Consider the following 57159-nt stretch of genomic DNA (forward strand, 5'->3'; position numbering starts at 1 on the left):
ACCGCAGCGCGCGTCTGCGAGCAGGTGCGGGCGGCGATTCAGTCGCTGCCGCGCGGACAGAAAAATGCCGGACTGGCTATGGGGCTGACGCTGCCACAAACCTATCGTTATGTGCTGCTGCCTAACGCCTACCGGGTGATTGTGCCGCCGATGACCTCGGAAATGCTGAACCTGGTCAAGAACTCCGCCATCGCCTCCACGATTGGCCTGGTCGATCTGGCTGCCCAGGCGGGCAAGCTGCTCGACTACTCGGCGCACGCCTATGAGTCCTTTACCGCGATTACGCTCGCCTATGTCGGCATCAATCTGGTGATTATGCTGGTCATGGGTCTGGTAGAGCGCAAAATTCGCCTGCCCGGCAACCTGGGAGGGAAATAATGTACGATTTTGACTGGAGCTCTATTCCGCCCAGCCTGCCCTACCTGCTTAACGGCATGGTGATTACGCTTAAAATTACCGCCGTCGCGGTGGTGTTCGGCATTATCTGGGGCACCATTCTGGCCGTTATGCGCCTCTCCACGTTTGCCCCGGTACGCTGGTTTGCAAAACTCTACGTCAACCTGTTCCGTTCAGTCCCTTTGGTGATGGTACTGCTGTGGTTCTATCTGGTCGTGCCGAGTTTTCTGCAGCAGGTGCTGGGCCTGTCGCCGCAGACGGATATTCGTCTTATCTCTGCCATGGTGGCCTTTGCGCTGTTTGAGGCTGCTTATTATTCGGAGATTATTCGCGCCGGTATCCAGAGCATCTCTCGCGGACAATCAAATGCCGCACTGGCGCTCGGCATGACGCAGTGGCAATCAATGAAGCTGATTATTCTGCCGCAGGCGTTTCGCGCCATGGTGCCGCTGCTGCTTACTCAGGGCATTGTGCTGTTCCAGGATACCTCACTGGTCTATGTACTGAGCCTGGCTGATTTTTTCCGCACCGCCTCTACCATTGGCGAGCGCGATGGTACCCAGGTAGAAATGGTTCTGTTTGCCGGTCTGGTCTATTTCGCGATCAGCCTGAGCGCGTCGTTGCTGGTTAGCTATCTGAAAAGAAAAAGGACAGTTTAAATGATTAGCCTGAAAAATGTTTCTAAGTGGTATGGGCACTTTCAGGTGCTGACCGACTGCTCAACCGAGGTAAAAAAAGGAGAAGTGGTGGTGGTCTGCGGGCCCTCGGGCTCGGGCAAATCCACGCTGATTAAAACCGTCAACGGACTGGAGCCGGTTCAGCAGGGCAGCATTCAGGTCAACGGCACTGAAGTGAACAACAAAAAGACTAATCTGGCCAAACTGCGCAGTCAGGTCGGCATGGTGTTTCAGCACTTTGAGCTGTTTCCTCATCTGAGCATTATCGATAACCTGGTGCTGGCGCAGGTAAAAGTGCTGAAGCGCGACAAAACGGCGGCGCGCGATAAAGGACAAGCCCTGCTGAAGCGCGTGGGGCTCTCTGCCCACGCGGAGAAGTTTCCGGGACAGCTTTCAGGAGGCCAGCAACAGCGTGTGGCTATCGCCCGTGCGCTCTGCATGGACCCGATCGCCATGCTGTTTGATGAGCCCACCTCCGCGCTCGATCCGGAGATGATCAATGAAGTGCTGGATGTCATGGTTGAACTGGCAAATGAAGGCATGACGATGATGGTGGTGACGCACGAAATGGGCTTTGCGCGCAAGGTGGCTAATCGCGTCATCTTTATGGATGAAGGAAAAATTGTCGAAGATACCCGCAAAGAGGACTTCTTTAATAATCCGCAGTCCGGGCGCGCGAAAGAGTTCCTGGCAAAAATTCTGCACTAACCGCTGAACCATGCGCGCCGCCTGCACACACGCAGCGGCGCGCTGTTAACGCAATCAGTCAGGGTTCAAACGGCTGACGCTGAAACTGATCGTGATTGCACTCCGGGCAGCGCGTCAGGCTTTCAGGCGTATAGATAGCGCGCGTGAAGCCGCAGTTTTCGCACACCAGATTGCCCAGCCCCACCACCTCACCGCTCTGATAAACGCCGTGATGATGCAGGTCTTTAAACACCTCACGCCACTCCAGCTGACTCTTATCTGTAATATCTGCCAGCTCTTTCCACAGGCTCTCACGGATCACACGTAAAAAGACCGAATCTTCCAGCGCGCTTTCCGCTTCGGGATAGCTGCGGGAAAATTCATAAAGATCGCGCCGCACCGCCCGCATCACTTCATCCACTTCGGAAGATGAGAGACTCTCGTCGGTCAGCAGATCCTGACGCGCTTCCGCGACCAGCGCGTCGATATCGCGTTCACCGCGCTCCAGTCGCTGGGTTAACGTTGCTACCGTGGTCCGATACGCCTGCGCCACGTTATTCATTTTATTCTCCTTTCTGCTGTGAGGGCTGCTGTAAGTTTAGCCGCTTTATCGCAAAAGCTCTGACGGTCATCGCGGAAATTGCAAAAGCGCGGAAGCCGCAACGCATTCCGCAGAAAAGCAGCGGAGAGGGACGGTGAAATGTTGTTGAGGGCGGGGCTTATGGGTATGCTATGCGGATCATAAGTAGACAAACCCGGCCTGTCCGATGCGGCGGTCAAGCCATCAGGCGACGATGTCAGCGGCTCTGCTGCTGCACCAGACGGTCCGGGAAAACGATTTTTACTAAGGATCACAGGCAGCCATGCAAGAGCAATACCGCCCGGAAGAGATAGAATCCCGCGTCCAGCAGCACTGGGACGAAAATGAAACCTTCAAAGTCACCGAGCAGGAAGGCAAAGAGAAATATTACTGCCTGTCGATGCTGCCCTATCCTTCTGGCCGCCTGCATATGGGCCACGTGCGTAACTACACCATTGGCGATGTTATTGCCCGCTATCAGCGCATGCTGGGCAAAAACGTCCTGCAGCCGATTGGCTGGGACGCTTTCGGTCTGCCAGCTGAAGGCGCTGCGGTAAAAAATAATACTGCGCCGGCGCCATGGACCTACGACAACATCGACTATATGAAGAACCAGCTGAAGCTGCTGGGCTTTGGCTACGACTGGAGCCGTGAACTGGCGACCTGTCAGCCAGAGTACTACCGCTGGGAACAGTGGTTCTTCACCAAACTCTACGAAAAAGGTCTGGTGTACAAAAAGACCTCGGCGGTGAACTGGTGCCCGAACGATCAGACGGTGCTGGCTAATGAGCAGGTAATCGACGGCTGCTGCTGGCGCTGCGACACCAAAGTTGAGCGTAAAGAGATCCCGCAGTGGTTTATCAAAATCACCGACTACGCTGAAGAACTGCTTAACGACCTCGACAAGCTGGATGAGTGGCCGGAGCAGGTTAAAACCATGCAGCGCAACTGGATCGGCCGTTCTGAAGGGGTTGAAATCACCTTTGACGTTGCGCACAGCGACGAAAAGGTCACGGTTTACACCACCCGTCCCGATACCTTTATGGGCGCGACCTACGTCGCTGTGGCGGCGGGTCATCCGCTGGCGCGACAGGCTGCCGCAGGCAATCCGGTGCTGGCCGATTTCATTGCCGAGTGCAGTACGACTAAGGTCGCAGAAGCGGATATGGCGACGATGGAGAAAAAAGGCATGGCGACCGGCCTGTCTGCTATCCATCCGCTGACCGGTGAAGCGATTCCGGTGTGGGTCGCGAACTTTGTGCTGATGGAATATGGCACCGGTGCGGTGATGGCGGTGCCTGGCCATGATCAGCGCGACTGGGAGTTTGCGACTAAATATGGCCTGAACATTAAGCCTGTTATCCGCAACCTCGATGGCACAGAACCCGATCTGAGCAGCGGCGCCATGACCGAAAAAGGCACGCTGTTTAATTCCGGTGAGTTTGACGGTCTGGATCACCAGGCGGGCTTTAACGCCATCGCCGACGCGCTGACGGCAAAAGGCGTTGGCGTACGCAAAGTTAACTACCGTCTGCGCGACTGGGGCGTTTCGCGTCAGCGCTACTGGGGTGCACCTATTCCGATGGTCACGCTGGAAGATGGCACGGTCGTTCCTGCGCCAGAAGATCAGCTGCCGGTTATCCTGCCAGAAGATGTGATCATGGATGGTATCACCAGCCCGATCAAGGCGGACCCGGAGTGGGCTAAAACCACTGTTAATGGTCAGCCGGGGCTGCGCGAAACCGATACCTTTGACACCTTCATGGAGTCCTCCTGGTACTACGCGCGCTATACCTGCGCTAACTACAACGAAGGCATGCTGGATCCGGCTGCGGCCAACTACTGGCTGCCGGTAGACCAGTACGTGGGCGGTATCGAACACGCTATCATGCACCTGATGTACTTCCGCTTCTATCACAAGCTGCTGCGTGACGCAGGCCTGGTTAACTCCGATGAGCCAGCGAAACGCCTGCTGTGTCAGGGCATGGTGCTGGCGGATGCGTTCTACTATGTTGGCGTTAACGGCGAGCGCAACTGGGTCTCTCCGGTTGATGTTACCGTTGAGCGCGATGATAAAGGACGTATTACCAAAGCAGTGGACAATCAGGGCCGCGACGTTATCTACGCCGGCATGAGCAAAATGTCGAAGTCGAAAAACAACGGCATCGATCCACAGCTGATGGTTGAGCGTTACGGCGCCGATACCGTACGCCTGTTTATGATGTTTGCATCGCCGGCAGATATGACCCTGGAGTGGCAGGAGTCGGGTGTGGAAGGCGCTAACCGCTTCCTGAAACGCGTCTGGAAACTGGCTTACGATCACGTCGCGAAAGGCGCAACTGTCGCGCTGGATGTCAGCGCACTGAATGATGAACAGAAAGCGCTGCGTCGCGATCTGCACAAAACCATTGCGAAAGTCGCGGATGATATTGGTCGTCGCCAGACCTTTAACACCGCTATCGCTGCTATCATGGAGCTGATGAACAAGCTGCTGCGCGCGCCGCAGGAGAGCGAACAGGATCGTGCACTGATGCAGGAAGCGCTGGTCGCCGTTACGCGCCTGCTCTATCCGTTCACGCCGCACGCCAGCTATGTCCTGTGGCAGGCGCTGGGTGGCGAAGGCAGCATTGATAATGCGCCATGGCCGGTAGCGGATGAAGCCGCAATGGTCGAGGATTCAATGCTGGTTGTCGTTCAGGTTAACGGTAAAGTACGCGGTAAAGTCACCGTGGCAGCAGATGCCACTCAGGAGCAGGTGCAGGCGCGAGCCGCACAGGAGCCACTGGTGGCAAAATATCTGGACGGCGTCACCCTGCGAAAAGTGATTTATGTCCCTGGCAAACTGCTTAACCTGGTCGTGGGTTAAGTTCAGGAGGAACTGTGCGACAACTAGTTATCAGGCTGTTTGTCCTGTTTGCGGTGCTGGTCACCGCAGGCTGTGGATTTCATCCGCGCGGCACCACTCAGGTGCCACCGGAGATGAAAACGCTGATTGTACAGAGTGGCGATCCCTACGGCCCGCTGGCGCGCACCGTGCGTCAGCAGCTGCGCATCAACGATGTAAACATCATTGAGGACAGCAAAGAGGCCAGCGCAACCTACCCGACGCTGCGTCTGGGAGGCGTACGGCAGGCGCGTGACACGGCTTCAGTGTTTATCAGCGGTACCACGGCGGAATATTCGCTGGTGATGACGCTGACTGCGCAGGTCGTGCTGCCAGGCAAAGGGATTTACCCTATCAGCACCACGGTTTATCGCTCGTTCTTCGACAACCCCAACGCTGCGCTGGCAAAGGATGCGGAACAGGATATGATCCTGCAGGAGATGCGTCAGCGTGGAGCCGAGCAGCTGGTGCGTAAACTGCTGACGGTCCATGCCGCGCAGCTCAATAATAAAGAGACGCTGCCGGAGCCGGAGATTATCGCCCCGGGTTCTGATTCACCGGAAGTGCCCTCCTCTTCCGCCACCAGTCTGCAATGATCAGGATTTATCCTGAGCAACTGCGCGCGCAGCTTCGTGAGGGGCTGCGCGCCTGCTATTTTCTCGCCGGTAATGAACCTCTGCTGATTCAGGAGAGTGCGGATGCTATCCGCGCGGCTGCCGGCAGGCAGGGATTTGAAGAGCACTTTTCGGTCACGCTGGATGCCCAGACTGACTGGCAGGCGCTTTTTGCCAGCTGTCAGGCGCTGAGCCTGTTCACCCTGCGCCAGACGCTGACGCTGACGCTGCCGGAAAACGGCCCGAATGCTGCGATGGCTGAGCAGCTGGTTACCCTCTCTGCCCTGCTGCATAGCGATATCCTGCTGGTGTTGCGTATGACAAAGCTGACCAAAGCGCAGGAAAACAGCGCCTGGTACAAAGCGCTGAGTCCGCAGGCGGTGCTGGTGCCGTGTCAGACGCCGGAACAGGCACAGCTGCCGCGCTGGGTTGCCGCCCGGGCCAAAGCGATGCAGCTCAGCGTCGATGAGGCAGCGGTTCAGCTGCTGTGCTACTGCTATGAAGGTAATCTGCTGGCGCTGGCCCAGGCGCTGGAGCGGCTGTCGCTGCTCTGGCCTGACGGCAAACTGACACTGCCGCGCGTGGAAGCCGCAGTCAACGATGCGGCCCATTTTACGCCATTTCACTGGGTGGATGCGCTGCTGGCGGGGAAAGGCAAGCGGGCGCTGCATATCCTGCATCAGCTGCAGAAAGAGGAGAGCGAACCGGTGATCCTCCTGCGCACCCTGCAGCGCGATCTGCTGACGCTGCTGCATCTGCAGCGCAATCAGGCTAAGCAGCCTCTGCGCACGCTGATGGATCAGCAGCGCATCTGGCAAAACCGGCGCGCGCTCTTCACCGGGGCGCTGCAGCGGCTGGACGCCGGACGACTGCATCAGGCGGTACATCTGCTGGCTGAGCTGGAGCTCACCATGAAGCAGGATTATGGCCAGAATCTCTGGCCGCAGCTGGAGACGCTCTCGCTGCTGCTCTGTCAGCGTCACTTTCCGTCAGGATTACATTATGTCTGAACTCTGCGCCCTGTTTGGCGGCACGTTTGATCCGGTGCATTATGGTCATCTGCGTCCGGCAGAGGCGCTGGCGCAGCAGATCGGACTGAAAAAAGTCACGCTGATGCCCAACAATGTTCCCCCCCACCGGCCACAGCCGGAAGCGAGTGCTGCACAGCGGGTGGCGATGCTGCAGTGTGCGATTGCCGACCGGCCGCTGTTTGATATCGACACGCGCGAACTGCAGCGTCAGACTCCCTCTTGGACGGTGACCACGCTGGAAGCGCTGCGCCAGGAGCGCGGCCCGCGGCAGCCGCTGGGCTTTATCATCGGTCAGGATTCGCTGCTGTCGCTGCATAAATGGCATCGCTGGCAGGAGCTGCTGTCACTCTCCCATCTGCTGATTTGCAAACGGCCGGGCTATGCGACGGAAATGGGTTCGCCTGAGATGCAGCGGTGGCTGGAGCAGCATCAGACGCAGGACAGTGCGGCGCTGCATCAGGCACCGGCGGGCCATATCTGGCTGGCGGAGACGCCGCTTTATGCTATTTCAGCTACCGAGATCCGCCAGCGGCGCCATCAGGGTGAATCCTGCAGCACGCTGCTGCCGGCAGCGGTGATCGACTATATCGATCGCGCCGGCCTCTATCTGGATGTTCCGCCCGCCGGCGCGGGTAAATAACCCGGATATATATCTCCTCCGGTTGTAGCATGCTATACTGCGCCGCTTAATTTTTGGCTGCATTTCCGGGCATTCAGCCAGCCCGCATTACCTGTTTTTAAGGGGAACCTTTTGCAAGGCAAAGCACTCCAAGAGTTCGTTATTGATAAGATTGATGATCTTAAAGGCCAGGATATCATTGCGATTGATGTCCAGGGCAAATCCAGCATCACCGATTACATGATCATCTGCACCGGCACTTCAACCCGCCACGTCTCCGCTATTGCCGATCACGTTATGCAGGAGTCCCGCGTAGCTGGCCTGACTCCGCTGGGCGTGGAAGGTAAAGCAGCGGCAGACTGGGTTGTCGTCGATCTCGGTGACGTCATTGTGCATGTAATGCAGGAAGAGAGCCGTCAGCTTTATGAGCTGGAAAAGCTCTGGAGCTAAGCAGTGAAACTGCAACTTGTAGCCGTTGGCACCAAAATGCCCGACTGGGTTCAGACCGGTTTTATGGAGTATCTGCGGCGCTTTCCGAAAGATATGCCGTTTGAGCTGACTGAAGTTCCGGCCGGGAAACGCGGCAAAAACGCTGATATCAAACGCATTCTGGAAAAAGAAGGCGAAGCGATGCTGGCGGCAACAGGCAAAGGCAACCGTATTGTCACGCTCGACATTCCCGGACAGCCGTGGGAGACCCCGCAGCTGGCGCAGCAGCTGGAGCGCTGGAAGCTGGATGGTCGTGATGTCAGCCTGCTGATTGGTGGTCCTGAAGGCCTGGCTCCGGCGTGTAAAGCCGCTGCTGAACAGAGCTGGTCGCTGTCGGCGCTGACGCTGCCTCATCCGCTGGTACGCGTGCTGGTTGCTGAGAGCCTTTACCGCGCCTGGAGTATCACCACGAATCACCCTTATCATCGTGAATAAACGCCCGACAACCTCCAGATAAAAACGCAGCGGATGAAACTACAGAGCAACGCTTTTCGCGATTACACTGCCGAACAAAAACTGTTTGTCCGCCGCGCCCTTGTGGCGTTCATCGGCATTCTGCTGCTCTCCTGCGTGCTGGTTTTCAACCTCTATCATCTGCAGATCCTGCGCTTTGATGATTACAGCACCCGCTCAAATGAAAACCGTATCAAGCTGGTGCCGGTCGCCCCGAGTCGCGGCATTATCTACGATCGCAACGGCGTTCCGCTGGCGCTGAACCGCACGATTTACCAGGCTGAACTGGTGCCGGAAAAAGTCGACGACCTTAAGCAGACGCTGCAGGCGCTGCGACCGGTGCTGGATCTGACCGACGACGATATCGACGCTTTTGAAAAAGAGCGCAAGCGCTCGCGTCGCTTTACCTCTATTCCGGTAAAAACCGGTCTGAATGAAGTACAGGTCGCACGTTTTGCCGTGAATCAATACCGCTTTCCCGGCGTGGAAGTTAAAGGCTACCAGCGCCGCTATTACCCGTATGGCCAGACGCTGACCCACGTTGTGGGATACGTATCGAAAATCAACGATCGCGACGTAAAACGCCTTGATGAAGAGGGCAAGTGGCCTAACTATGCCGCCACGCATGATATTGGCAAGCTCGGTATCGAAAACTACTACGAAGATGTGCTGCATGGCAAAACCGGCTATGAAGAGGTTGAGGTCAATAACCGCGGACGCGTGATACGCCAGCTGCATGAGCAATCCCCGCAGGCGGGCCGCGATATCTGGCTGACCGTTGACCTGCGGCTGCAGCAGTACATTGAAACGCTGCTGACCGGCAGCCGGGCGGCGGTAGTGGTCAGCGATCCGCGCACCGGTGAGATCCTCGCGCTGGTCTCTACGCCAAGCTACGACCCCAACCTGTTTGTTGATGGGATCTCCAGTAAAGATTATAAGGCGCTGCTCAGTGATGAAAACCGGCCGCTCTATAACCGTGCGCTGCAGGCCGCCTATCCGCCCGCCTCAACGGTAAAACCTTACGTCGCGGTATCAGCGCTGAGCGCGGGCGTTATTAACCGTAATACCAGCCTGTTTGATCCTGGCTGGTGGCAGCTGCCCGGCTCTGAAAAGCGTTATCGCGACTGGAAAAAGTGGGGCCACGGCCGTCTTAACGTGACCAAATCGCTGGAAGAGTCAGCCGATACGTTCTTCTATCAGGTCGCCTACGATATGGGCATCGATCGCCTCTCCGAGTGGATGACTAAATTTGGCTATGGTCATCGCACCGGTATCGACCTGCCGCAGGAGAGCGCCGGTAACATGCCGACGCGCGACTGGAAAATGAAGCGTTTTAAAAAGCCCTGGTATCAGGGTGACACCATTCCGGTCGGCATCGGACAGGGTTACTGGACCGCTACGCCGGTACAGATGAACAAAGCGATGATGATCCTGATTAATGACGGCGTCATCAAAGTGCCGCATCTGCTGCGCGCTACGCGTGAGGGCAGCGCCATGGTGCCTTACCGTCAGCCGCCAGATGCGCCGATTGGCGATATTCACTCCGGCTACTGGGAGATTGCCAAAGATGGCATGTATGGCGTCGCCAACCGGCCTAACGGGACTGCGCACAAAAGCTTTGCTGATGCGCCTTATAAGATTGCTGCTAAATCAGGTACCGCCCAGGTATTTGGTCTGAAAGAGAATGAGACCTACAACGCCCATAAAATTGCCGAGCGCCTGCGCGACCACAAACTTATGACCGCGTTTGCGCCGTACGACAAACCGCGGGTGGCCGTGACCATCATTCTGGAGAACGGCGGTGCCGGTCCGGCGGTGGGAACCGTAATGCGCCAGATCCTCGATCACATAATGCTGGGTGACAATAATACGGTGCTGCCTGAAGCTGCCCCGACGCCGCCCGGCTACGAAGGTGAATAATCATGTCGATGAACGATAGTCCGCAGAAAAGGACGATCTGGACGCGTATCCATATCGACCCGCTGTTTATGTTAATTATTTTTGCGCTGCTGACCTACAGCGCCATTGTGATCTGGAGCGCCAGCGGGCAGGATCCGGGCATGATGGAGCGTAAGCTGGGTCAGATTGCCATGGGTACGGTGATCATGCTGGTCATGGCGCAGGTGCCGCCGCGCGTTTATGAGAGCTGGGCGCCCTATCTCTATATTGTCTGCGTAATTTTGCTGATAGCCGTTGATGCCTTTGGACATATCAGTAAAGGCGCGCAGCGCTGGCTGGATCTTGGATTCGTCCGCTTTCAGCCGTCAGAGATCGCCAAAATTGCCGTGCCGCTGATGGTCGCGCGCTTTATTAACCGCGACGTCTGTCCGCCCACGCTGAAAAATACCGGCATTGCGCTGGTGCTGATCTTTATGCCCACGCTGCTGGTGGCTGCACAGCCTGACCTCGGTACCTCTATTCTGATCGCTGCTTCCGGCCTGTTTGTGCTCTTTCTGTCCGGCATGAGCTGGAAACTGATTGGTGTTGCGGTGCTGCTGGTTGCAGCGTTTATTCCGGTGCTGTGGTTTTTCCTGATGCATGACTACCAGCGCGATCGCGTGATGATGCTGCTCGATCCCGAAAGCGACCCGCTCGGCGCGGGGTACCACATTATTCAGTCCAAAATAGCCATCGGTTCAGGTGGCCTGCGCGGTAAAGGCTGGCTGCACGGCACGCAGTCACAGCTGGAGTTTCTGCCGGAGCGCCATACCGACTTTATCTTTGCCGTGCTGGCAGAGGAGCTGGGCCTGGTCGGCGTGCTGCTGCTGCTGCTGCTCTATCTGCTGCTGATTATGCGCGGCCTGATCATCGCCGCCCGGGCGCAAACCACGTTTGGTCGCGTGATGTCAGGCGGATTAATGCTGATTCTGTTTGTTTATGTTTTCGTTAATATCGGCATGGTAAGTGGTATCTTACCGGTGGTTGGCGTACCGCTGCCGCTGGTCAGTTACGGCGGGTCGGCGCTGATCGTGTTAATGGCGGGGTTCGGCATTGTCATGTCGATCCACACTCATCGAAAAATGTTGTCTAAAAGCGTTTAAGAGGCTGCACATGCGTAAGGACTGGCTTGGGGTTGCACTGGCGTCACTGGTATTGAGTGCCTGTACCACACAGGAACCGCAAACAAATACGCCGCCACCACAGCCGGCTTATAACGGTCCGGTAGTAGAGATCCCGGGCGTTGAGCCGCGCTATGAACCAGTTAATCCGGCTACCAGCCAGGATTACAGCGTGAATGGCAAAACCTGGCGCGTGGTCAAAAACCCGTCAAACTTCAGCGAAGTGGGCCTGGCAACCTGGTATGGTGATGAGGCTAAAGGCAACCGTACCGCTATCGGTGAAACCTACGATCCTGATGCCCTGACCGCTGCGCACCCTACCCTGCCGCTGCCGAGCTACGTACGCGTCACCAACATGGCGAATGGCCGGCAGATAGTCGTGCGCGTTAACGATCGCGGTCCCTACATGCCCGGGCGCATTATCGATCTGTCACGCGCCGCCGGCGATCGTCTGAACATCTCTAATAACACCCGTGTGCGGGTCGATTTTATCAACGTTGCGCCTGATGGCTCTCTCTCCGGCCCTGGTACAATTGGCACCAGAGTGGCGAAGCAGAGCTATGCGCTGCCAGCCCGCCCCGATCTCAGCGGCGGCAATGTAATGAACGGCGGCAGTGCGCCACAGCCGACAGAATCAGACGTACGCGAGATTGATAACCGTTCGTTGCAGGGCGACGACAGCCTGGGTGCGCCGGTACAGAGCAGCGGCTTTCTGGGCGCGCCGCAGCCGTTAGCAAACGGCGTGCTGGAGGGCAGCGAGCCGTCGCCGGCCCCTGCGCCAGCACCAGCACCAGCACCAGCCGCACCTGCTGTTACCGCCGCCGCGGCCAGCCCGGGCGCACCGGCCAGCGGCAGCTATGTTGTTCAGGCTGGCGCGCTGAACGATGCGGGCCGCGCGCAGCAGCTGGCCAGCACGCTCGGTAAGCGCTTCGGCGTGCCGGGTAAGGTTGAGACCAGCGGTAATGTCTACCGCGTTCAGCTTGGCAGCTTTGCCCGTCGGGCTGACGCGGCAGCGCTGCAGCAGCGCCTCAGTACCGAAGCGCAGATTAACGCCTTTATTACCACAGCCCGTCCCTGATAGTGACGGACAGTAACATTTACGGCTAAAACTGACCGGCAATGCGGGATGCTGCCCGATCCCGCATTTGCTATAGTAAGGCACTTTTTTTCACCCTAACCCCACGGATGTTGTAGTCCTTAACATGAATACGCTGAAACCTTCTCGTTTGCTGAAACGCCTGACAGTGGGATCACTGGTCGCCCTCTCTCTCAGCCATGTTGCCTTTGCTGATGATATCAATCTCAAAACCATGATTCCGGGCGTGCCGGACATTGATGCTGAGGCTTATGTACTAATCGACTATAACTCCGGTAAGGTGCTGGCTGAAAAGAACGCCGATGCGCGCCGCGATCCCGCCAGCCTGACGAAAATGATGACCAGCTACGTCATAGGTCAGGCGGTTAAAGCCGGTAAAATTCATCAGGATGACATTGTTACCGTGGGTAAAGACGCCTGGGCTACCGGCAACCCGGTATTCAGAGGCTCATCGCTGATGTTCCTCAAGCCTGGCGATCGCGTGCCGGTCTCCCAGCTGACACGCGGCATCGTGCTGCAGTCCGGTAACGACGCCTGTGTCGCAATGGCGGATTACGTGGCTGGCAGCCAGGATGCGTTCGTCAACCTAATGAATAACTATGTCGGAGCGCTGGGCCTGAAAAACACCCATTTCCAGACGGTACATGGGCTGGATGCTGACGGCCAGTACAGCTCCGCGCGCGATATGGCGCTGATTGGTCAGGCGCTGATCCGCGACGTGCCGGATGAGTATGCTATCTATCGTGAAAAAGAGTTCACCTTTAACAATATTCGTCAGATGAACCGCAACGGCCTGTTGTGGGACAGCAGCCTGGCGGTGGACGGCATCAAGACCGGCCATACTGAAGCCGCGGGCTACAATCTGGTGGCCTCTGCCACCGAAGGCCAGATGCGCCTGATCTCCGCCGTAATGGGCGGTCACACCTTCAAAGGACGCGAGACCGAAAGTAAAAAGCTGCTGACCTGGGGCTTCCGCTTCTTTGAAACCGTGGCCCCCCTGAAAGCGGGTAAAGAGTTTGCGTCTGAACCGGTCTGGTTTGGTAATACCGATCGCGTTCAGCTGGGCGTGGAGAAAGATGCCTATCTGACTATCCCGCGCGGCCGGATGAAAGATCTGAAAGCGAGCTATGTGCTGAACAACACCGAACTGCACGCGCCGCTGAAGAAAAACCAGGTGGTTGGTAGCATCAACTTCCAGCTGGATGGTAAAACGGTTGAACAGCGTCCGCTGGTGGTACTGAATGAAGTTGAGGAAGGCGGTTTCTTTGGCCGTATCATCGACTACATCAAACTAATGTTCCATCACTGGTTTGGCTGATTTACGGTTGAAAAACCACCAGCTCGCCCATAAATAAGATATGATCAAGGCTCTCGCCCAGGCGGGAGCCTGTTTTTTAAGCACCGGAGCCAATATGAAAACCAAACTGAATGAACTGCTCGAATTCCCTACCCCGTTTACCTATAAAGTTATGGGACTGGCGCAGCCAGAGCTGGTTGATCAAGTGGTTGAAGTGGTGCAGCGGCATGCGCCTGGCGACTATACACCTGATGTAAAGCCCAGCAGCAAAGGCAACTACCACTCTGTATCCATTACCATTAACGCGACCCATATTGAGCAGGTTGAAACGCTCTATGAAGAGCTGGGTAACATCGATATTGTGCGCATGGTACTGTAATACCGGCGCTGGCAAAGCCCGCTTTGCCAGCGTTATACTCAGGCTTTCCCTCTTTACCGGACCTCCGCTGTGTCTGCAAATACGCTTCTTGTACGCAACCTCGGCCTGCGCGACTGGCAGCCCGTCTCCGATGCCATGCATCACTTCACCGATACCCGCAACGCGGAAACGCCCGATGAGCTCTGGCTGGTTGAGCACGCGCCGGTCTTTACGCAGGGACAGGCTGGTAAAGCTGAACATCTGCTGATGCCGGGCGATATCCCGGTAGTGCAGAGCGATCGCGGCGGTCAGGTGACGTATCACGGCCCGGGGCAGCAGATCATGTATGTGCTGGTGGATATTAAGCGGCGCAGGCTGGGCGTGCGCGAACTGGTTACGGCGCTGGAAGAGACCGTCATTGCCACCCTGGCAGAGTACGGCGTGACGGCGCGCGCGCGCGCAGATGCGCCTGGCGTCTATGTGGGTGATGACAAAATCTGTTCACTCGGACTGCGGATCCGTAAAGGCTGTTCATTCCACGGGCTGGCGCTGAATATCGCAATGGATCTGGCTCCGTTTCTGCGTATCAATCCATGCGGCTATGCCGGGATGCAGATGACGCAGCTGAGCCAGTTCCGGCCTGACGCTATGCCAGCTGATGTGCGTCCGCGTCTGGTGGCACACTTCGCACGTCTGACTGGATTTGAAGAGATGGCGTGGCAGGATGAAAGCGCGGACTGACCTTGTCTGTGCGTGCGTATTTACAAAATTGTAACCTTTCTCACCGCATAGCGGCTGCTTCTGCAGCGGCGAGATGATATAATTTTTGCAAATTTTTCAAAAAAAGTTGAAAGCCTGGTTCTCAGTTTGAGTGAGGAAGCTTTCAAATCGCAATCCCGATCGGAACCTGCAGATTTATGAGTAAACCAATTCAGATGGAACGCGGCGTCAAGTATCGCGATGCCGACAAAATGGCGCTGATTCCGGTGAAAACCGTGGTCACCGAGCGCGACGAAATTCTGCGTAAGCCGGAGTGGATGAAGATCAAGCTGCCGGCTGACTCCAGCCGCATTCAGGGCATTAAAGCTGCGATGCGCAAAAATGGCCTGCACTCTGTTTGCGAAGAAGCGTCCTGCCCTAACCTGGCAGAGTGTTTCAACCACGGCACCGCCACCTTTATGATCCTTGGCGCCATCTGTACCCGCCGCTGCCCGTTCTGCGACGTGGCACACGGTCGTCCTAACGCCCCTGATGCGAACGAGCCGCTGAAGCTGGCGCAGACCATTGCCGATATGGCGCTGCGGTACGTGGTTATCACCTCTGTCGATCGTGACGATCTGCGTGACGGCGGCGCACAGCACTTTGCTGACTGCATCACGGCTATTCGCGAGAAGAGTCCCAGCATCAAAATTGAAACGCTGGTCCCTGACTTCCGCGGGCGTATGGATCGTGCGCTGGAGATCCTCACCGCCACGCCGCCTGACGTGTTTAACCACAACCTGGAAAACGTGCCGCGCGTCTACCGTCAGGTGCGTCCCGGCGCTAACTATGAGTGGTCGCTTAAGCTGCTGGAGCGCTTTAAAGAGGCGCATCCCGATATCCCAACCAAATCGGGCCTGATGGTGGGCCTGGGCGAGACCAACGCGGAGATCGTGGAAGTGATGCGCGATTTGCGCCGTCACGGTGTGACCATGCTGACGCTGGGGCAATATCTGCAGCCGAGCCGTCATCATCTGCCGGTACAGCGCTATGTCAGCCCGGCGGAATTTGATGAGATGAAAGAAGAAGCGATGGCGATGGGCTTCACTCACGCCGCCTGCGGCCCGTTTGTGCGCTCTTCTTATCATGCGGACATGCAGGCTAAAGGACTGGAAGTAAAATAATCCTCTGCTGATATCCTACTGATACAAAAAAACCAGACTCTGTGAGTCTGGTTTTTTTTCATCACAACTTGTTACAGTTGTGCGGCCCGGGCGCGCCTTTACTCTTTATGGCTGACGCGCTCTGCCGGGATCTCATCTGCACTGCTCTTTGCAACGGTGCTGTCGTCGTCTTTCATGGCTTTTTTAAAGCCCTTGATCGCCGATCCTAAATCACCGCCCAGCGAACGCAGCTTATTGGTACCAAATAACAGAACAATAAGTGCACCGATAATCAGCAGCTTGGCAATACTGATACCTTCCATACTCTACCTTCAGCTCTCACGTATAACGGACAGTCCTTATTAACGCGCACTCTGCGCTGGCGCTCAACACAATTCTGTAACAGAGTAAGATCGGACCGGTCACTCCTGACGCAGCTGCGGCGTGGCAAAGCGGCGATTCTCCAGCACCGGCAAAATGCGGCGTGCGTAAGCGAGTCGCTCCGCTTCCAGATCGGCGAAGATCAGTGTGGCAGATTCAGCGGCCTGTGCGATCGTCACCCCCAGCGGATCGATCGTCACGCTGTTGCCAATATTACGCGGCCCGCATTCACCAGTGGCAACCAGATAACAGGTGTTTTCCAGCGCCCGGGTCGCCGTCAGTAGCGCCCAGTGACGCTCTTTCTGCGGGCCTCTGACCCACGCAGCGGGCAGCACCAGTACCTCTGCTCCATCCAGCGCCAAGCGTCGCGCCAGCTCAGGAAAACGGATATCATAGCAGGTCATCAGCCCGACCTTCATGCCGGCGACCTCAATCAGCGGCGGGATAGTGCTGCCTGCCGTAACGCGCTGTGATTCCTGCATCGCAAAGGCGTCATAGAGATGCAGCTTGGCGTAGTGCGCAATGATCCTGCCGTTACGCAGGGCGATCAGCACATTCTGCGTTTTTCCTGCGGCAGCCGGTACGTGCACGCTCATAATCGTGGTGAGGCTGTTCTCTGCGCTTTCAGCCAGCAGCGCGCTGACAAACGGCCCATCAAGCGGCTGGGCCGCCTGCAGAATACGATCGGGACGCTCTCTGTCCTGCATCAGTACCGCTTCCGGCAGCACCAGCAGATCGGCTCCTCCTGCTCGCGCACGCTGCATCAAATTGCGACAGGTGACGATATTCTCCTGCCATTCGCTGCTGACGGCGAACTGCCCCATTGCCGCTCTCATTGTCTCTCCTCCGATACCGATGCGCTAACAGAGATCTTTTGTATGGTAGCGCGGTGACTCCACATAGCCTTCACGTGCGTAAAACTGGTTAGCTTTAAGCCGCGAAGCGTGACAGTGCACCTCCATACGATCGCAACCTCGCTGCCGCGCCAGCTGCTCAGCGTGGGACAGCAGCTGCTGGCCGCTGCCTTTACTGCGTTCACCTTCAGCAATGCAAAAATAGCTGATGCGGGCAAAATCACCTGCCAGCGCCAGCTGCGGAATAAAATGCAGCGACAAAAATCCCAGTACCTGCGTCCCGTGTTCAGCCACCAGCAGGATCTCATCCTGATGAGTACAAAGCTGCGCCAGCCGCGCTTCAATAAAGTGCCCGGTGCCGCTATAGCCAAGCTCAGCCAGCAGCGCGCTCAGGGCGAAACAGTCATCAGGACGCGCCTCACGTATATGCATAGTGCTTCTCCTTGTATCGGGCTGATGTTTATATAGCCTGTGAACGGGAAAAGCTGCAAGCGGCAGTGGTTAAAACTCTGGTTTGTGAAGCATTGAGCGCACTCTGCGGCGTCATATTTCTGTCATCTGAGCTTAAGGCTGACTTAATCTTGCTTTGGCATGCTGAGGGAAATCACATCTGAGGCGAGTAGAATGAAAAACTGGATCCCACGTTCTTCGGAAGAGATGCTGGCACTGGCTTTTACTGCGGTAGTAGTATCCGCCTGGCTGATCATCTGGTGGCAGAACTGAAAAAAGAATAAAAAAAACCCGCCTGATGGCGGGTTTTTAAAATTCTGACTGTTAACTTACAGAGCGGTAACGTTAGCAGCAGATGGGCCTTTAGCGCCGTCGGTGATTTCAAACTCTACACGCTGACCTTCAGCCAGAGTTTTGAAGCCGTTGCTCTGGATAGCAGAGAAGTGTACGAATACATCTTTGCTGCCATCTTCTGGAGTAATGAAACCGAATCCTTTGGACTCATTAAACCACTTAACGTTACCTTTGATCTTGGACATCTATATTACCTTTACATGAAAAATGGACACTAAACTGTGTCGTCATCTAGTACAGCAATTGCAGTGGCATTTGTCCAGTCCGAATTGATGAAAAAGTGATAAATATCGGATTTTTGTCTTTGCATCACACTTTTGCACTTATCTGCTCGCTTAAAACTGGAATCTGAGCCAGGCAAAATAGACGTTACCGTTGTTATAAGTACCGGGAATGTAAGTCATTTGAAACGTGGCGGGTCCATAGCCTACGGATGCCAGCGGCAGCACCAGCGGCACCGGAATATATTTCCAGTTATCGCGCGCGGTGAAGCCAGCCGTATAGCCAGCCCCCAGATGAAAACGCTGATCCTGCAGCGGACGCCACGTCGCTTCCCAGCCATAGCCGGCAATCGGTTCCCACTTGTTGAAGGAGTCTTTAAACGCCATCACGTAGAGCCCGTTCCAGTTCCCCTTATCATCCCAGCGCGAGATGCCGCCCCCTGCCCCCCACGGCCGTTCGTTATATTTTCTGATGTGCGCATCATCATACGTCCAACGGTTGTGCCAGGTGATGGCAGGTACATAAAGATCGTAATGCTGCGGCGCAGACCATGTCTGGGCCACATTGTCGCTGAAACTATTCCATCCCGCCTTAAGCGCGGCGCCTGCCGTAGCGGCTGAGGCAGAAAATGAGACCAGTAAGGTCAACACGCAGCCCGACATGGCTGCTGAAACGTGTCGATTCACGGATAAAACCCTGTTATTGCAAAATTTAATAGCATGCAGAACCTCTGTAGCCTGCTCTGCAAAAGTGATTGCTGCATTTTTGCGTCTGAAATTGCCAAAAGTAGCGGTAATCCTTTTCAGATATAGCCTGAAATAACGCGCATGCAAGGGGCCTATTGTACCTGCGAGAGCCGTTACGAATAAAACCGGAGTTAAACGAATCAGAAAAAGTGCTTTTGTGACATAAAGTGCAGTTTTGAAAATCAGCCAAAAGAAAAAAAATGTTATTTATCATAAAATAACGTAAATTTTACCTGTTACCATACAGGTAAACAGAATTAATCATTTGAAGCCAGGGTCTGATTGCGATATTTCTTATTTTCCGGGGGGAACAGGGAGAGAAACGGTGACGATTTGTTGCAGCCAGTGCGGCAGTAAAAAATTTTTTTATACGTGCCAGCGGAGTGAAGCTTCAGAGCCGGCAGCCCATCACGGCGCACGCTGTGCCGTATGCAGAAAGCCGCTAAACAGTTCGGATGTTAAACCGCCTGAAATAGCCGTCAGATAGGCTATTGTACGCTATGCGCGATAACAATTTCAGGCACCCGCAGGTGCCTGAACACGTCAGAAAATCAGCTTGAATACACCCGTAATAGTCAGCAGCCCGACAATAAAGACAATCGCAATAATCCACAGAAATATTTTCATTATTCGCTCCTTCAGTTTGAAAATTTATGCATCCGCCGATGAGTATAGCTGAATATCCTGAACGCGCCGCACGCTGCCGGTACGCGTTTCGCTTCACCGTCCAGATAAATAAGCCCGTGCTATTTCTGCGAGCAGGGTCGCAGCTCAGCCATTAACTGGCCCTGCAGGCGCTCTTTGCAGATTTCGACGCGCTAAACTTAAAGCGCCTGTGACGGGCCTCAATGGTTATCTCTGTTAGCGAAACGAGGAGAAATTATGAGTACGATTAATACTAGCATGGGACGTTATAGCCTGAAGGCGAAGGAGGTCGGCAGCCATATTAAAGGGAGTATCGCTATTAACGACGAAGGCGGTACGCAGCTGACCATGCAGGAGTTTGATGAACACTATCTGGATGATGTGGTAAACAATGTCATCTACCCGGTAACGGGAGGCAATCGTGAAATTACCCGCGCACTGCGCGAGCAGATGGTAAAAGCGGGGTTTGAGCAGCCACATTAAGGCTGTCGGGCCACAATTCTGTGGCCCGTTATAAGCTGATTACAGCGCAGCAGAAAGCAGCAGACAGCCTGCCAGACCGCATACGGAAATAATCGTCTCCAGCGCCGACCACGATCGGATCGTCTCACCGATGGTGAGATTAAAATACTCTTTAAACAGCCAGAAGCCGGGATCGTTAACGTGCGAGAAGATAACGCTGCCGGAGCCTACCGCTATCACCATCAGCTCAGGGCTGGCACCACTGGTCACGATCAGCGGTGCAACAATCCCGCCCGCCGTAATGGCGGCAACCGTGGCTGAACCCAGCGCAATACGCAGGATCGCCGCAATCGACCAGGCCATAAAAATAGGCGACAGATTGGTCGCATGCATCATGCCCGCAATATATTTATCCACGCCGCTGTCTACCAGCACCTGTTTAAAGGCTCCGCCACCGCCGATAATCAGCAGCATCATTGCAATGATCTTGATAGAGTCGGTGATGGTGCCCATCACCTCATCCATGCTGCGTCCGCGATTCAGACCGAAGGTAAAAATAGCGATAAGCACGGCGATCAGCGTTGCCATAATCGGGTCGCCAAAGAATTCAGCGTAAGGCAGCAGCACGTGTCCTTTCGGCAGCAGCATCTCAGCCACCGCACGCAATGCCATCAGGATCACTGGCACCAGCGCGGTCCAGACGCTGACGCCAAATCCTGGCATCTCTGCTTCTGTAAAGGTTTTTGGATTCCACAGCCCTTCCGGAATCGGCTTATCGATGCCTTTCAGAAAACGCGCATACACCGGGCCAGCCAGAATTACCGTAGGGATCCCCAGCAGCGTGCCGTAAAGCAGCGTTTTACCCATATCAGCGTTAAACAGCGTCGCGATCGCGGTCGGACCCGGATGCGGCGGCAGAAAGCCGTGCGTTACCGAGAGCGCGGCTGCCATGGGAACGCCGACGTAAAGCAGCGGCACGCGCGCTGAGGCAGCGATACTGAATACCAGCGGCAGCATCAGTACAAACCCCACCTCATAAAACAGCGCAAAGCCCACGGTAAAACCGGTCAGCACCAGCGCCCACTGGATATGCTTCTCACCAAATTTTGCAATCAGGGTAGTGGCGATACGCTGCGCGCCGCCGCAGTCAGCCAGCAGTTTGCCCAGCATGGCTCCAAAGCCCATGATCAGCGCCAGGCTGCCAAGTGTCCCGCCTACGCCGGTTTTGATTGAGCCGATCACTTTATTGACCGGCATGCCCTGCATCATGCCCACCGCCAGCGCCACCAGAATCAGTGCGATAAAGCCGTTAAGTTTGAAGCGAATCATCAGCAGCAGCAGTAGCGCTACACCGATGGCCACATAGAGTAATGGCATGGTTATTCTCCACTTTTTACGCGCGGCGTCAGTTGCCAGCGGGTTGCGTTGTACTACCGGACCGGCCAGATGCGGCCGGATGTTGCGAAATGCGTCATACTGTTACCGGTATCATGTTAAGGGCAATACCGGGCCGGTAACATCAGAGCGGCGGGCTGAATTTTGTTTTTGCGAAGGCGATCAACTTTTGCTCATTAAGCTGGCGGCGTTTATACCTGCGTCAGCAGCGCTTTTCGCTACACTGGCTGCCTGAAATCATTTGAAAGGATAGACAGGTGAGTGAGAACCTGATTGCACTTTACAGTAACCAGCGAACCCTGTGCGGACGCGGCAGCATTCGCACGCTGCCCGCGCTGCTGGCTGAGGAGCCGCAGCCTGCGCTGCTGTTTTGCGGCCGCTCATTTCTCAATAGCGAGACGTGGCAGCAGCTGAAGGGTGAGCTGCAACACGCTATCCAGGACTATGAAATAGTCAGTCATGAGGCTTCTCCGGAAGAGATTGACGTCTGGGTTGCGCGCTGGCGCGGACGGGTTAAGCGGGTAGTGGCGATTGGCGGCGGCAGCGTGCTGGATGCGGCAAAAGCGTTCTGCGCCATGATAGAGCATCCGCTGCCGACGGCGCGCTACCTGGAAAAAGTGGGGGATACGCCGGTGCAGGGCGACACGCTGCCGCTGATCGCCATCCCCACTACCGCCGGCACCGGCAGTGAAGTCACGCAAAACGCTGTGGTCACCGATCAGCAGCACATCAAAATAAAAGCGTCGCTGCGCCATCCGAACTTTGTTCCTTCCGTCGCGATTCTCGATCCCGACCTGCTGCGCGGCGCACCTGATAGCCTCCTCGCTACCTGCGCAATTGACGCCTTTACGCATCTGTTCGAAGCGTACCTGTCGAAGAAAGGCAACGTATTTACTCAGCAGATGGCGCTCAGCGGCCTGCGGCTATTTTTTCAGGCCTGGCCGTACCTGAACCGCGCTGACAGGCAGGGTGACGAGGCGCGCGAGGCAATGATGATGGCGTCCTGGCTGGGCGGCCTCTGCCTGAGCAGCGCCGGCCTGGGAGTGATCCATGGCATCGCAGGCGAGCTGGGAGCGATCAAAGCGATTCACCATGGTGAAGCCTGCGGCCGCCTGCTGTTTCCGTTTCTGGATCAGCTGGCAGAAAGCGACCACCCTGAACAGCAGCGCCTGATGAGCACCTTTGCGGCGCAGCTGATGCCCGGCGTCTCCGCGCCTGCCCCGCTGGCGCTAAAAGCCTGGCTGCAGCAGCACGCTATTGTCCCGTTCTGGCAGGAGGGGCCAGCGCTCTCTGCCACAGAGGTGGACTGGATTGTCGCACGCGCCAACAGTAAAAATAGCTGGGTAACCTATAACAGCGCGCAGATGACCGACATGCTTGTTCAGGCGTGGCGCGTTCTCTGATCCTGCCGGCGCGCTCTGCTCAGACGAACGGGCCCTCACCCGCCAGCATCTGCTCGATGACCTGCAGCACGCCAGCATGATTATTATCCGCGGTGACATAGCGCGCCGCGGCTTTCACCCGCGCCGGCGCGTTCTGCATCGCAAAGCTAAATCCCGACTGCGCCAGCATTTCCAGATCGTTGCCGCCATCGCCGAATGCCAGGACTTCGCTGCTCTCAATCCCCCAGCGCTGCTGCAGCAGACGCAGTCCGTTGGCCTTGTGGAGGCCAGGCACAATCAAATCCACTGAGCCGTGGCCGCTGGAGGTGGCCGCAGCCGATCCCTGGTGCAGCCGCTCAATGTCTGCCATTAAAACCGGCACATAGTCATCAGAGAGGTTCAGGGCAAATTTAAACAATCGATCGTCGGCAATCTCATCCAGCGTCTCAATGGGCCGCAGGCGATGACAATAATGCCGCATCTTCTGCAGCCACTGCGCGTCCGCACCGGCAAAGTAGTAGGCGCTGTTGCGACCACAGATAAGAAAGCGCAGGCCGGGATAGTTACCCTGCTGCAGCGTATCCAGCACGGCGTTCACCGCCTCACGGCTGAACGCGCCGCAGAAAAGCTCCTCTTCGCTATCGAGGATCCACGCACCGTTCTCCGCAACAAACGCGATCTCATGGGCTATTTCCGGAAAAAAGGATTTCAGCTGGTAATACTGATTGCCGCTGGCGACGACAAACCGGATACCGCGCTGTTTCATCTTTTGGTAGCAGGCCATGAACCGCGGACGGTCATACTGCTTACGGTCATCCAGAAAGGTGCCATCCATATCCACTGCTACCATTTTTACTGCGGCCATCATCACTCCTTAGCACATGTGTATTAGCGGTAGCTCACAGAATAGCCTGGCAAAGGGTGAAAGCAGAAGCATAGCGGGAGGCGTGGTTCCTCCCGGCAAGAGATTAATCTAAGGCGCCGTTGAGTAATATAGCGGTGATGATGCCGGTTGCAGCCGCTACCAGCACATAATTGCCGTCGATAAAGGCCCAGTGCTCACCGCGCGGCGGTGCGGTGAGGCCGCGATCGCGCCAGTTATCCACGCGGTATCCGGCACCGCGATAGGCGGGTGGCATCGGCTGGCCGCGCCGGAACTCATGCCCCTGCCAGGCAAAGCGGTCAGCGTGATGATGCCCTTCCGGCCCGCCCCGCTCGCCGTGACGCTCATTACCTGGCCCACGGCGATCGGCTTCCCGCCCGGATGCATGCTGGCTTTCATGTGTATTCCAGCGGGGACCGCCAGGACCTTCTGCCTGACTCAGCGCAGAAAACAGCGTGCTGCATGCAATAAGGGAAATAGCGATCTGCGTTTTAATTTTTTTCATCATGGTCTCCATCACAGCAGCAATAAGTGCGCTGCCGGCAGAGACTATTAACCAGTCACGCAGCGAATAATAGTTCTTTCATTCTTAAAAACTCCATTATTACAGTAAATTACACTGCCTTAGCGCTTTCTTAACGAAGATGTCTGGCCGGATACAAATAAGTACCGCAGAGAAAAAAACATAAAAAAACCCGACCGCAGGGATCGGGTAAATAAAAATGTTTCATTATTCAGAAACAGGGAAACCCTGCAAATCAGAGGGTAAAACTGAAGCACACAACGCCACATCACCAGCATTGCGCGCGCAGAATAACACTTCACCGCCAAAACAATAAATAAAATTAATCGGATTTAGGAATATTACTTAACGCTGCCGGGCAGATTAACACTGCTTATAAATAAGGTCAGTGCTCTGACCTCACGCCAGTGGCGGAATTAAAATCTCATAAAAAACATAAAATTAAAATAATTACCTTTTGGGGCTGGCAACAGGAAAATAACTGCCCTTTCTGATCTGTGGTTTCACTGCGGATAACATTATAAGCAGCTTAATTAATTATCTACTGGTCACTCATTGCGCGCGCCGGAATTACGGCTGCCGGATGTGCCGCAGCAGAGAAGCCGGATGCCGCACCAGCGCTGCGGCAGGTCGTATCGGGCGACGAACCAGTTCGCCGCTGCAGTTCGGACAGCGCTGCAGCAGAACATGCTCAGCGCAGGTTGCGCAGAATGTGCATTCAAATGAGCAGATACGTGCCTCCGCGCTTTCCGGCGGTAAATCGGCATCGCACCACTCACAGTTAGGTCGCAGTTCAAGCATAGGGTTCTCCGGTTTGGCGCAGGCTCAGGCTCAGGCTCAGGCTCAGGCTCAGGCGCAGGCTCAGGCTCAGGCTCAGGCTCAGGCTCAGGCTCAGGCTCAGGCTCAGGCTCAGGCTCAGGCTCAGGCTCAGGCTCAGGCTCAGGCTCAGGCTCAGGCTCAGGCTCAGGCTCAGGCTCAGGACAGATTTTTATCCGTTACTGCATTCAATCATGTGAAACAGATTACATTCTGCGCCAGCCGTTCTATAGTTCTTTCGCTACGGTTATTTGCGAGGCTATGGAATGCGTGTTAAAGGCTTAAATATCGGTTTCTTTATTCTTATCCTGGCGATTGTCACCATCGCCTTTTTTGATGTGCTGTCACCTTATTTTTCTGCCATTCTCTGGGCGGCTATCCTGGCGGTGATTTTTGCCCCGCTGAAGGTGCTGCTGCGGCGTAAAATGGGCGACCGTAACGGGCTTGCCTCTTTTGTTACGCTGATGATTATCTGTCTGATTGTATTTACGCCGCTGGCGATCATCACCTCATCGCTGGTGGTGGAGATCAATACCGTTTACGTCAAGCTGCAGAATAATTCAGCGCAGTTTCCGACAGTGTTTGCTGAGCTGCTGCAGCATCTGCCGGGCTGGGCGCAGCGCTATCTGGCCGACCACGATCTCAACAACTCTGCCCAGATTCAGCAAAAGCTCTCTGAGTTCGCGCTGAAAGGTGGCCAGTATATGGCGGGCAGCGTGCTGCTGATTGGTAAAGGCACGTTTACCTTTACCGTAAGCTTTGGCGTGATGCTCTATTTACTGTTCTTCCTCCTGAAAGATGGTGCCTGGCTGGTGGGGCTGATCCTCGAAGCGCTACCGCTCTCCACCTATGTGAAGCATCATCTGCTGATGAAGTTTGCTGCGGTGTCGCGCGCGACGGTGAAAGGGACCGTGGTGGTGGCGATTGTTCAGGGTGTTCTGGGCGGCTTTGCTTTCTGGATCACTGACATCGACGGCAGCCTGCTGTGGGGCGCGCTGATGGCGTTCCTGTCGCTTATCCCGGCGGTCGGATCCGCCATCGTCTGGGTGCCGGCAGCGATCTTTTTCTTTGCCACCGGCGCGCTGTGGAAAGGCCTCTTCCTGGTCGGTTTCTTTGTGGTGATTGTCGGCCTGGTAGATAACATTCTGCGCCCGCTGCTGGTAGGCAAAGACACCAAGATGCCGGACTATATGATCCTGATCGCCACGCTGGGTGGCATGGAAATCTACGGCATCAACGGCTTTGTGATTGGCCCGCTGATTGCCGCTCTGTTCATCGCCTGCTGGAACCTCCTCTCCGGTCGCGATAACCGCGACAACGCCGAAGAGATTGATGAAGAGTTTATTGAAGAGGGCAAAACGCGCGAGTAGCGCTATGCGCTGAGCTGACTAAAAACCGCCTGCGGGCGGTTTTTTTATGACGGCGGCTGCGAACAAAGTAAATCCTATAACCGATCCAGACTCTGGCCCGATTTCTGCTGGCGCAAACTGCCGGATAAGCCAGTACCAGGGCTGATACTCTTTCAGATGTTGAAGGCTATTCAGCCGCCGCATTCCCACTGCTTTCTCTGCCACACGCTTCAGCCCAGATGCATCAGCCAGAGATGCAACGATAGCCTTTTTCGGCCAGCGCGGCCGGGTCCGTCTCGCCCGCTATTTGCCCGCGAGACCTGCCGCGTAAGCCGTCACCGCCCCCACCACCGCGTGCACCATCAGGTTCGCCTGCACGTTCACCGAACCGTCCGCGTTCAGCGTCTGGTTATGAATAACCTCTGCCAGGTAGGGTGCCGCCGCGCCCGTTACCGCCCGCGCCAGGCTGCCCCCCGCCAGGCCCTGCACCGCCGCCGTCGCTGCCTGTATACCCTGCTGGAGGGCGCTGCCGGTGCCGAAAGGCGCCGCGGCGGCTTTATAGCTGTCCGTTGCGGCCAGCGCTTTGTTGTAGTCAGCCCACTCCGCCTTCGGCGCGCCTTCGCCCGGCTCTCTGATATCCTTTGAGGCCAGCTCCGCCTTACCGGCATTCGTGGCCCTTATCTGCCCCTCCGTGCGCGCGATGTCCGCCGCCTGGTTGCCGATTTCCCCTATCAGCTGCGCCGCCTGCAGCCGNCCTCCGTGCGCGCGATGTCCGCCGCCTGGTTGCCGATTTCCCCTATCAGCTGCGCCGCCTGCAGCCGGTTCTGCTCCCTCTCTTTATCGGATATCGGCGACAGCGTCTGGTCCGCGTGCGCGGCGTCGGTAGTTTTCAGACTCTGTTTGCCGTAACTAAAAGCAGATACCGCTGGTGCCGGAAAACCCGCTCTTTTCTCCTGCGCCAGATGCTGTTCGTTGTTGCGTTCAGTCGCCCCGGTAGGACTAAGATCGTGGTGCGACTGCAAAGCAATTGATTATCCAGCTGGCTGAAGGGGGATCGGCATGTTAAAAGAGATCCCAGCATCAAGGCCGGGATTTTCATAGGTCACTTAGAATTTGAAGACGAGGCAGGTTTCTCTTTCGACATGAGACATTGCCCTAAACCAATGATAACCCCGCATCCGATTGATATTTCAGCACCTTTAATTAAATCAGTTCTATAAAAATAAAAATCACCCACTAAAAAATAGGATGCCAGAGATATAAGCACTCGGCCACCGACAAGAATAATGAAAATACCCACTATCCATGAGGAAATTAATAATAATAAGAGCTTAAGCTTACTATTTTGCATTACTGTCTTTCTCCATTTTCTGCTGAATTTTTTCAGCCAAATTCTGTGCGGAATTTCCAAGATATTCAGAACCAGCAGATTCAGCTACTGCTCTGTTATTTTTGGTATAGTAGATTGAGGAATTATGGTTTGCAGCTTATCTACACCTTTACCTATAGTTGTACCACCAAGGGTTCCTAAACCTGCTCCGATCATAGGAGCTGCAGCATCTTTCCCCTGCAAGCTAGCTCCCACATACGCTCCGGTAATACTCGCTGCTTCTGTGAACAAAAAACCTTTGCCCTGTGTTAATGCACTGACACCAGTAGCAATGAGCGCATCAGTGGCACTGAATGGTCCCCCGCTGTTCAGCTGATTAAAAACATTCGCCGAACCACCGATTGCACCTGCACCAATAACATTTCCCGCCGTTGCTGCAGCAGGTAACAGAACAGGTGCCACAATCGTCGCTGCGCCTGCACCCCATGCCGTTAATAAGCCGGTTGCTGCATTCTGTCCAGCAGGCAAATCACCCTGCGCATTTTTACTCAGCGCAGCGTTAATCTCTTCTGCTTTAACTCCGCTGTTTGCCAGTGAGGTTCCTAACGTTGACGCTGACTGTCCATAATCAGTCATTCCTTTCGGCAGGCTGAACATATCATTGTTTTCAGATGTGTTTTTCCCGGCCTGTGCGCCAGACACGACCGAAGCCACGCTGTCTCCGGTGAGTCCTCCGGCCAGCCCGCCTGCCAGTGTGCTAAGAGCGGATATGGTCTGTTTCTGCGTTTCGTTCAGCCTGCTGTAGTCATCAGTGCCATAGAGCGTTTTCGCTATCACGGAAGTTGCAGCGGATGCGCTCGCTGCACCTGCTGCACCGGACAGGGCTGAGTTACCTGATGCCTGCGCAACCACTGCGCCCACAACAGCATGTGCCATCAGATTCGCTTCCGGATTGCCTTCCGTCAGCCTGTGTATCTGCTCTGCCAGATACGGTGCCGCCGCGCCCGTTACCGCCTGCGCCAGGCTGCCCCCCGCCAGGCCCTGCACCGCCGCCGTCGCCGCCTGAATGCCCTGCTGAAGAGCGCTGCCCGTGCCGAAAGGCGCCACGGATCGCTGCCAGATAGTCAATAGCCGACTGCGCCTCCGCAAAACCTTTGATATCGCTCACAATCGTTACAAAATCAACGCTCAGCGAAGCCGTTGCTTTCAGCGCTTCACGCCGCTCGTTGTACATTTTCACTGAGCAGGTTTCGGCGCTCATGCCGCCACAGTTGGCCTTCTTATAGCGCTCGTTTTCGGCCTCAACGTACTCACCGGCCTTCTGCTCAAGCGTCTTGCCTTCAGACTGCGCCTGAGCGATATCAGCGAGAAAATTATTCTCAACAACAACGCTTCCCGGTGTACAGTCTGGCGACGAAAACCTTTTTTCCCTGTGCTTTCCGTCAGTTAGAAGCAGTTTTTGCTGAAGCGTTTTCAGGACTCCAACTTTTTTCCCGACGCGCTTTTCCGGCCCGGAGCACGCTACCGCCCTATACTGGCATTACGCCTGCTCCCGTGCATTTCAACAGTGCTTTACGCGCTGTCATTACTGCTTGTACATCGCGGCGGGAGACGGGTCACAGCTTATCTGTGGCCTGGTGAACCGTCTGCCGGGCATGGGCTGGCGCGGCCCGCCGGAGCCGGAACGGCACCCTGTGATCCGGCTGGCGAATAAAGGGTGACTGGCTGATTTATAAAGTAAAAATCCGGCACTAAGGCCGTGATTCAATTATATCTATATTATCGCCTGGGCATTTTTGTAGCAAAATAAGGAATAAGATAAATGCCTACACCACCTACTAATCCTCCTGCCACACCAGATTTAAGACTAACCTTTAATATATCAATGAAAGGTATGTTAAAGCTTCTTATTTCAAGAAAATAGAATAAAGCTCGACTAATAAAAACCCCAACGGTGACGATTAATACGATAAACAATATAGTAGTAATTAACCTGAGAAGGTTACGCATTATTTCGCTCCTTCTTTTGAAGAACTAACAGCTTTAGGCCCGCCCTGACCAATACCTTCCGTTGAACCAGAGGAGATAATATTCCCTATCACAGCAGGGCGCGGATCTAAAGGAATTGGTTTACTCACCCCCATTCCCATATCAACCCACTCCCAGTTTTTCCAGTTAGGATTGTTCACTTTGTCAAGAGGTCCTTTAATTGCCTAGCCTAAACCATATCCTATGCCCGCAGAGCCACCACTTATAATTGCCCCAGATAAAGGATCATCACCTTTAATATAGTTTGAGGTTGCGCCCCCCGCTGCATTCCAGCCGACTATTCCTAACAGTCCGGTATTCGATGTGGCCGCACCAACCCAACTAGCTATCAGTGCATCGGTATAATTTACTTCACCATTTACCACATATTGAATAATAGTATTAGCGCCACCACCGATTACCGCTGTAATTTGTGCTCCTTTTGGCAGCACACCTAATCCGACTGTTCCGGCCAGTTCTGCGGAGACAATTGCATTACCCTTCGCTATATCACCAGCCAGTTTCGCTTTATCTTCTGTCGTCGCATCCGGTGTTTTACCCAGCCAGAACCCAAGATCAGAACCAGCCATTGCGCCCAGCGCATTATTCTCAACCGCATTTCTCCCCGCCTGCGCGCCCGCCACCGCGCCCGCCGTGCTGTCGCCCGCTACTCCGCCCGCGAGGCCCGCCGCCAGCGTTCCCAGCGCGCTGATGGTCTGGCGCTGCGTCTCCGTCAGGTCGCTGCGGTCAGTGCCNTTCTCAACCGCATTTCTCCCCGCCTGCGCGCCCGCCACCGCGCCCGCCGTGCTGTCGCCCGCTACTCCGCCCGCGAGGCCCGCCGCCAGCGTTCCCAGCGCGCTGATGGTCTGGCGCTGCGTCTCCGTCAGGTCGCTGCGGTCAGTGCCGGGATACATCTGCTGTGCGATGTACTCGCCCATCGCCGCGCCCGACGCCCCCGATAGCGCGCTGTTCCCCGCCGCGTAAGCCGTCACCGCCCCCACCACCGCGTGCGCCATCAGGTTCGCCTGCACGTTCACCGAACCGTCCGCGTTCAGCGTCTGGTTATGAATAACCTCTGCCAGATACGGTGCCGCCGCGCCCGTTACCGCCTGCGCCAGGCTGCCTCCCGCCAGGCCCTGTACCGCAGCCGTCGCCGCCTGAATGCCCTGCTGGAGGGCGCTGCCGGTGCCGAAAGGCGCCGCGGCGGTTTTATAAGCCTGCTCCGCTATCTCCCCGGCGGCGGGGGTCAGGTTGCCCTTGCCGGCCAGCGCTTCCTTCGCGGCCTGGAGCGCGGCCGGGTCCCTCTTCGCTCTCTCGCCCGCTATCTGCCCCTCCGTACGCGTGATGTCCGCCGCCTGGTTGCCTATCTCACCTATCAGCTGCGCCGCCTGCAGCCGGTTCTGCTCCCTCTCTTTATCGAATATCGGCGACAGCGTCTGGTTCGCGTGCGCGGCGTCGCGGCTCAGCCNCGCTGTGGTTCGCCCCCGTCAGCAGCCCGTTCGCCATGTTCCCCGCAAACTGGCCGCCGATGCTGCCCCCGGTGCTCACGCCCGCGCTCTGATGCTCCACCTTATAGTCCGCCCGGTTTTCGATGTCGCGCCAGCCCAGCGTGCCCGTCTCCAGACGGTTTTTATCCGCCGTCGCCGTCGAGCCGATAGCCGCGCCGTTCAGCTGCGTGTGTCCTCCAGCCGTCACGTCAAAGCCGCCTTTCCCCGCGAACAGGCCGGTCTGCTCCTCCACGCTCTGCCAGGTGCTGTGCATCTTATCCCGGCTCAGGTTCACGTTCGCCGAGCCGGTCATCGACCCGAAGGTGAAGCTGCCCCCGGCGCTGGCGCTCTGCTGCTTCGAGTCGTAGCGGTCGCTGTCCTGCTCGCTCGTCAGCGTCAGGTTGCGCGCCACGTCCGCCCTGATTTTTTCGCCGCTCACCTGCGCGCCCTGAAGCGTGGTGTCGCGCCCGCTTATCAGCGTCACCTCACGGCCCGCGCTCACCTGCGTTTCNACTCGAAGCAGCAGAGCGCCAGCGCCGGGGGCAGCTTCGAGTCGTAGCGGTCGCTGTCCTGCTCGCTCGTCAGCGTCAGGTTGCGCGCCACGTCCGCCCTGATTTTTTCGCCGCTCACCTGCGCGCCCTGAAGCGTGGTGTCGCGCCCGCTTATCAGCGTCACCTCACGGCCCGCGCTCACCTGCGTTTCCGTGTGGGTGACGCCGCTGGCCTGCTCGCTGCCTTTTGCCTTATTTGCGCTGGCGGAAACGCTGATGCCCCAGCCGCCCTGACCCGCGCCGATGCCCACGCCCGCCGTGCCGCCGTGGCTCTCGTTTTTACCCTCCAGCGACGAGGTGTTCGCGGCCGACAGCAGGTTCAGGTCCCGGTTCGCCGACAGCAGCAGGTCTCTGCCCGCCCGCAGCTGGCTGCCCTGCACCGTCAGGTCACCACCGTCGCCTTTCACGCCGCTGCCGCGCGCCACCACGCTCAGATTATCGCCCGCCGTCAGGCTGCTGCCCTGTGCGGTGCGCTGCTCGCTGCGCTGTGTGGAAGTGGAAGACTGGCTGCCGTAAGAGAGGCTGACGCCGATGGCGTTGTTGTTCTCCGGGCTGTCGCCCTGCGCCTCTGCCAGCCGGCCGGCCTGCATCGCCTGCACGCCGCTGAGCGCCGCTTTGGTCGCCTGCAGCGCCGCCAGCCGTCCGCTGTCGGCAGACTTCGCCTCCTGCACCGTCTGCGCCGCCGTGTTCAGCGCGCTGCCTGCCGTGCCGGAAAGCGCCAGCGTCAGACCCGAGGTTTTCTGCTCCACCCGGTGCGTCTGGCTGCTCTGGTTTTCCGCTGCGGTGATGCTCACCTCGCGACCGTCCAGCGTCAGATTTTTGCCCGCGATAAGATCGGAGCCGTTGATATCCAGCCGGTTGCCCGCCGTCAGGGACACGCTGCCGTTCACGCTGCCCACGGTGCTGCCCTGGCTGGTCGTCTCCTGCGCGGTGTCGGTGGTTTTCAGGCTCTGTTTGCTGTAACTGAAGCCGATACCGCCGGTGCCGGAAAACCCGCTCTTTTTCTCCTGCGCCAGATGCTGTTCGCTGTTGCGTTCAGTCGCTCCGGTAACGCTGAGATCGTGCCCCGCCTGCAGGGAGAGAGCGTCGGTACTCGCTATCTGGCTACCCTGTACGCGCAGATCGTTGCCCGCCGCCACGGAAATAGTGTCGCCATTCAGCGAACTCCCCTGCGCCGTCTGACGCGAAATCTGATCGCGTGTGATTGTCGTGCTCTTCGACAGCCAGCCGCTGCTGCCCGTCGTCTTTTGCCGCTCGTCCAGATCCTGGGTGTTCTCGCCGTTTGTCAGTGTGACGTCATGTCCGGCGGTCAGCGCCAGCGCAACATCTGCCGACAGGGTGGCCGCGCGGGCATGAAGATCGTTGCCTGCCAGCAGCGAGAGATCGCCCTTGCTGACGACTTCGCTGCCGATCTCCTGCGTATTGCCCTGCTTCAGGCTGTTATCGCTATCCCAGACAAGCGCGTCCCGGCTCGCCGTACTGACGGTATTGAGCGTCAGATCGCGTCCGGCCTTAATCACCGTCTGGCTATTTTCGCCGCTGTTAACCACCTGCGCCGCCGTGAGAGTGATATCACGTCCGGCCTGCAGTATCAGCCGGCCGTCGTCGCCCTGCACGTACATGCCTGCCACGCTATCCACCGTGGTCCGGTCGAACTGGTTCTCACCGTTCCGGCTGCTCACGCTGCGGGTTGTGCTGACGGTATTGATATCCCGTCCGGCGCTGACGAGCAGCGAGTCGGTTGCCTCGATCGCGCCGCCGATATTATTGATATCTGCGCGGGCGAGAAGATCGACACTGGCGCCTTTAATCGTTCCCGCCATGTTGGTGATATTACCGGCGCTCAGCTTCACCACTTCGCGCCCGGCCAGCGTACCGCTGTTAAACAGGCCACCACCCAGGTTCAGGTTGAGGTTGCGGCCCGCAATCAGCGCACCGCTGCCATCGACATCGCCTGGCTGAATGCGCGCATACACCTGCGGTACCAGCACCGTCTGGCTGGAGCCATCCGGCAGTCTGACCTGCGCGTTAACCAGCCAGACAATATCTTTTGTCAGCAGCGCCATCTGCTCAGGCGTCAGCGCCACGCCTGGCGTCAGGTGATAGCGCTGACTAAAGGCGATAGCGTTGTTCATCAGCGCCTTGTACTGATCTTCGTCGTTGCTGAAGCCGCCCAGGTAGCGCTGCCCTGTCAGGTTCATAACCTGTTCCCGGATCAGCCGCTGCTCGTAATAGCCGTCACCCAGACGCTTCAGTACGTTATCGCTGTTCTGCGTCAGGGCGTCCTGCATATAGTCGCTGCTCAGCCACTGCTTCTCCTGCGTAAAGCGTGGATCGGTCTCTACCAGATATTTACCGCCGGGAGAGGGATTGGTTCTGAACAGGCTGTTGTCCGGCAGGCGCGTATCGGGCCCGACGATGCGGATCACGCTCGCGTTCTCCCCCTGGCTGCCGGGCACATCAAAATGCTGGCCGGGTTTAAGCAGAGCGGCAATGTCAGGCATGCTGCCTGTGATATGGGCATTCACGCCGCCCGCGCGGCCCGTCGTGGCGTCGGTACCCTCTGTGCTCTGCGGGGCGAGCGAAAGGGGGTTGCCGCTCAGTTCACCGTGATCGACCAGCTCTCCTGGCTTCAGGGCAATCGTCTCAATCACGTCCGGCGGCGTGTAATCCGATGTGCTGTCGCCCTGCTCGTCGCCACCTTTATGACGGATGCGCTTGTAGTGAGTCACCTTACCGACGTCAGTCGTGATTCGCTGGCCCGCCACCTCGACGTTATTGAGATCGCGCGCGTTTATCGTCAGCGTATTGCCCGAGATAATCTGACTCTTATCGTTCAGCACGCGGTCAGCGTTTAGCGTCAAATCACCGCCCGCGATAATCTTCGCCGGATCGCTTTCGGCGATCTGCGTCTCCTGCACCGTACGCGTGTAGTCATACTGGTAGAAGTTATCGTTATTGCTGCCGGTGTTGCCTGGCGTGTTGAGATTAAGCAGTGAGTCGGCTGAGTTGCGGTCAACAAAGACGCCTGGCTCGCCGGCTTTCCAGCGGACGGTATCGCCCGAGTGCTGATACCCGATAATCGCCTCCGAAGAGACGGTTACCAGCCCGGTGCTGAAACGATCGTTGACGTTATTGATTTCACCGGCAGCCATCTGCATGTTGCCCGCTGACTCGATGGTGGAGCTGTGATTATTGAGGGTAGCCGCTCTGCCGGTTGCCAGGCCGTCAGCATTCAGCTCGCCGCCCAGCGCCATATCGCCGGCACTGTAGATCAGGCCGTGGTCACGATTGTTCAGCGTCTGCACGCCGATATCCACCCGCTCACGTCCCGCCAGCGTGGCGGCAGTGCCGTTTTCCGCCAGGTTGTTGAAAATATCAGCCTGCACGCCAACGCTGTCGCCATAGATCCGGCCACTGCCGATATTGGTCAGCACCGACGCCTTCAGCAGCGTCTGTTTACCGTCGATCAGCCCATAGTTGGTCAGCTGTCCGCTCAGCGTCAGCCAGTTCTGTCCGGCATTAATCTCGCCGGTGGCAGCGTTCAGCAGGTGGGTGGCGCGCAGATCGAGCTTGCCGCCCGCCAGCAGTTTACCGCTGTTATCAACGTCGCCTGCGGTTGTGAAGTTGAAATTGCCGTTGGCAATCATCTCGCCGCGGTTGTTCAGGCTCTGCTGGCTGACCAGCGTGATGTCACCCAGGGAGAGAATCTGTCCGTCACCCTCCAGGCGATCGGCACGGATCGTCAGCGATCGGCCCGCTTTGAGAACGCCCTCCCGATTTTCCAGCGTCAGACTATTGCTCTGAGGCTGCGCCACTCTGAAGCTGCGCAGGCGACTCTCCGGCATCAGGTCATTGCTCTGCAGCAGCAGATCTTCTCCGGCCGAAATCGCACCCTGCCGGTTATCGACCGAGCCACGGCTGTTGATGATCAGTTGCCGATCGGCCAGTAACATGCCACGCTGATTGAACACATCGTCGCTGTTAATCCGCAGGCTGGCCGCTTCAATACCCTGCTGATCACCCTGAGTATCCTGATTGTTCAGCTGCAATGCGTTCAGCACGGCGTTCGCGCCGCTGCGAATCAGGCCGCCCGCATTGTCTACCGTGCTCTGCGCACTCACCAGCAGATCGCCAATGCTCTGGATCTCTCCGCCACGGTTATCCAGATGAGTCATTTCCAGCGAAGCCGCCTGCTCGCTGACGATGCGCCCGCCGCTGCGGTTATCCACTCCGCCACTCTGCAGCGTAAGATCGCCTTTCGCGCCCACGGTTCCGGCCTGATTGTCGATCGCGCCGCTGTGCAGATGAAGATCGCTAAGGCTGTAGAGGGTGCCGCTCTGGTTATCGATCGCCTGGCCGTGGCTGTCGATAAGCACGCTACCGCCCTGCAGCAGACCTGCCCGGTTATTGAACGTGGAGTGCGTGTCGAGGCTGAGCTGCTCCTGTGCCACCAGCGCGCCAGCGGCATTATTCAGGCCGTCAGCCGCCAGTTGCAACGCTTTTCCGCTCAGCGTCAGACCCTGCGTATTGTTTATCTGTCCGGCGCGGATAAGCATGTCGCCCTGGCTGATCACACCACCTTTTTCGCCGCTGTTCTGATTAAGCAGCGTCTCTGCGCCGATATCAAGCTGCGCACCGCTCTGGATAAGGCCGCCGTCCCGGTTATCGAGCGTATCGCCGCGCAGCGTCAGCGCCTGCTGCGCCACCAGCTGACCGTCACGGTTATCCAGTAAGCGGGCATCCACATGCCCGGTGTCGCTACTGACTATCCTGCCCTGAGCATTCTGCAGCACATCCGCCGTGACGCGCAGCGTCTTACCCGCCCTCACAACGCCCTGCTGATTAGCCAGCTGCGCGCCTCGCAGGCTGAGATCGCCTTCACTCGCGATCAAGCCCTGCCGGTTCGCCAGGCTGTCCGCGTTGATATCAATCTGCCGGGCCGAGGTGGTGCCGCTATCAAGATCGACATCGCCACCGCGCAGGGTGAGCTGACCATTTGAGCGCAGCGATCCCTTACTGCCGCGCAGATTACCGGTGGTGATCGACAGTGTGCCGCGGCCTGTATGGGTGATGTCACCCGACTGGTTATCGATCGCAGCCGCATTGAGCGTCAGGTTGTCACTGTTAGTCGCGATACGGCCGCCCTGATTATTCAGGCTGCCCGCGAAACTGAGCGTGAGATCGTCACGCCCGGTTTGCAGGATCTGACCCTGCTGGCTGGAGAGATCGCGCGCCTGCAGGTTGAGCTTGCTGGCTATCAGCGTGGCGCCATCGTTGTTCAGCATTTTTCCGGTGCGCGCGGTGAGCTGCTGCTGCGCGGTCAGGGTGCCGCTGCGCGTCACGATATCGCCCTCGCGGGCGTCGAGCGTCAGGTTTTTACCCTCGGTACGGCTGCCGCTGAGGTCAATAGTCTGCCCGCGTGCGCTCAGGCTGCCGCCGGCCAGGTTTTTCCCCTGCGCGCGAAGCTGGCCCGTTGTCGTCAGGGTCAGATTGCCCGATTCACCGGGTCTGCCGTCATCCTGCACACCTGCCGCGAGAACGCCTGAAGCCGTGCTGTTGAGGCTGCCAGCCTGCAGCGTAACGTCATTGCGTGCCACAACAGAGCCGCGGTTCTGCACATCTGCCGCACTGGTTACCGACGCTTTTCCGCCAGAAAAGATCGTACCGCTGTTGCTGATCCCTTGCCGCGCGGCGAGCTGCAGATCGCTACGGCTCTGAATAGCGCCGCTGTTCTCAATGCGGCCATCAGCGGTGATGACCACCGAACCCGCCTGCGCGCCAATATTGCCCGCATTGCGAACGCCGACGCCCCTCTCCGTGCCGACCAGACGGATTTTTCCGGCATACATGCCGCCCAGGCTGGAGACATCAAGCGCCATCCGGGGTTCTGTAGCGCGCTCGTCGCTCTGCTTCGTGACCTGCTGGTGTGCGGCATCCACCTTGTTTCGTCCGGTGGTGACGCGAAGATCCCTGGCCCAGACGCTGGCATTGACCTTCACCGAGCGGGCAATAATGTCGGTATAGTCCTGGCGTGAGCTGTCCATCCCCGCCCCTTCGACCACCACTTCACCGCGTTCAACGTTAAAGCCGGTCAGGTTGCCATTGTTGAGCTGCGCCTGTCCGGTGGTCAGGGTGCCGCGACTGGCATTGATAAATCCGCAGCCGTTGCAGGTGATCCCGGACGGATTGGCGATAACGACCTGGGCTTTCTGACCCGCGACTTCAATAAAGCCGTTGAGGCGGCTGGGATTGCGCGAGTTAACCTCATTCAGGATCACTTTGGCTTCGCCCCGGGCCAGCCAGGGATTGCCGCTTACCATCCCGCCGAGTCCGGTCTGAACATTTTTGTGGGAGTTGTTGAGGATCGCTCCCCGCTTTCCGACATCAAACTGACTATACGTATTGCGGGAAACACCGCCTGCGGAGGGCGTCTGGATATTGATCTGCGGCGTACCGCTGGCGCTGTTTACTATCGTGGGCCGCTGGCCGCCAGGCGCCTGTGCATCTGCCACAATGGCGGCGCTGGCAGGCTGTATCACGCCCATCGCCAGCCAGAGACTAAAACATAATGCGCCGACTCTGCCAGTGAGGCTGCTAAGCGTGTGGCTGAGACCTGAAGCGCGTGCGCTGCCGGCCCGGCCTGATTTAGCAATATCCGGCACCACCATCAGCATGCCGCGGACTGTGTTAAAAATGACGCGGTAGCGATTTTTGTTCATCTAATATCCTTATCAGATTTGCGGTAACACGGCGGCGAGCGGATGCTGCTGGCGCCACCTTTTTGCCGCTTCATGGGTCACGCGACTGCCATGAAAGTTGAATACGCGCCTGCCGCGCTGCTCACCGCGGTGATCCAATGCCCGCCAGCAGGCATGAGGAAAGAGATCGCGCCGGATCAGGCGACTCATCGCGGCGGTATGGCCAAATGGCGCGATCCAGTCGCAGCACCACATGCGCTTGCCGCTGTTCCATGCGTCAGGCGGGAAATGGATAGCGGGCCGTGTAAGATAAAGCGCTTCGGCTTCTTCGTTCAGCCAGGCCCAGCTGAAGAAAAAAACCGGCGTACCCGCTTCAGCCACCAGTACATATTGTTGCTGTTTGATGATCGGCAGCAGCAGCGTCGGCAGGGCGTGCAGCGGCGCATCACGATGCAGCGGCGAGTGCATCCAGAGCCACACCGCCGATCCCAGTATTTCCGCTTCACTCTCTTCACCGCCCAGAATCAGCGGCGATTTAACCTCATACTTGCCTGCGCGCATTCTCAGTAGCTCCAGTTGAGGTTAAAGCCGAGCGTGACGCTGCTGGTACGTAAACCATCAGGCTTCGACAGCGGCGTCCCGATAAACAGGTCATAACCGGTATTCCAGGCCTGACCGCGCAGCCCTGCTACCCCGCCCGCCAGATGCTGGCCGGTCAGCAACTCACTGCCCGCGCCGCCCACCTCGCCATAGTCCGCGCCCAGATAAAACTCCTGTGCAGGCAGCGGCGTACTCCAGGCGATGTCATTGCGGACGAACCAGCCGCGGCTCGCGTTCAGCGTGCGTTCACCGTCGAAACCGCGCACGGTCCAGCGGTTACCTATCGAAAACTGTTCCTGCGGCGTGAGCGGCGTATTACTCATCTGACGCAGGTATTGCGCACCGTAGCGAAAACGCTGGCTGCCGATGCTGAACGGCAGGCTGAACTGCGCACTGAGCTGCACGATTTTGCTCAGCGCCGTCGCCTCGCCGAAATACTCCTCGGGTGCGGGCTCGGCACCGAACCAGCGCGTGCCGCGCTGATAGCTGATGCCCGCATCCAGCGTCGCCTGGCGGATATAGTGGCGGTGTTGCAGACCGATACGCCACGCCGCCGTCTGGCGATGCTGCACCTGAACTTCGGTGTCGTTGATATAGTTGCGGGTTTCGCGCGTCAGGACGTCATAGGTCAGCGAGGTTTTTTGCGAGCCGCTGCGATGCAGTACCCGGCTAAGCTGTAAATCGAGGCTCTGACTTTTCCCGCTATAGCGGTAGTCCTGATGGGTTCCGGCGACCGTCTGGTGATAGTCATAGTCGCTGACCGTTGCGGAGAACATCCAGTATCCAAACGGCACCGAGTAGTGGCCGATGACGTTTTTGCTGCCTTTACCGCCTTTGCCCTGCAGATCGTGCGTGGCCGACAGATAAAAAAGGTCGCTCAGCGCAAAAGGGTTATCGAGCGACAGCGTGACGCCACCCAGATAGCGTCCGGTGCTGCGCGTACCGGAATCATCCAGCGAGAGACCGACGCGCCACATCTTTTTCTGCTGCCAGCGTACCTCTACATCGCTCTCGCCCGGCTGTTCTCCAGGCACGACCGACATATCGGCTACCACGGTCGGCAGCCGCTGCAGGTTTTCCAGTCCCTGTTCGATATCACGCAAATCCAGCAGATTACCGTCACGGGCGGGAAAGGCGCTGTAGAGCCACAGATAACGATCGCTATCCGGCGTCAGCCTGGCCTCCCGCACGTAACCGGGCAGGATCACCAGCCGTAGCGTGCCGCTGTTGAGATCCTGCGAAGGTGCCAGCACCCGCGTAGTCACATAGCCATGATCAACCAGCCGGTTTTGCAGCGTACTCATCAGCAGATTAATGCCGCGCCCGCCCAGGCACTTTCCCTGCGCCTGGCTGGCAATAGCGTTAAGCGGCAGCCAGTGCGGCAGCGCCTGCTGCCCCTCAAGCACGATATGCGTGAGAGGAAAGCAGGGTTTTTCTGCAGGAAAAGAGAGGCGGCCAAAACCAGAAGCGGGCGGTGAAAGTCGCACATCAGGCGCTTTCGGCTCTATCTGCTGCTCCAGCGCCCGCTGGCGCTGTTGCTGCTGCCGGACCTGTTCACCTGCATCAGGTAAGGGTTCCGCAGCGGCCTTACTGATTATAAAAGCAGCAACCAAAAGAGAGAAACAGAGCGTAATTGATGTGTTAAATGAAACCATCAGACAATCCTTGTCACGTAAACTAAACGCAAATCTTGTTAATTAATATAAATATTGCCGCATATTATTCACGAAAATGACCTGATAACAACGCCAGCCTGCTTTTTTTTAAGCCAGACAATTCAGAGTGATTAATCATTCCGCTAACTTTGCCGGGATGTAAGTTATGCAGTGGCAGGAGAAGTGAGAGGTGAAAAAAAGGACCATTATTTACTGAAAAGCCGGACTGCTGGCAAAAGCGCATCCGTCTGCTGACTCAGAATAGTGGCGGAAAACGCCGGATAGCGGTTATCAGGTCCGATTTGCCTGTTGCAAAAAGGCAGCTGATATCGGGTATGAGAATGGGCGGGCGGCGTGGCTGGTTTTTATAGCCTAAGAGTGATGCATGCGGATGGAAACGCATAGAAAGGGTGCCGCGAAATGCTCACTTGGCGCCTGACTACCTTACCGGGCACATGCGAAAAATTGACTCACTTTCAGGAAAAAAGACACAAATACGACACAAGGAGAAAATCAGGTTGGTTTGAAGCTGGCGTAACTGCTTGATTTGACTTGGCGCGCCCTACAGGATTCGAACCTGTGACCTACGGCTTAGAAGGCCGGTGCTCTATCCAGCTGAGCTAAGGGCGCTGAGGAGTTGGGTCGGATTATACGTCGGGAAGCGGGTACGTCAACGTTTTTGCCGTTTCTGTGCAGCGGAGTGCTGCGGGAATAACCAATTTGCATCAATGGCGTTTGCGCCATTCGCTGAGCGACACGAGATTACTGGTGCCGGTGGATTCCCCTTCCAGCTCAATCCCTTGTGGCGTAAAGCGCGCATTATATTGCTCACGCCGCGCGTGCAGCTCCTGGCTGTCCGGCTCCAGCTGGCGCAGAAAGCCCAGCGCGAGCAGCAGCTGCTGGCGGCTGATGAGTGCCGGGAAACCGGCGCGGCTGAGGATCGCATGCCAGCGCTGGCTGTTCTCTTCGCTGCCGTCAACAATCAGTACCTGCCAGATCAGCAGTACCGCTGCGCCATTATGCAGGTGCGTTTCGTTATCGCGGCTGAGGTAGTCGGTGAACTCTTTCGCCGCCTCTTTCCCCATCATCGAGAGCATTGACTCCACCTGTACCGGCGGCAGCTGCAGCCGCTTGCTGAGCCGCTGGGCAGCGTGACGCGAGGCGGCGGTGATCAGCTGAAATCCAGCCACAAACACCACTGCCAGAGTGGCAAGCATTATCCAGATCATTACATCGTTCCCAGAGTGTCCTGCAGATATCATACCCATGCAGGCTGGCACGCGTCACCACGAAAAAAAGCCTGAAAGCGCGCAGGCTGCTGAAACTGTGACTGACAGCCGCCCGCGCTTCTGCCAGAATAGGCACCATCCCCGATTTAACTCTCTACAGATGGATTTCCTCTCTGATGGCAGCAAAAATTATTGACGGTAAAACGATTGCGCAGCAGGTGCGTAGCGAAGTTGCGGAAAAAGTGCAGCAGCGCCTGGCGGCGGGCAAACGTGCGCCGGGTCTGGCCGTGATCCTGGTGGGCGAAAACCCCGCTTCGCAGATCTACGTCACGCATAAACGTCGCGCCTGCGAAGAGGTAGGCTTTGTCTCCCGTGCTTATAACCTGCCCGACTCCACCGGCGAAAGCGAGCTGCTGACGCTGATTGATGAGCTGAACAGTGATCCGGCGATTGACGGCATTCTGGTGCAGCTGCCGCTGCCGGCCGGGATCGACAACGTCAAGGTGCTGGAGCGCATCACACCGGATAAAGATGTGGATGGTTTCCATCCCTATAACGTGGGTCGCCTCTGCCAGCGTGCGCCGAAACTGCGTCCCTGCACGCCGCGCGGTATCATCACGCTGCTGGAGCGTTATAACATCGATACCTATGGCCTGAACGCCGTAGTGGTCGGCGCGTCTAACATCGTTGGCCGCCCGATGAGCATGGAGCTGCTGCTGGCAGGCTGTACCACGACGGTTACTCACCGCTTCACCCGCGATCTGCGCCATCACGTGGAGCACGCCGATCTGCTGGTCGTGGCCGTGGGCAAGCCCGGTTTTATTCCGGGTGACTGGATCAAACCAGGCGCGGTGGTGATTGACGTCGGCATCAACCGGCTGGAGAGCGGTAAAGTGGTGGGCGACGTTGATTTTGCCGCTGCCGCTGAGCGCGCCTCTTACATTACGCCAGTCCCGGGCGGGGTCGGGCCGATGACGGTAGCCACTTTAATTGAAAACACGCTGCTGGCGTGCGAAGCGTATCACGACGTGGAGGAAGCATAATGGCGAGTTTCTCACTGGGTAAACATCAGCACGTTGATCTGTGCGATCTGCTGAAGCTGGAAGGCTGGGTAGAGAGCGGCGCGCAGGCCAAAGCGGTGATTGATGAAGGTGAAGTGCGCGTGAACGGGGCGATTGAAACGCGCAAGCGCTGTAAAATCGTCGCCGGACAGACGGTAGAGTTTGCCGGCCAGCGCATAACGGTGGTCGCATAACAAAAAGGGCGAACCCGGGTTCGCCCTTTTTTCTTATTTACGTCGCCAGGTGGTGCCCTGCGGACCATCTTCCAGCACAATGCCGAGTGCGTTAAGCCGGTCACGCGCCACATCCGCCTGCGCCCAGTCTTTCGCCTGACGCGCGTCGTTGCGCATTTTGATCAGCTGCTCAATCTCTGCGACTTCGTCATTATTCGTCTGCGCTCCGCTCTGCAGGAACAGCTCCGGATCCTGCTGCAGGATCCCCAGCACATTCGCCAGCTCGCGCAATCTGGCCGCCAGCCCGTCAGCCGCCGCTTTATCTTCACTCTTCAGACGGTTCACGTCGCGCGCCATATCAAATAGCACCGAGTAGGCTTCCGGCGTGTTGAAGTCATCATCCATCGCCGCGCGGAAACGCGCTTCAAAAGCTTCGCCACCGGCAGGCTGCGCGCTGGTATCGGTATGCCGCAGTGCGGTATACAGACGCTCCAGCGCCGCACGTGCCTGGTTGAGGTTATCTTCGCCGTAGTTAAGCTGGCTGCGATAGTGTCCTGACATCAGGAAATAGCGTACGGTTTCGGCGTCGTAGTGCTGCAGCACATCGCGCACGGTGAAGAAGTTGCCGAGTGATTTTGACATCTTCTCACGGTCAACCATCACCATGCCGGAGTGCATCCAGTAATTGACATAGGGACCGTCGTGCGCGCAGGTGGACTGCGCCACTTCATTTTCATGGTGCGGAAACATCAGGTCAGAGCCGCCGCCGTGAATATCAAAGTGGCTGCCAAGCTGCTTGCAGTTCATGGCGGAGCACTCGATGTGCCAGCCCGGGCGACCGTTGCCCCACGGCGATTCCCACGACGGCTCATCGGCTTTGGACATCTTCCACAGCACGAAATCCATCGGGTTGCGTTTTACCTCTGCCACTTCCACGCGGGCACCCGCCTGCAGCTGCTCCAGATCCTGACGCGACAGCGCGCCATAATCGGTATCGCTCAGCACATCAAACATCACATCGCCGTTCTCCGCCACGTAGGCGTGACCGCGTTCAATCAGCCGCTCCACCAGCCCAATAATTTCCGCGATATGGCGCGTGGCGCGTGGTTCCAGATCCGGCGGCAGGATGCCCAGCGCGGCAAAATCCTGGTGCATCTCCGCAATCATGCGGTTGGTCAGCGTCTCAATGGTTTCGCCATTTTCGTTAGCGCGGCGAATAATTTTGTCATCAATATCAGTGATATTACGCACATACTTCAGCTGATAGCCAATATAGCGCAGGTAACGCGCCACTACGTCAAATGCCACAAACGTACGCCCGTGGCCGATATGACAGAGGTCGTAAACCGTAATACCACACACGTACATGCCGATTTCACCAGCATGAATAGGTTTAAATTCCTCTTTCTGTCGACTCAGGGTGTTATAGATCTTTAGCATTGAACGGTTCCGTTTTTATCGTGTGCGGGAGACGCCTTCTTTGGTAGCCTGATATTGTGCCGTATTTTTCTGACTTGTGCATCGCTGAGATACCAGATGCCGTTGCCTTGCTGACGCGTTCCGGGAAATTATGTTATAAGAGGCGTCGACAAAATGCCCGTCCGCACGCGAACGCGGCAACTGATACTGAATACAACCTCCACAGGACGAATATAATGGTCACTTTCCAGACGAACCATGGCGATATCGTAATCAAAACCTTTGATGATAAAGCGCCGGCCACCGTACAGAACTTCCTGGACTACTGCCGTGAAGGTTTTTATGACAACACTATTTTCCACCGTGTCATCAATGGCTTTATGGTTCAGGGCGGCGGTTTCGAACCGGGCATGAAGCAGAAAGCCACCAAAGCTGAAATCCGCAACGAAGCGAACAACGGCCTGAAAAACACCAAAGGCACGCTGGCGATGGCGCGCACTCAGGCTCCGCACTCGGCAACCGCACAGTTCTTTATCAACGTTGCTGACAACGACTTCCTGAACTTCCGCGACGAAAGCCTGCAGGGCTGGGGTTACTGCGTGTTTGCTGAAGTGGTTGAAGGTATGGATGTCGTCGAAAAAATCAAAGCGGTGAAAACCGGCCGCAGCGGTATGCATCAGGACGTGCCGACCGAAGACGTTGTCATCCAGAAAGTGACCGTCAGCGAGTAATGTCGCGCACGCTGTTTATCGCAGATCTCCATCTGTGTCAGGAAGAACCGGCAATTACTGCCGGTTTTCTGCATTTTTTGCAGAGTGAAGCGCGGCAGTGCGAGGCGCTTTACATCCTGGGCGATCTGTTTGAAGCCTGGATTGGCGATGACGATCCTAATCCGCTGCATCAGCAGATCGCCGCCGCCCTGCGCGCCCTGCCGGTGCCGGTCTATTTTATTCACGGCAACCGCGATTTCCTGCTGGGCAAGCGCTTTGCCCGCGCCAGCGGCATGACGCTATTGCCAGAGGAGCAGGTGCTGGAGCTGTATGGTCAGCGCGTGCTGATTATGCACGGCGACACGCTCTGCACGGATGATGCTGGCTATCAGCGTTTTCGCGCAAAGGTCCACCAGCGCTGGCTGCAGCGGCTGTTTCTGGCGCTGCCACTGCGTCTGCGGTTGCGCATTGCGGCCAGAATGCGCGCCGGCAGCCAGCAGGCGAACCAGCATAAATCGCTGGCCATTATGGATGTGAACCCGCAGGCGGTGACAGCAGCCATGCAGCGCCAGCAGGCTCCGCTGCTGATCCACGGCCATACGCACCGGCCGGAAATCCACACGCTCTCTCTGAATGGCCTTCCCGCGCAGCGCGCTGTTCTTGGGGCATGGCACGACGCAGGCTCGATGATCCAGCTGGACGCCAGCGGCGTAAAACTGATCGCCTTCCCCTTCTGATTTCGCGGGTGCAATTGCCCGTTTTCTGGCCGCGCAACCGTTTTCCTTGCTGCTATCTCATGCTATCCTCTGTGCCCTTCTTACCTGCCTCACCGGCCAGGTTCGTTTGTCTATTCACAGGAGTTGACCGCATGTCATCCACTGCCGCCCCGGCCCGTATCGCTATCGTCATGGGTTCCAGAAGTGACTGGGCTACCATGCAGTTCGCCGAGGAAATTCTCAACAGCCTGGACGTTCCCTTTCACGTAGAGGTGGTTTCTGCCCACCGCACCCCGGACAAGCTGTTCAGTTTTGCTGAAGGCGCCGCTGCGCATGGCTACCAGGTGATTATTGCGGGCGCCGGCGGTGCTGCGCATCTGCCCGGCATGATCGCAGCAAAAACGCTGGTGCCGGTGCTGGGCGTACCGGTGCAGAGCGCCGCGCTGAGCGGTGTTGACAGCCTCTACTCGATTGTACAGATGCCGCGCGGCATTCCGGTGGGTACGCTGGCCATTGGCAAAGCGGGCGCAGCCAACGCGGCGCTGCTGGCCGCGCAGATTCTGGCCACCCACGATGCGGCACTGGCGTCGCGTCTCACTGCGTGGCGCCAGGCGCAGACCGATGAGGTGCTGGAGAATCCGGATCCGCGGGGTGAGGCATGAAGCCGGTATGCGTACTGGGTAACGGTCAGCTGGGCCGTATGCTGCGCCAGGCGGCTGAGCCGCTGGGCATTGCGGTCTATCCGGTGGGACTGGATGCGGAGCCCGCCTCGCTGCCCATTGCAGAGAGCGTGATCACCGCCGAAATTGAACGCTGGCCGGAAACCGCCCTGACGCGCGAGCTCGCCCGCCACCCCGCCTTTGTGAACCGCGATATCTTCCCGCGCCTTGCCGATCGTCTGACGCAGAAGCAGCTGCTGGATGAGCTTGATCTGGCTACCGCACCCTGGCAGCTGCTGGCCGCACCTGATGAGTGGCCGGCGGTATTTGAGACGCTGGGCGAACTGGCAATTGTTAAACGCCGCACCGGCGGTTATGACGGTCGTGGCCAGTGGCGGCTGCGGGCGGATGAAACAGAGACGTTACCCGCTGAGTGCTATGGCGAGTGCATTGTGGAACAGGGCATTAATTTTAGCGGTGAGGTTTCGCTGGTAGGCGCGCGCGGTCAGGATGGCAGCATGGTGTTCTACCCGCTGACACATAACCTGCACGAAGAGGGCATTCTGCGCACCAGCGTGGCGTTCCCGCAGGCGGATAGTGCACAGCAGCAGCAGGCGGAAACCATGCTGCGCGCCATTATGCAGGCGCTGGATTACGTGGGCGTCATGGCGATGGAGTGCTTTATCACGCCGCAGGGACTGCTGATCAATGAGCTGGCACCGCGCGTGCACAACAGCGGTCACTGGACGCAGAACGGCGCGTCTATCAGCCAGTTTGAGCTGCATCTGCGCGCCATTCTTGGCCTGCCGCTGCCGCAGCCGGCGGTGTTCGCTCCCTCGGTGATGGTGAACCTGATCGGCAGCGACGTAAACCACGCCTGGCTGGCGCAGCCGCTGGTGCATCTGCACTGGTATGGCAAAGAGGTCCGGCCCGGCCGCAAGGTGGGACACCTGAATCTCACTGACAGTGAGCCGTCACGTCTTGCCGCCGCCCTGCACGCGCTGCAGCCGCTGCTGCCGCCGGAATACGCCTCGGGCCTCACCTGGGCGCAGGCGAAGCTCTGAGTTGCTGACGGGACCCCTCAGACAGAGGGATCCTGATTACGCCGCGTCAAAGCGCCGGAACAGCGCTTTGCCCTTCAGCAGTCGCACGCCCAGCCAGCCGCCGCACAGCGACAGCAGAAGCGCTCCGCACAGCGGTAGCGCAAACCACAGCGTCCAGTCGGGCTGCCAGGGAAAATCGAAAATTTTACGCTGCAGTGCCCACAGCGCGGCTTCTGCCCCCAGCGCAGCCGCTATTCCGGAAACCACGCCGAGCAGAGCAAACTCACACCACAGCGTGCCGCGCAGCAGACGTTTGCTCGCGCCCAGCGTGCGATACACCACCAGCTCCTGACGACGCTGGCGCATGCCGATCTGGATCTGCGCCAGCAGCAGCAGCACGCCGCACAGCGTCACCAGCACCACCATGATTTCCAGCGCCTGGCTCACCTGCGCCAGCACCTGGCCAATCTGTTTCATGATGCTGCCAATATCGAGCAGGCTCAGCGTCGGGAACGTCCGGTTCAGCTGCGCCAGCAGCGCCGGATTGTTCGCCATGCGGAAGCTGGTCAGCCATGTCTGCGGCTGCTGCTCCAGCGCGCCGGGCGGGAAGATAAAAAAGAAGTTAGGCCGCAGGCTCTCCCAGTCCACCTTACGCAGACTGCTGATGCGCGCGCTGAACGTCTGCGTATCGCCGCTAAAGGTCAGCTCATCCCCCGGCTTAACGCCCAGCCGCTGCGCCAGTTCGGCTTCAATCGAAACCTCCCCTGGCCGCGGGGGCCAGCTGCCGGCAAGCAGCGGGTTGTGATCCGGCCGCTGCGCCTGCCAGGTCAGATTGAGCTCGCGGTTCAGCGCATTATCCTGCCGCGGATCGGCCGCTTTGCCGTTCAGCTCAACCAGACGCGCGCGCACGACGGGATAAAAGGTTTCCGGTTTGATCTGATGCTGCTGCAAAAAGTCACGCACCTGCGGCACCTGCGCCTGCGTAATATTCAGCAGAAAATAGTTTGGGGCATCCGGCGGCAGCTGCTGCTGCCAGCGATCGAGCAGATCGCCGCGCATAACCAGCAGCAGCGCCAGCAGCATAAAAGAGAGCGAGAACGCGGCGAGCTGGCTCAGCGTCATTGCCGGCTGTCGCAGCAGACGGTTAATGGCCAGCCGCAGCGCCAGGTTACGCACAACCAGCCGGCGCAGCAGCAGCAGCGTACCCCAGCCCAGCACGGCGAGCAGCAGCGCCAGCAGTACGACGCCGGTGAGCAGCGCCCAGAGCATTTTGCTGCCCCCCAGCAGCAGCGCCAGCAGCAGCACCACCACCAGCGCCATCACCGGCAGATAGAGGCGCAGCGGCCAGACGCGCGCCACCGCATCGCGCCGCAGTACGCGCAGCGGCTGGGTCGCCATCAGCAGACGATAAGGACGCAGCCCCACCAGCAGGGAGATAATAAACATAGTGCCGAGCGCCCAGAGCCATGGCCAGAGGCTGGCGGCAGGCAACGAGGCGGGCAGCACCGGCTTCAGCAGGGTAAGCAGCAGTAGTTCGATCCCCTGCCCCAGCGCGCTGCCGGTCACGCCCGCTAGCAGCAGCACCGCCAGCCACTGGCCGATAATCAGCCGCTGCAGCGCACGTCGCGTGGCCCCCAGCGTTTTCAGCACCGCCACCAGATCGTAACGGCTGCGGCAGTAGTGGCTCATGGCTACCGCCACGGCCGCGATGGCCAGCAGCAGCGTCAGTAATGCCGACAGCAGCAGAAACTGCTGCGCGCGCTGCATGGAACGGCCCAGCGCATCCTCTGAATTTTCGGTGCTTATCCAGCGTTCGCCCGCTTTAAGGCGCGGCTCGATCCAGCGATCGTAGCGTGCCAGCGGTGCGGCGTCGCCGGAAAACTTATAGCGCCAGCTCAGGCGGCTGCCGGGCTGAACGGCGCCGGTTTTTTCAACGTCCGCCAGGTTCATTAATAGACGAGGCGCCGTCTGGAAGGGATTAAATCCGCTGTCCGGCTCCTGGATCACCGTACCGGCAATGCGAAGCGTGGCGTCCCCGACCTCTATCGGATCGCCGACGCGCAGATCCAGCAGCGCCAGCAGACGCGCGGCGACCAGCACGCTGCCTGCCGCCGGACGCAGGCCCGGTGGCTCGGTCTGCAACGTACCAAACATCGGATAGGCGTCATCCACCGCTTTAACATCTGCCAGCTGCGGCGTCTCCCGCGCAAAGGTCATGGTGGTGAAGCTGAGCTGACGGCTGATCGCTAATCCCTCCTCATGCGCCTGCGTCAGCCAGGCTTCCGGCACCGGCCGGCTGCTGCGCAGCGTACGATCGCCCGCCATAAAGTCGCGGCTCTGCTGGCTGAGTCCTTTCTCCATGCGATCGCTGATAGAACCCAAAGCCAGCACGCAGGCCACCGCCAGCGTCAGCGCCAGCCAGACAATCAGCAGCGAAGGCGAGCGCCATTCGCGCCAGAACCAGCGCCAGATCATGCCTCCTCCCACAGCTTGCCGTCACGCAGCCGCAGCCGCCGATCGCAGCGCGCGGCCAGCTGCTCATCATGGGTCACCAGGATCAGCGTCGTGGCGTAATCACGGTTGAGCGAGAACAGCAGATCGGCAATGCGCTCCCCGGTCTGACGATCGAGATTACCGGTGGGCTCATCCGCAAACAGCAGGCCGGGACGCCCGCTAAATGCACGCGCCAGCGCCACCCGCTGCTGTTCGCCTCCTGAAAGCTGTGCAGGAAGATGATGCAGGCGCGCTTTCAGGCCAAGCTGCGCCAGCAGCTCGCTGGCCTGTGCGCGGCTGTCGCGATCGCTCTCGCCGCGCAGCAGCGCCGGCAGCTGCACGTTCTCCAGCGCGTTTAGCGTGGGCACCAGCATAAATGACTGAAACACAAAACCGACTTCGCGTGCGCGCAGCGCCGCGCGCTGCTCTTCGTTCATGCGGTGCAGCGGCTGACCCAGCAGATGCACCTCGCCGCTGCTGCCATCATCCAGCCCGGCGAGGATCCCCAGCAGCGTCGACTTTCCCGATCCCGATTCGCCAATCAGCGCGAGCGTCTCGGCTGGTTTGACAACCAGCTCAACTCCGGTAAGGATTGAGAGCTGATGCTCACCCTGACCGACGGACTTAGTAAGATGATGAACCGCAACAATGTTTTCCGCTGGCATTATCCCTTCCTGTGTGTGGTGCTGCTGCTGGTATCGCGCATCGCTGCAGCCGATACGCTGATGGTATTAGGTGACAGCCTGAGCGCCGGCTACCGGATGTCTGCCAGCGCCGCCTGGCCTGCCCTGCTCAGCACGCGCTGGCAGCAGCAGCCCAACGTCGTCAATGCCAGCATCAGCGGTGATACCGCCGGACAGGGTCTGGCACGGCTGCCTGCACTATTAAAACAGCATCAGCCGCGCTGGGTGTTAATCGAACTGGGCGGTAATGATGGTTTACGCGGTTTTCCGCCGCAGGCTATCGCGCAGGATCTGCGTGCGATTATCCGTGCGGTAAAAGCCGCTGACGCGCAGCCGCTGCTGATGCAGATCCGGCTGCCCGCTAATTATGGACGACGATACACTGAAGCGTTCAGCGCCATCTATCCGCGCCTGGCGGAAGAGTACAGCCTGCCGCTGGTGCCCTTTTTTATGGAGCAGGTCTATCTGAAGCCGGAGTGGATGCAGCAGGATGGTATTCACCCCAATCCGGATGCGCAGCCGTTTATTGCCGGCATTATGGCTGACGCGCTGGCTCCGCTAGTTAAGCATGACTCGCGCTGAGTCGTGCTATTTGACAGGTAAAGAAATGCAAAAATCGGTTTTAATCACCGGCTGCTCCAGCGGTATCGGGCTGGCAGCCGCCAGCGATTTGCAGGCGCGCGGCTATCACGTGCTTGCCGCCTGCCGCCGCGCCGAGGATGTCGCGCGGATGACCGCTCTGGGATATACCGGCATCCCGCTCGACCTTGATGATGCCGAAAGTGTGGATGCCGCGGCAGAACAGGTGCTGGCGCTCACCGGACATTGCCTGCACGGGCTATTTAATAACGGCGGATTTGGTCAGTATGGGCCGCTGAGCAGCGTCAGCCGCCAGCAGCTTGAAAAGCAGTTCTCTACCAACCTCTTTGGCACTCATCAGCTGACGATGCGGCTGCTGCCGGCGCTGCAGAACAGCGGTGACGGCCGCATTATCAACACCAGCTCGGTGCTGGGACTGATCTCCACCCCGGGGCGTGGCGCCTATGCCGCCAGCAAGTGGGCGCTGGAGGCGTGGAGCGATGCGCTGCGTATGGAAGTGCGCGCCAGCGGCGTGCGCGTCAGCCTGATAGAGCCGGGGCCGATTGCCACGCGCTTCACCGATAACGTGCAGCAGGGTGAGCAGGAGAAGCCGGTGCAGAATCCCGGCATCGCGGCGCGTTTTACCCTGCCGCCGGAGGCGATTTTACCCAAACTGCGCCATGCGCTGGAGAGCCGTCACCCGCGGCTGCGCTATCCGGTTACGCTGGTGGCCTGGGGCATGAGTTTTCTGAAACGACTGCTGCCGGGCTGGATGCTGGATCGCATTTTGCGCAGCAACTGAGCGGTAACATCAGCCAGCGCTTGAAGCGGGACACTTTATCCCCATATTCTCTTTACACTTTCTGCCAGGAGCGTTTTTCATGTCACACGCTTTGATCACCGACATCAATGAGTCCAATTTGCAGCAGACGCTGGAGCAATCCATGCAGCTGCCGGTTCTGTTCTATTTCTGGTCTGAACGCAGCCAGCACTGCCTGCAGCTTACCCCGGTGCTGGAGCGTCTGGCACAGGAGTATGCCGGCCAGTTCCTGCTGGCAAAACTCGATTGCGACAACGAGCCCGCGGTGGCATCACAGTTCGGTCTGCGCTCGCTGCCCACGGTTTATCTGTTTCAGAACGGACAGCCGGTAGATGGTTTCCAGGGCCCGCAGCCGGAAGAGGCGATCCGCGCGCTGCTGGAAAAAGTTCTGCCGCGCGAAGAGGAGCTGAAAGCGCAGCAGGCCATGGAGCTGATGCAGCAGAACAAGCCGCTGGAGGCGCTGCCGCTGCTGAAAGATGCCTGGCAGCTGAGCAATAAAAACAGTGAGATTGGCTTTCTGCTGGCAGAAGTGCTGATCGCCCTGAACCGCAGTGATGAAGCGGAAGCGGTGCTGGATGTGGTGCCGCTGCAGGATCAGGATACACGCTATCAGAGCCTGGTCTCACAGATCGACCTGCTGAAGCAGGCGGCGGATACGCCTGAGATCCAGCTGCTGCAGGAGCAGCTGAACGCCGAGCCGCAGAACGCGCCCCTGGCTGCTAAACTTGCGTTACAGCTGCATCAGGTTGGGCGTAATGAAGAGGCGCTGGAGCTGCTGCTGGGCTTTCTGAAAAGCGATCTCGCCGCCGGTGACGGTGAAGTGCGCAAAATGTTCCAGGAGATCCTGGCCGCGCTTGGCACCGGCGACGCCCTCGCCTCGCGCTATCGCCGCCAGCTCTATTCGCTGCTCTACTGACGGATACGCAGACGGGCCGAAGCGACTCGGCCCGGTAATCTGACAGCCAGGAGGTTATATGCTGACCGCTATTCCTGTTCTCATCGTGCTGATGCTGGTGATTGTATGGGCCGGAATCAAGATTGTTCCGCAGGGCTATCAGTGGACGGTAGAGCGCTTCGGACGCTACACCCGTACGCTCTCGCCGGGACTTAATCTGGTGGTGCCGTTTATGGATCGCGTGGGTCGCCGCATCAATATGATGGAGCAGGTGCTCGATATCCCCTCTCAGGAGATCATCTCCAAAGACAACGCCAACGTCACCATTGATGCCGTCTGCTTTATCCAGGTTGTCGACCCGGCGCGTGCCGCCTATGAGGTCAGCAATCTGGAGCTGGCGATAATCAACCTCACGATGACTAACATTCGCACGGTCCTTGGCGGCATGGAGCTGGATGAGATGCTGTCGCAGCGTGACAACATCAACACCCGCCTGCTGCATATCGTTGATGAAGCGACAAACCCCTGGGGCGTCAAAATTACCCGTATTGAGATCCGCGATGTGCGGCCACCGCAGGAGCTGATCGCTGCCATGAATGCGCAGATGAAAGCTGAGCGTACCAAACGCGCCGATATTCTGGCTGCTGAAGGCGTGCGTCAGGCCGCCATACTGCGCGCTGAAGGCGACAAGCAGTCACAGATTCTGAAAGCGGAAGGCGAGCGCACCTCCGCTTTTTTACAGGCCGAGGCGCGTGAGCGGCAGGCAGAGGCGGAAGCGAACGCCACGCGCATGGTGTCTGAGGCGATCGCCGCCGGTGACATCCAGGCCATTAACTACTTTGTTGCGCAGAAATATACTGATGCGCTGCAGAAAATTGGCGAAGCCGGTAACAGTAAAGTGGTGATGATGCCGCTCGATGCCAGCAGCCTGATCGGCTCGGTAGCGGGCATCAGTGAGCTGCTGAAAGAGCGTCATCCGGAGCGGAGACCGTAATGCTGATGGAGCTGATTGCCCATCCGCACTGGTTCTGGCTGACGCTGGGCGGGCTGCTGCTGGCAGCCGAAATGCTGGGCACCAGCGGCTATCTGCTCTGGTGCGGTATGGCGGCGCTGCTGGTTGGCCTGGCCGAGTGGCTGTGGCCCTTCTCGTGGGCTGGTCAGGGGCTGATGTTTGCCGCGCTAACGCTGCTGAGCGCACTGGGCTGGTATGGCTGGATGCGCCATCAGGCTGCAACGCAGCAACCCAACACGCTAAACCAGCGCGGTAAAGAGCTGATAGGCCGGCAGCTGACGCTGGAGACGCCGCTTAAAAGCGGTATCGGTCATGTACAGATTGGTGACAGCAGCTGGCGCGTACAGGCAACAGACGATCTGCCCGCGGGCACGCGGGTGACGGTCACGGCGGTTGAAGGGATCACGCTGCTGATTCAGCCGCGCTTACCGCCGGAGTGACCGCAGCAGCCCGCCAGCTGATTTATTATCGGGCACTCGGCGCCCTCGTCGCCGGGACACGCCTCTGCCAGTGAGAGCAGGCGCGCCCGCATGGCGTGCAGCTCCTCAATATGCGCTGCAATCTCTTCAGCTTTCTGCAGCGTGCGCGCTTTGACATCTGCGCTGTGCCGCGCAGGATCGTTGAACAGCGCCACCAGCTCGCGGCACTCATCCAGCGTAAAGCCAACCTGGCGCGCCTGGCGCAACAGATGCAGCTCTTCCAGATGGCGTTCGTCATAGTGCCGGTAGCCATTTCCGCTACGCAGCGGCGGCGTCACGATCCCCTTCTCTTCATAAAAGCGGATCGCTTTACTGGTCAGCCCGGTTTTTCTGGCAACGTCGCTGATATTCATGCCGGCTCCTTGACCTTCCCCCGAATGGAAGGTTTACGCTTATAACTACTGTAACCGGTGCAGCCGGTCAACTCTGTTCACTAAGGAGACTATCATGTCAGACAGACAAACGCTGGCGCTGGAGGGGCTTTCCTGCGGCCACTGTGTCAAACGGGTTAAAGAGGCGCTGGAACAGCGCAGCGACGTGGAGCAGGCGGAGGTCACGCAGCAGGAGGCACGCGTGACCGGGACGGCCAGCGCCAGCGATCTAATCGCAACCGTAGAGCAGGCTGGCTACCACGCCACGCTGCAGCCTGAGGCAACATCCCCAAAGTCTGACCCGTTGACAGCTCAGGAGCCGCCGCCGGAGGCGCTGACAACGGCCTCTCAGCCGGCAGAAGCGGCGCTGCCGGTACAGCATCTGCTGATTGATGGCATGAGCTGCGCCAGCTGCGTCAGCCGGGTAGAGAACGCGCTGCGCGCGGTATCCGGCGTCACGGAAGCACGCGTTAACCTCGGTGAACGCAGCGCGCTGGTGCTGGGTGAGGTTAACGCACCGGCGCTGATTGCCGCCGTAGACAAGGCAGGCTACAGCGCTGAAGTGATTGAAGATGAACAGCGCCGGCGCGAGCGTCAGCAGGCGAACGCGCGGCAGGCGATGCGCCGCTTCAGCTGGCAGTCGGCGCTGGCGCTGGGGTTTGGCGTGCCGATGATGTTCTGGGGCATGGCGGGCGATCACATGATGCTGACGCCGGCGAATCAGACGCTGTGGCGTACGTTGGGCGTTGTCACGCTGCTGGTCATGATCATTGCCGGCGGCCACTTTTACCGCAGCGCCTGGCGCAGCCTGCGATTAGCCACAGCCACCATGGATACGCTGGTGGCGCTCGGCACCGGCGCTGCCTGGCTCTATTCGATGAGCGTGGCGCTGTGGCCGGAATTTTTTCCGCTGCAGGCACGCCATCTCTACTTTGAAGCCAGCGTCATGATAATCGGCCTGATTAACCTCGGGCACGCGCTGGAGCAGCGTGCCCGTCAGCGCGCCTCGCGCGCGCTGGAGCGGCTGCTGGATCTGACGCCGGCTCAGGCGTGCGTGGTCACCGAACAGGGTGAGCAGCAACTGCCGCTGAGCGCCGTCACCGCCGGTATGACTCTGAAGCTGGTCACCGGCGATCGGGTGCCGGTGGACGGCGACGTGACGCAGGGCGAGGCCTGGTGCGATGAAGCGATGCTGACCGGCGAAGCCGTGCCGCAGGAAAAAGCGCCTGGCAGCAAAGTCTATGCCGGCACGGTGGTGCAGGATGGCACGCTGCGCTTTATCGCCAGCGCTACCGGCAGCCACACCACGCTGGCGCGTATTATTAATCTGGTGCGTCAGGCGCAAAGCAGCAAGCCGGAGATTGGCCGCCTCGCCGATCGCATCTCTGCCGTCTTTGTACCGGTTGTGGTAGCGATTGCGCTGCTGAGCGGCCTCACCTGGTATCTGATCGGGCCACAGCCGCAGCTCGCCTATGCGCTGGTGATCATCACTACCGTCCTGATTATCGCCTGTCCCTGTGCGCTGGGACTGGCCACACCGATGTCGATCATCGCCGGCACCGGCCGTGCGGCAGAGCTGGGTATCCTGGTGCGCGATGCCGACGCGCTGCAGCACGCCAGCGAAACTGACACGCTGGTGTTTGATAAAACCGGTACGCTGACGCAGGGATCGCCGCAGATCGGCGAGATCTGCTGCTATGCTGACCAGGATCAACAGCAAATCCTGCAGGCCGCAGCAGAGCTGGAGCAGGGATCCACGCATCCGCTCGCCAGCGCAATCCTCGCTGCCGCGCCGCAGCCGCCGGCAGCAGAGATCGCTCACTTTCGCACGCTGCGTGGCAGGGGCGTAAGCGCACAGGTGGCAGGTCAGACCCTGCTGCTGGGCAACACGGCCCTGCTTGA

The 57159-nt window shown here is 58.1% G+C and carries 54 protein-coding genes, 1 tRNA gene and 2 pseudogenes (2 of these 57 running past the window's edge); 32 read left to right on the forward strand and 25 right to left on the reverse strand.

Translation table 11 applies throughout. The annotated features are described in order from the left end of the window. The 3 genes in view from F3I15_RS08920 to F3I15_RS08930 are tightly spaced (each overlapping or abutting the next) and all read left to right on the forward strand, a layout consistent with a single transcriptional unit that may run on beyond the window. On the forward strand, positions 1-378 hold the 3' portion of the coding sequence (locus F3I15_RS08920) for an amino acid ABC transporter permease (protein ID WP_039383152.1). 363 nt of this gene lie to the left of the window's left edge; only the last 378 of its 741 coding nucleotides appear in the window; its start codon lies off the left edge, out of view; the stop codon is at positions 376-378. Further along, positions 378-1055, forward strand: coding sequence for a glutamate/aspartate ABC transporter permease GltK (gene gltK, locus F3I15_RS08925; protein WP_039383151.1), 678 nt, complete (start codon positions 378-380; stop codon positions 1053-1055). Before F3I15_RS08920 ends, gltK begins: the two co-directional genes overlap by 1 nt. After that, positions 1056-1781 carry an amino acid ABC transporter ATP-binding protein gene (locus tag F3I15_RS08930; RefSeq protein ID WP_150017541.1) on the forward strand — a complete coding sequence of 242 codons (726 nt, stop codon included), beginning with the start codon at positions 1056-1058 and terminating at the stop codon, positions 1779-1781. Positions 1782-1839: 58 nt separating this feature from the next. Here F3I15_RS08930 and F3I15_RS08935 read toward each other — a convergent pair whose 3' ends face one another. Then, on the reverse strand, positions 1840-2322 hold the full coding sequence (locus F3I15_RS08935; RefSeq protein WP_150017543.1) for a zinc ribbon-containing protein: 483 nt from the start codon (positions 2320-2322) through the stop codon (positions 1840-1842). A 301-nt stretch (positions 2323-2623) separates the two neighbouring features. On the opposite strand from F3I15_RS08935, the gene leuS reads away from it, so the two are divergent. From leuS to lipA, 13 genes are all read left to right on the forward strand, one after another. Continuing rightward, complete coding sequence (leuS, locus tag F3I15_RS08940; RefSeq protein ID WP_150017545.1) at positions 2624-5206, forward strand: leucine--tRNA ligase; 2583 nt, start codon at positions 2624-2626, stop codon at positions 5204-5206. A gap of 14 nt (positions 5207-5220) precedes the next feature. Beyond that, positions 5221-5820 (forward strand): LPS assembly lipoprotein LptE, encoded by a 600-nt coding sequence (gene lptE / locus F3I15_RS08945; protein WP_039383142.1) that lies wholly within the window; start codon positions 5221-5223, stop codon positions 5818-5820. Then, a complete protein-coding gene (gene holA, locus F3I15_RS08950) occupies positions 5817-6848 on the forward strand; it encodes a DNA polymerase III subunit delta (RefSeq protein WP_150017547.1) in 1032 nt (343 codons plus the stop codon). The genes lptE and holA overlap by 4 nt, the downstream gene beginning before the upstream one ends. Further along, complete coding sequence (gene nadD / locus F3I15_RS08955; RefSeq protein ID WP_150017549.1) at positions 6841-7509, forward strand: nicotinate-nucleotide adenylyltransferase; 669 nt, start codon at positions 6841-6843, stop codon at positions 7507-7509. Before holA ends, nadD begins: the two co-directional genes overlap by 8 nt. A 111-nt stretch (positions 7510-7620) precedes the next feature. Then, on the forward strand, positions 7621-7938 hold the full coding sequence (rsfS, locus tag F3I15_RS08960) for a ribosome silencing factor (RefSeq protein WP_071668979.1): 318 nt from the start codon (positions 7621-7623) through the stop codon (positions 7936-7938). A 3-nt stretch (positions 7939-7941) separates the two neighbouring features. Beyond that, positions 7942-8412: a 23S rRNA (pseudouridine(1915)-N(3))-methyltransferase RlmH gene (rlmH, locus tag F3I15_RS08965; RefSeq protein WP_071668978.1), complete on the forward strand. Its 471-nt coding sequence runs from the start codon at positions 7942-7944 to the stop codon at positions 8410-8412. A 33-nt stretch (positions 8413-8445) separates the two neighbouring features. Further along, on the forward strand, positions 8446-10350 hold the full coding sequence (gene mrdA, locus F3I15_RS08970; protein ID WP_071668977.1) for a peptidoglycan DD-transpeptidase MrdA: 1905 nt from the start codon (positions 8446-8448) through the stop codon (positions 10348-10350). Between the two features lie 8 nt (positions 10351-10358). Further along, complete coding sequence (mrdB, locus tag F3I15_RS08975; RefSeq protein WP_150017751.1) at positions 10359-11471, forward strand: peptidoglycan glycosyltransferase MrdB; 1113 nt, start codon at positions 10359-10361, stop codon at positions 11469-11471. Between the two features lie 10 nt (positions 11472-11481). Beyond that, positions 11482-12567, forward strand: a complete 1086-nt coding sequence (gene rlpA / locus F3I15_RS08980; protein ID WP_150017551.1) for an endolytic peptidoglycan transglycosylase RlpA — start codon at positions 11482-11484, stop codon at positions 12565-12567. Between the two features lie 124 nt (positions 12568-12691). Beyond that, positions 12692-13903: a D-alanyl-D-alanine carboxypeptidase DacA gene (dacA, locus tag F3I15_RS08985; protein WP_039383127.1), complete on the forward strand. Its 1212-nt coding sequence runs from the start codon at positions 12692-12694 to the stop codon at positions 13901-13903. Positions 13904-13997: 94 nt separating this feature from the next. Then, positions 13998-14261, forward strand: a complete 264-nt coding sequence (ybeD, locus tag F3I15_RS08990) for a DUF493 family protein YbeD (RefSeq protein ID WP_039383125.1) — start codon at positions 13998-14000, stop codon at positions 14259-14261. 69 nt (positions 14262-14330) lie between these two features. Beyond that, positions 14331-14981, forward strand: a complete 651-nt coding sequence (gene lipB / locus F3I15_RS08995; protein WP_145339207.1) for a lipoyl(octanoyl) transferase LipB — start codon at positions 14331-14333, stop codon at positions 14979-14981. A 176-nt stretch (positions 14982-15157) separates the two neighbouring features. Continuing rightward, positions 15158-16123, forward strand: coding sequence for a lipoyl synthase (lipA, locus tag F3I15_RS09000; protein WP_039383121.1), 966 nt, complete (start codon positions 15158-15160; stop codon positions 16121-16123). 98 nt (positions 16124-16221) lie between these two features. On the opposite strand, the gene tatE is transcribed toward lipA, so the two are convergent. The 5 genes from tatE to pagP all read right to left on the reverse strand — a co-directional run bounded on the left by tatE (position 16222) and on the right by pagP (position 19025). Continuing rightward, on the reverse strand, positions 16222-16425 hold the full coding sequence (tatE, locus tag F3I15_RS09005; RefSeq protein WP_039383119.1) for a twin-arginine translocase subunit TatE: 204 nt from the start codon (positions 16423-16425) through the stop codon (positions 16222-16224). A gap of 99 nt (positions 16426-16524) precedes the next feature. Next, the gene (locus F3I15_RS09010) at positions 16525-17319 is read right to left on the reverse strand and encodes a deaminated glutathione amidase (RefSeq protein ID WP_150017553.1); all 795 of its coding nucleotides are present in this window, start codon (positions 17317-17319) and stop codon (positions 16525-16527) included. Positions 17320-17343: 24 nt separating this feature from the next. Continuing rightward, positions 17344-17769 carry a GNAT family N-acetyltransferase gene (locus F3I15_RS09015; RefSeq protein WP_150017555.1) on the reverse strand — a complete coding sequence of 142 codons (426 nt, stop codon included), beginning with the start codon at positions 17767-17769 and terminating at the stop codon, positions 17344-17346. Between the two features lie 347 nt (positions 17770-18116). Further along, a complete protein-coding gene (cspE, locus tag F3I15_RS09020) occupies positions 18117-18326 on the reverse strand; it encodes a transcription antiterminator/RNA stability regulator CspE (RefSeq protein WP_010615627.1) in 210 nt (69 codons plus the stop codon). 150 nt (positions 18327-18476) lie between these two features. Next, entirely contained in the window at positions 18477-19025 is a 549-nt protein-coding gene (gene pagP, locus F3I15_RS09025; RefSeq protein WP_083429514.1) for a lipid IV(A) palmitoyltransferase PagP, read from the reverse strand. A 966-nt stretch (positions 19026-19991) separates the two neighbouring features. On the opposite strand from pagP, the gene F3I15_RS09035 reads away from it, so the two are divergent. Further along, complete coding sequence (locus F3I15_RS09035; protein WP_039383108.1) at positions 19992-20237, forward strand: hypothetical protein; 246 nt, start codon at positions 19992-19994, stop codon at positions 20235-20237. A gap of 39 nt (positions 20238-20276) precedes the next feature. Here the strand turns inward: F3I15_RS09035 and gntT are convergent, their stop codons facing one another. Beyond that, positions 20277-21593 (reverse strand): gluconate transporter, encoded by a 1317-nt coding sequence (gene gntT, locus F3I15_RS09040; RefSeq protein WP_039383106.1) that lies wholly within the window; start codon positions 21591-21593, stop codon positions 20277-20279. A 275-nt stretch (positions 21594-21868) separates the two neighbouring features. On the opposite strand from gntT, the gene F3I15_RS09045 reads away from it, so the two are divergent. Further along, entirely contained in the window at positions 21869-23014 is a 1146-nt protein-coding gene (locus F3I15_RS09045; RefSeq protein ID WP_150017559.1) for an iron-containing alcohol dehydrogenase, read from the forward strand. Between the two features lie 19 nt (positions 23015-23033). Here F3I15_RS09045 and F3I15_RS09050 read toward each other — a convergent pair whose 3' ends face one another. The 3 genes from F3I15_RS09050 to F3I15_RS09060 all read right to left on the reverse strand — a co-directional run bounded on the left by F3I15_RS09050 (position 23034) and on the right by F3I15_RS09060 (position 25200). Continuing rightward, positions 23034-23858 carry a Cof-type HAD-IIB family hydrolase gene (locus tag F3I15_RS09050; protein ID WP_150017561.1) on the reverse strand — a complete coding sequence of 275 codons (825 nt, stop codon included), beginning with the start codon at positions 23856-23858 and terminating at the stop codon, positions 23034-23036. A gap of 103 nt (positions 23859-23961) precedes the next feature. Next, on the reverse strand, positions 23962-24381 hold the full coding sequence (locus tag F3I15_RS09055; protein ID WP_150017753.1) for an RcnB family protein: 420 nt from the start codon (positions 24379-24381) through the stop codon (positions 23962-23964). A gap of 588 nt (positions 24382-24969) precedes the next feature. Next, positions 24970-25200, reverse strand: coding sequence for a DUF1272 domain-containing protein (locus F3I15_RS09060; RefSeq protein WP_104084652.1), 231 nt, complete (start codon positions 25198-25200; stop codon positions 24970-24972). A 281-nt stretch (positions 25201-25481) separates the two neighbouring features. Here F3I15_RS09060 and F3I15_RS09070 point away from each other — a divergent pair, with 281 nt between their 5' ends. Next, positions 25482-26585, forward strand: coding sequence for an AI-2E family transporter (locus F3I15_RS09070; RefSeq protein ID WP_071668968.1), 1104 nt, complete (start codon positions 25482-25484; stop codon positions 26583-26585). A gap of 710 nt (positions 26586-27295) precedes the next feature. Here the strand turns inward: F3I15_RS09070 and F3I15_RS09075 are convergent. The 9 genes and pseudogenes from F3I15_RS09075 to F3I15_RS09120 all read right to left on the reverse strand — a co-directional run bounded on the left by F3I15_RS09075 (position 27296) and on the right by F3I15_RS09120 (position 40915). Beyond that, the gene (locus F3I15_RS09075; protein ID WP_150017563.1) at positions 27296-27586 is read right to left on the reverse strand and encodes a hypothetical protein; all 291 of its coding nucleotides are present in this window, start codon (positions 27584-27586) and stop codon (positions 27296-27298) included. Between the two features lie 80 nt (positions 27587-27666). Next, positions 27667-27915, reverse strand: coding sequence for a hypothetical protein (locus tag F3I15_RS09080; protein ID WP_150017565.1), 249 nt, complete (start codon positions 27913-27915; stop codon positions 27667-27669). Between the two features lie 84 nt (positions 27916-27999). After that, the gene (locus F3I15_RS09085) at positions 28000-29022 is read right to left on the reverse strand and encodes a VENN motif pre-toxin domain-containing protein (RefSeq protein ID WP_223810699.1); all 1023 of its coding nucleotides are present in this window, start codon (positions 29020-29022) and stop codon (positions 28000-28002) included. Positions 29023-29673: 651 nt separating this feature from the next. Next, a complete protein-coding gene (locus tag F3I15_RS09095) occupies positions 29674-29904 on the reverse strand; it encodes a hypothetical protein (RefSeq protein ID WP_150017569.1) in 231 nt (76 codons plus the stop codon). Then, positions 29904-30083 carry a hypothetical protein gene (locus tag F3I15_RS18335; protein WP_223810700.1) on the reverse strand — a complete coding sequence of 60 codons (180 nt, stop codon included), beginning with the start codon at positions 30081-30083 and terminating at the stop codon, positions 29904-29906. Before F3I15_RS18335 ends, F3I15_RS09095 begins: the two co-directional genes overlap by 1 nt. A 24-nt stretch (positions 30084-30107) precedes the next feature. After that, positions 30108-31881 (reverse strand): annotated as a pseudogene (locus F3I15_RS09105) (VENN motif pre-toxin domain-containing protein); the annotation flags it as partial. A gap of 26 nt (positions 31882-31907) precedes the next feature. Then, positions 31908-38681: a hemagglutinin repeat-containing protein gene (locus F3I15_RS09110; protein WP_150017571.1), complete on the reverse strand. Its 6774-nt coding sequence runs from the start codon at positions 38679-38681 to the stop codon at positions 31908-31910. A 12-nt stretch (positions 38682-38693) separates the two neighbouring features. After that, a complete protein-coding gene (locus tag F3I15_RS09115) occupies positions 38694-39221 on the reverse strand; it encodes a toxin-activating lysine-acyltransferase (protein ID WP_150017573.1) in 528 nt (175 codons plus the stop codon). Positions 39222-39223: 2 nt separating this feature from the next. After that, complete coding sequence (locus F3I15_RS09120) at positions 39224-40915, reverse strand: ShlB/FhaC/HecB family hemolysin secretion/activation protein (protein ID WP_150017575.1); 1692 nt, start codon at positions 40913-40915, stop codon at positions 39224-39226. Positions 40916-41304: 389 nt separating this feature from the next. On the opposite strand from F3I15_RS09120, the pseudogene F3I15_RS18345 reads away from it, so the two are divergent. Then, positions 41305-41453 (forward strand): annotated as a pseudogene (locus F3I15_RS18345) (integrase); the annotation flags it as partial. A gap of 15 nt (positions 41454-41468) precedes the next feature. Here F3I15_RS18345 and F3I15_RS09130 read toward each other — a convergent pair. After that, positions 41469-41545, reverse strand: a tRNA-Arg gene (locus F3I15_RS09130). Positions 41546-41640: 95 nt separating this feature from the next. Next, positions 41641-42144 (reverse strand): DUF1198 family protein, encoded by a 504-nt coding sequence (locus tag F3I15_RS09135; RefSeq protein ID WP_039383074.1) that lies wholly within the window; start codon positions 42142-42144, stop codon positions 41641-41643. A gap of 176 nt (positions 42145-42320) precedes the next feature. Between F3I15_RS09135 and folD the strand changes: the two genes are divergently transcribed. Beyond that, a complete protein-coding gene (gene folD, locus F3I15_RS09140) occupies positions 42321-43187 on the forward strand; it encodes a bifunctional methylenetetrahydrofolate dehydrogenase/methenyltetrahydrofolate cyclohydrolase FolD (protein WP_039383072.1) in 867 nt (288 codons plus the stop codon). Continuing rightward, positions 43187-43399 (forward strand): ribosome-associated protein YbcJ, encoded by a 213-nt coding sequence (ybcJ, locus tag F3I15_RS09145; protein WP_039383070.1) that lies wholly within the window; start codon positions 43187-43189, stop codon positions 43397-43399. Before folD ends, ybcJ begins: the two co-directional genes overlap by 1 nt. 33 nt (positions 43400-43432) lie before the next feature. Here the strand turns inward: ybcJ and cysS are convergent, their stop codons facing one another. Then, the gene (cysS, locus tag F3I15_RS09150) at positions 43433-44818 is read right to left on the reverse strand and encodes a cysteine--tRNA ligase (protein ID WP_150017577.1); all 1386 of its coding nucleotides are present in this window, start codon (positions 44816-44818) and stop codon (positions 43433-43435) included. 215 nt (positions 44819-45033) lie between these two features. Here cysS and ppiB point away from each other — a divergent pair, with 215 nt between their 5' ends. The 4 genes from ppiB to purK all read left to right on the forward strand — a co-directional run bounded on the left by ppiB (position 45034) and on the right by purK (position 47946). Continuing rightward, positions 45034-45528 carry a peptidylprolyl isomerase B gene (gene ppiB, locus F3I15_RS09155; protein ID WP_039383066.1) on the forward strand — a complete coding sequence of 165 codons (495 nt, stop codon included), beginning with the start codon at positions 45034-45036 and terminating at the stop codon, positions 45526-45528. Then, complete coding sequence (locus F3I15_RS09160; RefSeq protein WP_150017579.1) at positions 45528-46244, forward strand: UDP-2,3-diacylglucosamine diphosphatase; 717 nt, start codon at positions 45528-45530, stop codon at positions 46242-46244. The genes ppiB and F3I15_RS09160 overlap by 1 nt, the downstream gene beginning before the upstream one ends. 131 nt (positions 46245-46375) lie before the next feature. Beyond that, a complete protein-coding gene (gene purE, locus F3I15_RS09165; RefSeq protein WP_039383061.1) occupies positions 46376-46885 on the forward strand; it encodes a 5-(carboxyamino)imidazole ribonucleotide mutase in 510 nt (169 codons plus the stop codon). Further along, positions 46882-47946 (forward strand): 5-(carboxyamino)imidazole ribonucleotide synthase, encoded by a 1065-nt coding sequence (gene purK, locus F3I15_RS09170; RefSeq protein ID WP_150017581.1) that lies wholly within the window; start codon positions 46882-46884, stop codon positions 47944-47946. The genes purE and purK overlap by 4 nt, the downstream gene beginning before the upstream one ends. Before the next feature lie 36 nt (positions 47947-47982). Here the strand turns inward: purK and ybbP are convergent, their stop codons facing one another. After that, entirely contained in the window at positions 47983-50400 is a 2418-nt protein-coding gene (ybbP, locus tag F3I15_RS09175; RefSeq protein WP_150017583.1) for a putative ABC transporter permease subunit YbbP, read from the reverse strand. Continuing rightward, a complete protein-coding gene (gene ybbA / locus F3I15_RS09180) occupies positions 50397-51083 on the reverse strand; it encodes a putative ABC transporter ATP-binding protein YbbA (protein ID WP_039383054.1) in 687 nt (228 codons plus the stop codon). The genes ybbP and ybbA overlap by 4 nt, the downstream gene beginning before the upstream one ends. On the opposite strand from ybbA, the gene tesA reads away from it, so the two are divergent. The 5 genes from tesA to F3I15_RS09205 all read left to right on the forward strand — a co-directional run bounded on the left by tesA (position 51051) and on the right by F3I15_RS09205 (position 54847). Further along, positions 51051-51683, forward strand: a complete 633-nt coding sequence (gene tesA, locus F3I15_RS09185) for a multifunctional acyl-CoA thioesterase I/protease I/lysophospholipase L1 (protein ID WP_150017585.1) — start codon at positions 51051-51053, stop codon at positions 51681-51683. The two genes, ybbA and tesA, sit on opposite strands and share 33 nt — an antisense overlap. A gap of 25 nt (positions 51684-51708) precedes the next feature. Beyond that, a complete protein-coding gene (locus F3I15_RS09190; protein ID WP_150017587.1) occupies positions 51709-52482 on the forward strand; it encodes an SDR family oxidoreductase in 774 nt (257 codons plus the stop codon). Between the two features lie 79 nt (positions 52483-52561). Beyond that, on the forward strand, positions 52562-53416 hold the full coding sequence (locus tag F3I15_RS09195; RefSeq protein WP_150017589.1) for a co-chaperone YbbN: 855 nt from the start codon (positions 52562-52564) through the stop codon (positions 53414-53416). A 58-nt stretch (positions 53417-53474) separates the two neighbouring features. Beyond that, complete coding sequence (locus F3I15_RS09200; RefSeq protein WP_150017591.1) at positions 53475-54389, forward strand: SPFH domain-containing protein; 915 nt, start codon at positions 53475-53477, stop codon at positions 54387-54389. Next, positions 54389-54847 carry an NfeD family protein gene (locus F3I15_RS09205; RefSeq protein WP_150017593.1) on the forward strand — a complete coding sequence of 153 codons (459 nt, stop codon included), beginning with the start codon at positions 54389-54391 and terminating at the stop codon, positions 54845-54847. Before F3I15_RS09200 ends, F3I15_RS09205 begins: the two co-directional genes overlap by 1 nt. Here the strand turns inward: F3I15_RS09205 and cueR are convergent. Continuing rightward, positions 54823-55239 (reverse strand): Cu(I)-responsive transcriptional regulator, encoded by a 417-nt coding sequence (gene cueR / locus F3I15_RS09210; protein WP_150017594.1) that lies wholly within the window; start codon positions 55237-55239, stop codon positions 54823-54825. The two genes, F3I15_RS09205 and cueR, sit on opposite strands and share 25 nt — an antisense overlap. Before the next feature lie 94 nt (positions 55240-55333). Here cueR and copA point away from each other — a divergent pair, with 94 nt between their 5' ends. After that, on the forward strand, positions 55334-57159 hold the 5' portion of the coding sequence (gene copA, locus F3I15_RS09215) for a copper-exporting P-type ATPase CopA (protein ID WP_150017596.1). Its footprint extends 682 nt past the window's final position; 1826 of the gene's 2508 nt are visible here — the first part of the coding sequence; its start codon is at positions 55334-55336; the stop codon falls past the right edge of the window.

The sequence above is a fragment of the Pantoea sp. M_9 genome (assembly GCF_008631385.1).
Classification (GTDB): Bacteria; Pseudomonadota; Gammaproteobacteria; order Enterobacterales; family Enterobacteriaceae; genus Pantoea; species Pantoea eucrina.

Excerpts from the sequence above, each read along its gene's own strand:
- F3I15_RS09195 (WP_150017589.1), top strand. The coding sequence starts at position 52,562 with ATGTCACACGCTTTGATCACCGACATCAATGAGTCCAATTTGCAGCAG.
- mrdA (WP_071668977.1), top strand. The coding sequence starts at position 8,446 with ATGAAACTACAGAGCAACGCTTTTCGCGATTACACTGCCGAACAAAAA.
- F3I15_RS08935 (WP_150017543.1), bottom strand. The coding sequence starts at position 2,322 with ATGAATAACGTGGCGCAGGCGTATCGGACCACGGTAGCAACGTTAACC.
- F3I15_RS09050 (WP_150017561.1), bottom strand. The coding sequence starts at position 23,858 with ATGGCCGCAGTAAAAATGGTAGCAGTGGATATGGATGGCACCTTTCTG.
- F3I15_RS08930 (WP_150017541.1), top strand. The coding sequence starts at position 1,056 with ATGATTAGCCTGAAAAATGTTTCTAAGTGGTATGGGCACTTTCAGGTG.
- pagP (WP_083429514.1), bottom strand. The coding sequence starts at position 19,025 with ATGTCGGGCTGCGTGTTGACCTTACTGGTCTCATTTTCTGCCTCAGCC.
- lipA (WP_039383121.1), top strand. The coding sequence starts at position 15,158 with ATGAGTAAACCAATTCAGATGGAACGCGGCGTCAAGTATCGCGATGCC.
- ybcJ (WP_039383070.1), top strand. The coding sequence starts at position 43,187 with ATGGCGAGTTTCTCACTGGGTAAACATCAGCACGTTGATCTGTGCGAT.
- gltK (WP_039383151.1), top strand. The coding sequence starts at position 378 with ATGTACGATTTTGACTGGAGCTCTATTCCGCCCAGCCTGCCCTACCTG.
- F3I15_RS09035 (WP_039383108.1), top strand. The coding sequence starts at position 19,992 with ATGAGTACGATTAATACTAGCATGGGACGTTATAGCCTGAAGGCGAAG.
- F3I15_RS09120 (WP_150017575.1), bottom strand. The coding sequence starts at position 40,915 with ATGGTTTCATTTAACACATCAATTACGCTCTGTTTCTCTCTTTTGGTT.
- ybbA (WP_039383054.1), bottom strand. The coding sequence starts at position 51,083 with ATGCCAGCGGAAAACATTGTTGCGGTTCATCATCTTACTAAGTCCGTC.
- F3I15_RS09200 (WP_150017591.1), top strand. The coding sequence starts at position 53,475 with ATGCTGACCGCTATTCCTGTTCTCATCGTGCTGATGCTGGTGATTGTA.
- ppiB (WP_039383066.1), top strand. The coding sequence starts at position 45,034 with ATGGTCACTTTCCAGACGAACCATGGCGATATCGTAATCAAAACCTTT.
- F3I15_RS09205 (WP_150017593.1), top strand. The coding sequence starts at position 54,389 with ATGCTGATGGAGCTGATTGCCCATCCGCACTGGTTCTGGCTGACGCTG.
- dacA (WP_039383127.1), top strand. The coding sequence starts at position 12,692 with ATGAATACGCTGAAACCTTCTCGTTTGCTGAAACGCCTGACAGTGGGA.
- mrdB (WP_150017751.1), top strand. The coding sequence starts at position 10,359 with ATGAACGATAGTCCGCAGAAAAGGACGATCTGGACGCGTATCCATATC.
- F3I15_RS09015 (WP_150017555.1), bottom strand. The coding sequence starts at position 17,769 with ATGCATATACGTGAGGCGCGTCCTGATGACTGTTTCGCCCTGAGCGCG.
- purE (WP_039383061.1), top strand. The coding sequence starts at position 46,376 with ATGTCATCCACTGCCGCCCCGGCCCGTATCGCTATCGTCATGGGTTCC.
- cueR (WP_150017594.1), bottom strand. The coding sequence starts at position 55,239 with ATGAATATCAGCGACGTTGCCAGAAAAACCGGGCTGACCAGTAAAGCG.
- nadD (WP_150017549.1), top strand. The coding sequence starts at position 6,841 with ATGTCTGAACTCTGCGCCCTGTTTGGCGGCACGTTTGATCCGGTGCAT.
- rlpA (WP_150017551.1), top strand. The coding sequence starts at position 11,482 with ATGCGTAAGGACTGGCTTGGGGTTGCACTGGCGTCACTGGTATTGAGT.
- F3I15_RS09115 (WP_150017573.1), bottom strand. The coding sequence starts at position 39,221 with ATGCGCGCAGGCAAGTATGAGGTTAAATCGCCGCTGATTCTGGGCGGT.
- tatE (WP_039383119.1), bottom strand. The coding sequence starts at position 16,425 with ATGGAAGGTATCAGTATTGCCAAGCTGCTGATTATCGGTGCACTTATT.
- F3I15_RS09070 (WP_071668968.1), top strand. The coding sequence starts at position 25,482 with ATGCGTGTTAAAGGCTTAAATATCGGTTTCTTTATTCTTATCCTGGCG.
- F3I15_RS09055 (WP_150017753.1), bottom strand. The coding sequence starts at position 24,381 with ATGAAAAAAATTAAAACGCAGATCGCTATTTCCCTTATTGCATGCAGC.
- purK (WP_150017581.1), top strand. The coding sequence starts at position 46,882 with ATGAAGCCGGTATGCGTACTGGGTAACGGTCAGCTGGGCCGTATGCTG.
- F3I15_RS09160 (WP_150017579.1), top strand. The coding sequence starts at position 45,528 with ATGTCGCGCACGCTGTTTATCGCAGATCTCCATCTGTGTCAGGAAGAA.
- gntT (WP_039383106.1), bottom strand. The coding sequence starts at position 21,593 with ATGCCATTACTCTATGTGGCCATCGGTGTAGCGCTACTGCTGCTGCTG.
- F3I15_RS09010 (WP_150017553.1), bottom strand. The coding sequence starts at position 17,319 with ATGAGAGCGGCAATGGGGCAGTTCGCCGTCAGCAGCGAATGGCAGGAG.
- holA (WP_150017547.1), top strand. The coding sequence starts at position 5,817 with ATGATCAGGATTTATCCTGAGCAACTGCGCGCGCAGCTTCGTGAGGGG.
- cspE (WP_010615627.1), bottom strand. The coding sequence starts at position 18,326 with ATGTCCAAGATCAAAGGTAACGTTAAGTGGTTTAATGAGTCCAAAGGA.
- leuS (WP_150017545.1), top strand. The coding sequence starts at position 2,624 with ATGCAAGAGCAATACCGCCCGGAAGAGATAGAATCCCGCGTCCAGCAG.
- F3I15_RS09060 (WP_104084652.1), bottom strand. The coding sequence starts at position 25,200 with ATGCTTGAACTGCGACCTAACTGTGAGTGGTGCGATGCCGATTTACCG.
- tesA (WP_150017585.1), top strand. The coding sequence starts at position 51,051 with ATGATGAACCGCAACAATGTTTTCCGCTGGCATTATCCCTTCCTGTGT.
- F3I15_RS09135 (WP_039383074.1), bottom strand. The coding sequence starts at position 42,144 with ATGATCTGGATAATGCTTGCCACTCTGGCAGTGGTGTTTGTGGCTGGA.
- F3I15_RS09095 (WP_150017569.1), bottom strand. The coding sequence starts at position 29,904 with ATGCGTAACCTTCTCAGGTTAATTACTACTATATTGTTTATCGTATTA.
- cysS (WP_150017577.1), bottom strand. The coding sequence starts at position 44,818 with ATGCTAAAGATCTATAACACCCTGAGTCGACAGAAAGAGGAATTTAAA.
- F3I15_RS09190 (WP_150017587.1), top strand. The coding sequence starts at position 51,709 with ATGCAAAAATCGGTTTTAATCACCGGCTGCTCCAGCGGTATCGGGCTG.
- ybeD (WP_039383125.1), top strand. The coding sequence starts at position 13,998 with ATGAAAACCAAACTGAATGAACTGCTCGAATTCCCTACCCCGTTTACC.
- ybbP (WP_150017583.1), bottom strand. The coding sequence starts at position 50,400 with ATGATCTGGCGCTGGTTCTGGCGCGAATGGCGCTCGCCTTCGCTGCTG.
- folD (WP_039383072.1), top strand. The coding sequence starts at position 42,321 with ATGGCAGCAAAAATTATTGACGGTAAAACGATTGCGCAGCAGGTGCGT.
- F3I15_RS09080 (WP_150017565.1), bottom strand. The coding sequence starts at position 27,915 with ATGCAAAATAGTAAGCTTAAGCTCTTATTATTATTAATTTCCTCATGG.